At 66.4% G+C, this 55935-nt stretch carries 52 protein-coding genes (2 of these 52 running past the window's edge); 27 read left to right on the top strand and 25 right to left on the bottom strand.

What is annotated here, in order from left to right:
- Both ROZ37_RS12200 and ROZ37_RS12195 read left to right on the top strand, forming a co-directional pair.
- Positions 1-24: the final stretch of an energy-coupling factor ABC transporter permease gene (locus ROZ37_RS12200; protein ID WP_409449958.1), read on the top strand. Its footprint begins 642 nt before the window's first position; the window shows 24 of its 666 coding nt (coding positions 643-666); its start codon lies off the left edge, out of view; it ends in the stop codon at positions 22-24.
- Between the two features lie 53 nt (positions 25-77).
- Entirely contained in the window at positions 78-1871 is a 1794-nt protein-coding gene (locus ROZ37_RS12195) for an acyl-CoA dehydrogenase (protein ID WP_312659695.1), read from the top strand.
- Positions 1872-1964: 93 nt separating this feature from the next.
- Here ROZ37_RS12195 and ROZ37_RS12190 read toward each other — a convergent pair whose 3' ends face one another.
- The 6 genes from ROZ37_RS12190 to ompR form a co-directional block, all read right to left on the bottom strand.
- Positions 1965-2747 (bottom strand): peptidylprolyl isomerase, encoded by a 783-nt coding sequence (locus tag ROZ37_RS12190; RefSeq protein WP_312659694.1) that lies wholly within the window; start codon positions 2745-2747, stop codon positions 1965-1967.
- Positions 2747-3037 (bottom strand): BolA family protein, encoded by a 291-nt coding sequence (locus tag ROZ37_RS12185; protein WP_312659693.1) that lies wholly within the window; start codon positions 3035-3037, stop codon positions 2747-2749. The genes ROZ37_RS12190 and ROZ37_RS12185 overlap by 1 nt, the downstream gene beginning before the upstream one ends.
- Positions 3034-3333, bottom strand: coding sequence for a YciI family protein (locus ROZ37_RS12180; RefSeq protein WP_312659691.1), 300 nt, complete (start codon positions 3331-3333; stop codon positions 3034-3036). Before ROZ37_RS12180 ends, ROZ37_RS12185 begins: the two co-directional genes overlap by 4 nt.
- Positions 3333-3941 carry a septation protein A gene (locus ROZ37_RS12175; protein ID WP_312659690.1) on the bottom strand — a complete coding sequence of 203 codons (609 nt, stop codon included), beginning with the start codon at positions 3939-3941 and terminating at the stop codon, positions 3333-3335. The genes ROZ37_RS12180 and ROZ37_RS12175 overlap by 1 nt, the downstream gene beginning before the upstream one ends.
- Positions 3942-4084: 143 nt before the next feature.
- Entirely contained in the window at positions 4085-5449 is a 1365-nt protein-coding gene (locus ROZ37_RS12170) for an ATP-binding protein (protein WP_312659689.1), read from the bottom strand.
- 64 nt (positions 5450-5513) lie between these two features.
- Complete coding sequence (gene ompR / locus ROZ37_RS12165; RefSeq protein WP_312659688.1) at positions 5514-6218, bottom strand: two-component system response regulator OmpR; 705 nt, start codon at positions 6216-6218, stop codon at positions 5514-5516.
- A 278-nt stretch (positions 6219-6496) separates the two neighbouring features.
- Here ompR and ROZ37_RS12160 point away from each other — a divergent pair, with 278 nt between their 5' ends.
- From ROZ37_RS12160 to ROZ37_RS12145, 4 genes are all read left to right on the top strand, one after another.
- Positions 6497-6829, top strand: coding sequence for a hypothetical protein (locus ROZ37_RS12160; protein ID WP_312659687.1), 333 nt, complete (start codon positions 6497-6499; stop codon positions 6827-6829).
- Between the two features lie 143 nt (positions 6830-6972).
- Positions 6973-7665, top strand: a complete 693-nt coding sequence (tsaB, locus tag ROZ37_RS12155) for a tRNA (adenosine(37)-N6)-threonylcarbamoyltransferase complex dimerization subunit type 1 TsaB (protein ID WP_312659685.1) — start codon at positions 6973-6975, stop codon at positions 7663-7665.
- Positions 7665-8117, top strand: coding sequence for a ribosomal protein S18-alanine N-acetyltransferase (gene rimI, locus ROZ37_RS12150; protein WP_312659684.1), 453 nt, complete (start codon positions 7665-7667; stop codon positions 8115-8117). Before tsaB ends, rimI begins: the two co-directional genes overlap by 1 nt.
- A complete protein-coding gene (locus tag ROZ37_RS12145) occupies positions 8114-9052 on the top strand; it encodes a uracil-DNA glycosylase (protein ID WP_312659683.1) in 939 nt (312 codons plus the stop codon). Before rimI ends, ROZ37_RS12145 begins: the two co-directional genes overlap by 4 nt.
- Before the next feature lie 175 nt (positions 9053-9227).
- Here the strand turns inward: ROZ37_RS12145 and ROZ37_RS12140 are convergent, their stop codons facing one another.
- Together ROZ37_RS12140 and lplT are read right to left on the bottom strand one after the other, a co-directional pair.
- Positions 9228-11966, bottom strand: coding sequence for a cation-transporting P-type ATPase (locus tag ROZ37_RS12140; RefSeq protein ID WP_312659681.1), 2739 nt, complete (start codon positions 11964-11966; stop codon positions 9228-9230).
- Positions 11967-12451: 485 nt separating this feature from the next.
- Positions 12452-13702: a lysophospholipid transporter LplT gene (gene lplT / locus ROZ37_RS12135; protein WP_312659680.1), complete on the bottom strand. Its 1251-nt coding sequence runs from the start codon at positions 13700-13702 to the stop codon at positions 12452-12454.
- A gap of 178 nt (positions 13703-13880) precedes the next feature.
- Between lplT and ROZ37_RS12130 the strand changes: the two genes are divergently transcribed.
- The 7 genes from ROZ37_RS12130 to ROZ37_RS12100 all read left to right on the top strand — a co-directional run bounded on the left by ROZ37_RS12130 (position 13881) and on the right by ROZ37_RS12100 (position 22836).
- Entirely contained in the window at positions 13881-14804 is a 924-nt protein-coding gene (locus ROZ37_RS12130; RefSeq protein ID WP_312659678.1) for a LysR family transcriptional regulator, read from the top strand.
- On the top strand, positions 14804-16177 hold the full coding sequence (gene radA / locus ROZ37_RS12125) for a DNA repair protein RadA (protein WP_312659676.1): 1374 nt from the start codon (positions 14804-14806) through the stop codon (positions 16175-16177). Before ROZ37_RS12130 ends, radA begins: the two co-directional genes overlap by 1 nt.
- Positions 16178-16342: 165 nt before the next feature.
- Positions 16343-17827, top strand: coding sequence for a PAS domain S-box protein (locus ROZ37_RS12120; protein ID WP_312659674.1), 1485 nt, complete (start codon positions 16343-16345; stop codon positions 17825-17827).
- The gene (locus tag ROZ37_RS12115; RefSeq protein ID WP_312659673.1) at positions 17827-18225 is read left to right on the top strand and encodes a response regulator; all 399 of its coding nucleotides are present in this window, start codon (positions 17827-17829) and stop codon (positions 18223-18225) included. Before ROZ37_RS12120 ends, ROZ37_RS12115 begins: the two co-directional genes overlap by 1 nt.
- 15 nt (positions 18226-18240) lie before the next feature.
- A complete protein-coding gene (locus tag ROZ37_RS12110; protein ID WP_312659672.1) occupies positions 18241-21615 on the top strand; it encodes an EAL domain-containing protein in 3375 nt (1124 codons plus the stop codon).
- A 49-nt stretch (positions 21616-21664) separates the two neighbouring features.
- Complete coding sequence (locus ROZ37_RS12105) at positions 21665-22375, top strand: glutathione S-transferase N-terminal domain-containing protein (RefSeq protein ID WP_312659671.1); 711 nt, start codon at positions 21665-21667, stop codon at positions 22373-22375.
- Positions 22376-22587: 212 nt separating this feature from the next.
- Entirely contained in the window at positions 22588-22836 is a 249-nt protein-coding gene (locus ROZ37_RS12100) for a hypothetical protein (protein WP_312659670.1), read from the top strand.
- Positions 22837-22924: 88 nt separating this feature from the next.
- On the opposite strand, the gene ROZ37_RS12095 is transcribed toward ROZ37_RS12100, so the two are convergent.
- Together ROZ37_RS12095 and ROZ37_RS12090 are read right to left on the bottom strand one after the other, a co-directional pair.
- Positions 22925-23263 carry a 4a-hydroxytetrahydrobiopterin dehydratase gene (locus tag ROZ37_RS12095; protein ID WP_312659669.1) on the bottom strand — a complete coding sequence of 113 codons (339 nt, stop codon included), beginning with the start codon at positions 23261-23263 and terminating at the stop codon, positions 22925-22927.
- Positions 23264-23522: 259 nt separating this feature from the next.
- Complete coding sequence (locus tag ROZ37_RS12090) at positions 23523-24254, bottom strand: BON domain-containing protein (protein WP_312659667.1); 732 nt, start codon at positions 24252-24254, stop codon at positions 23523-23525.
- Positions 24255-24433: 179 nt separating this feature from the next.
- Between ROZ37_RS12090 and pdhA the strand changes: the two genes are divergently transcribed.
- Genes pdhA through ROZ37_RS12075 form a run of 3 tightly spaced genes read left to right on the top strand, consistent with a single transcriptional unit; the run spans position 24434 to position 27592 of the window.
- Positions 24434-25519 carry a pyruvate dehydrogenase (acetyl-transferring) E1 component subunit alpha gene (pdhA, locus tag ROZ37_RS12085; protein WP_312659665.1) on the top strand — a complete coding sequence of 362 codons (1086 nt, stop codon included), beginning with the start codon at positions 24434-24436 and terminating at the stop codon, positions 25517-25519.
- Entirely contained in the window at positions 25512-26492 is a 981-nt protein-coding gene (locus tag ROZ37_RS12080; protein WP_312659662.1) for an alpha-ketoacid dehydrogenase subunit beta, read from the top strand. Before pdhA ends, ROZ37_RS12080 begins: the two co-directional genes overlap by 8 nt.
- Entirely contained in the window at positions 26489-27592 is a 1104-nt protein-coding gene (locus ROZ37_RS12075) for a dihydrolipoamide acetyltransferase family protein (RefSeq protein ID WP_312659659.1), read from the top strand. Before ROZ37_RS12080 ends, ROZ37_RS12075 begins: the two co-directional genes overlap by 4 nt.
- A 99-nt stretch (positions 27593-27691) precedes the next feature.
- Here the strand turns inward: ROZ37_RS12075 and ROZ37_RS12070 are convergent, their stop codons facing one another.
- Both ROZ37_RS12070 and ROZ37_RS12065 read right to left on the bottom strand, forming a co-directional pair.
- The gene (locus ROZ37_RS12070; protein ID WP_312659656.1) at positions 27692-29305 is read right to left on the bottom strand and encodes a glycosyltransferase family 39 protein; all 1614 of its coding nucleotides are present in this window, start codon (positions 29303-29305) and stop codon (positions 27692-27694) included.
- A 151-nt stretch (positions 29306-29456) separates the two neighbouring features.
- The gene (locus ROZ37_RS12065; RefSeq protein WP_312659655.1) at positions 29457-30671 is read right to left on the bottom strand and encodes a glycoside hydrolase family 2 TIM barrel-domain containing protein; all 1215 of its coding nucleotides are present in this window, start codon (positions 30669-30671) and stop codon (positions 29457-29459) included.
- 336 nt (positions 30672-31007) lie between these two features.
- Between ROZ37_RS12065 and ahpC the strand changes: the two genes are divergently transcribed.
- The 3 genes from ahpC to ROZ37_RS12050 all read left to right on the top strand — a co-directional run bounded on the left by ahpC (position 31008) and on the right by ROZ37_RS12050 (position 33839).
- On the top strand, positions 31008-31571 hold the full coding sequence (ahpC, locus tag ROZ37_RS12060; protein ID WP_312659654.1) for an alkyl hydroperoxide reductase subunit C: 564 nt from the start codon (positions 31008-31010) through the stop codon (positions 31569-31571).
- A 112-nt stretch (positions 31572-31683) separates the two neighbouring features.
- Complete coding sequence (ahpF, locus tag ROZ37_RS12055) at positions 31684-33237, top strand: alkyl hydroperoxide reductase subunit F (protein ID WP_312659652.1); 1554 nt, start codon at positions 31684-31686, stop codon at positions 33235-33237.
- A 95-nt stretch (positions 33238-33332) separates the two neighbouring features.
- Entirely contained in the window at positions 33333-33839 is a 507-nt protein-coding gene (locus tag ROZ37_RS12050) for a hypothetical protein (protein ID WP_312659651.1), read from the top strand.
- An 84-nt stretch (positions 33840-33923) separates the two neighbouring features.
- On the opposite strand, the gene ROZ37_RS12045 is transcribed toward ROZ37_RS12050, so the two are convergent.
- From ROZ37_RS12045 to ROZ37_RS12035, 3 genes are all read right to left on the bottom strand, one after another.
- Positions 33924-34448: a superoxide dismutase family protein gene (locus ROZ37_RS12045; RefSeq protein ID WP_312659650.1), complete on the bottom strand. Its 525-nt coding sequence runs from the start codon at positions 34446-34448 to the stop codon at positions 33924-33926.
- Between the two features lie 381 nt (positions 34449-34829).
- Positions 34830-35411 (bottom strand): helix-turn-helix domain-containing protein, encoded by a 582-nt coding sequence (locus ROZ37_RS12040; RefSeq protein ID WP_312659698.1) that lies wholly within the window; start codon positions 35409-35411, stop codon positions 34830-34832.
- Positions 35412-35440: 29 nt separating this feature from the next.
- A complete protein-coding gene (locus ROZ37_RS12035; protein WP_312659647.1) occupies positions 35441-36253 on the bottom strand; it encodes an IclR family transcriptional regulator in 813 nt (270 codons plus the stop codon).
- A gap of 200 nt (positions 36254-36453) precedes the next feature.
- Here ROZ37_RS12035 and ROZ37_RS12030 point away from each other — a divergent pair, with 200 nt between their 5' ends.
- The 4 genes from ROZ37_RS12030 to ROZ37_RS12015 all read left to right on the top strand — a co-directional run bounded on the left by ROZ37_RS12030 (position 36454) and on the right by ROZ37_RS12015 (position 42745).
- Positions 36454-37590 carry an efflux RND transporter periplasmic adaptor subunit gene (locus tag ROZ37_RS12030; protein WP_312659644.1) on the top strand — a complete coding sequence of 379 codons (1137 nt, stop codon included), beginning with the start codon at positions 36454-36456 and terminating at the stop codon, positions 37588-37590.
- Positions 37591-37599: 9 nt separating this feature from the next.
- Entirely contained in the window at positions 37600-40746 is a 3147-nt protein-coding gene (locus ROZ37_RS12025) for an efflux RND transporter permease subunit (RefSeq protein ID WP_312659642.1), read from the top strand.
- A complete protein-coding gene (locus ROZ37_RS12020) occupies positions 40743-42161 on the top strand; it encodes an efflux transporter outer membrane subunit (protein ID WP_312659640.1) in 1419 nt (472 codons plus the stop codon). Before ROZ37_RS12025 ends, ROZ37_RS12020 begins: the two co-directional genes overlap by 4 nt.
- A 125-nt stretch (positions 42162-42286) precedes the next feature.
- Positions 42287-42745 carry a universal stress protein gene (locus tag ROZ37_RS12015; RefSeq protein WP_312659638.1) on the top strand — a complete coding sequence of 153 codons (459 nt, stop codon included), beginning with the start codon at positions 42287-42289 and terminating at the stop codon, positions 42743-42745.
- 60 nt (positions 42746-42805) lie between these two features.
- On the opposite strand, the gene ROZ37_RS12010 is transcribed toward ROZ37_RS12015, so the two are convergent.
- Complete coding sequence (locus tag ROZ37_RS12010; protein WP_312659636.1) at positions 42806-43777, bottom strand: GlxA family transcriptional regulator; 972 nt, start codon at positions 43775-43777, stop codon at positions 42806-42808.
- A 107-nt stretch (positions 43778-43884) separates the two neighbouring features.
- Here ROZ37_RS12010 and ROZ37_RS12005 point away from each other — a divergent pair, with 107 nt between their 5' ends.
- Positions 43885-44433 (top strand): cysteine hydrolase family protein, encoded by a 549-nt coding sequence (locus ROZ37_RS12005; RefSeq protein ID WP_312659634.1) that lies wholly within the window; start codon positions 43885-43887, stop codon positions 44431-44433.
- A gap of 190 nt (positions 44434-44623) precedes the next feature.
- Here ROZ37_RS12005 and ROZ37_RS12000 read toward each other — a convergent pair whose 3' ends face one another.
- Entirely contained in the window at positions 44624-45712 is a 1089-nt protein-coding gene (locus ROZ37_RS12000; RefSeq protein ID WP_312659632.1) for a tartrate dehydrogenase, read from the bottom strand.
- A gap of 97 nt (positions 45713-45809) precedes the next feature.
- Here ROZ37_RS12000 and ROZ37_RS11995 point away from each other — a divergent pair, with 97 nt between their 5' ends.
- Complete coding sequence (locus ROZ37_RS11995) at positions 45810-46727, top strand: LysR family transcriptional regulator (protein WP_312659630.1); 918 nt, start codon at positions 45810-45812, stop codon at positions 46725-46727.
- A 110-nt stretch (positions 46728-46837) separates the two neighbouring features.
- On the opposite strand, the gene ROZ37_RS11990 is transcribed toward ROZ37_RS11995, so the two are convergent.
- The 8 genes from ROZ37_RS11990 to ROZ37_RS11955 form a co-directional block, all read right to left on the bottom strand.
- A complete protein-coding gene (locus ROZ37_RS11990) occupies positions 46838-47611 on the bottom strand; it encodes an enoyl-CoA hydratase (protein ID WP_312659628.1) in 774 nt (257 codons plus the stop codon).
- Positions 47612-47684: 73 nt separating this feature from the next.
- Positions 47685-48485: an enoyl-CoA hydratase-related protein gene (locus tag ROZ37_RS11985; protein ID WP_312659626.1), complete on the bottom strand. Its 801-nt coding sequence runs from the start codon at positions 48483-48485 to the stop codon at positions 47685-47687.
- Positions 48486-48779: 294 nt separating this feature from the next.
- On the bottom strand, positions 48780-49562 hold the full coding sequence (locus tag ROZ37_RS11980) for a histidine phosphatase family protein (protein ID WP_312659624.1): 783 nt from the start codon (positions 49560-49562) through the stop codon (positions 48780-48782).
- On the bottom strand, positions 49559-49960 hold the full coding sequence (locus ROZ37_RS11975; RefSeq protein WP_312659622.1) for a DUF6285 domain-containing protein: 402 nt from the start codon (positions 49958-49960) through the stop codon (positions 49559-49561). Before ROZ37_RS11975 ends, ROZ37_RS11980 begins: the two co-directional genes overlap by 4 nt.
- A gap of 1 nt (position 49961) precedes the next feature.
- On the bottom strand, positions 49962-50972 hold the full coding sequence (locus ROZ37_RS11970; protein WP_312659621.1) for a phosphotransferase family protein: 1011 nt from the start codon (positions 50970-50972) through the stop codon (positions 49962-49964).
- Positions 50973-51000: 28 nt separating this feature from the next.
- Complete coding sequence (locus ROZ37_RS11965) at positions 51001-52182, bottom strand: acyl-CoA dehydrogenase family protein (RefSeq protein WP_312659620.1); 1182 nt, start codon at positions 52180-52182, stop codon at positions 51001-51003.
- A 10-nt stretch (positions 52183-52192) separates the two neighbouring features.
- Positions 52193-53044 (bottom strand): 3-hydroxybutyryl-CoA dehydrogenase, encoded by an 852-nt coding sequence (locus ROZ37_RS11960; RefSeq protein ID WP_312659619.1) that lies wholly within the window; start codon positions 53042-53044, stop codon positions 52193-52195.
- Positions 53045-53079: 35 nt separating this feature from the next.
- Positions 53080-54267, bottom strand: coding sequence for an acetyl-CoA C-acyltransferase family protein (locus ROZ37_RS11955; protein WP_312659618.1), 1188 nt, complete (start codon positions 54265-54267; stop codon positions 53080-53082).
- A gap of 396 nt (positions 54268-54663) precedes the next feature.
- Between ROZ37_RS11955 and ROZ37_RS11950 the strand changes: the two genes are divergently transcribed.
- Together ROZ37_RS11950 and ROZ37_RS11945 are read left to right on the top strand one after the other, a co-directional pair.
- Positions 54664-55788 carry an NAD(P) transhydrogenase subunit alpha gene (locus ROZ37_RS11950; RefSeq protein WP_312659617.1) on the top strand — a complete coding sequence of 375 codons (1125 nt, stop codon included), beginning with the start codon at positions 54664-54666 and terminating at the stop codon, positions 55786-55788.
- A gap of 15 nt (positions 55789-55803) precedes the next feature.
- A protein-coding gene (locus ROZ37_RS11945; RefSeq protein ID WP_312659616.1) for an NAD(P) transhydrogenase subunit alpha crosses the window boundary here: on the top strand, positions 55804-55935 show its start. It continues 171 nt past the right edge of the window; the window shows 132 of its 303 coding nt (coding positions 1-132); the start codon lies at positions 55804-55806; the stop codon falls past the right edge of the window.

The following is a 55935-nucleotide window of genomic DNA, read 5'->3' as shown; positions in this document are numbered from 1 at the left end:
CGCCGATACCTGATCGACAAGTAATCAGAGCGGCTGCTAGAGCCGCAAACTACAACAAGCATTGGAGCAATTCGAAGATGAGCCAATACGCTGCACCGATTCGCGACATGCAGTTCGTCATGCGTGAACTGGCCGGCCTGGAAGAAGTCGGGAGACTTCCGGGCTGTGAAGAGGTTTCCACCGATCTCGTCGATGCGATTCTCGACGAGGCGAACAAGTTCGCGAGCGGAGTGCTCGCGCCGCTCAACCGGATCGGCGACCAGGAAGGTGCGAAGTGGGATCACGGCAAGGTCACTACCGCGCCGGGCTGGAAGGATGCCTACCGGCAGTTCGCGGAGTCGGGGTGGACATCGCTCGCATGCGATCCGGACTTCGGTGGACAAGGCCTGCCGAAGCTCGTCGCGACCGCGGTCATGGAAATGTGGAAATCCGCGAACATGGCCTTTTCGCTGTGCCCGATGCTCACCAACGGCGCGATCGAGGCGGTGACGCTGCGCGGCAGCGACGAACAGAAGGCGGCATACCTGCCCAAGATGATCAGCGGCGAATGGACCGGGACGATGAATCTGACCGAGCCCCAGGCCGGCTCCGATCTCGCCGCCGTCCGCACCCGCGCCGAACCGCAGGGGGACGGGACGTACCGCATCTTCGGCCAGAAGATCTTCATCACCTACGGCGAACACGACATGACGGACAACATCGTCCATCTCGTGCTCGCGCGGCTCCCCGATGCGCCGGAAGGCGTGAAGGGCATCTCGCTGTTCGTCGTGCCGAAGTTCCTCCTCAAGGCGGATGGCACACCCGGCGCGCGCAACGACGTCCATTGCGTGTCGATCGAGCACAAGCTCGGGATCCACGCCAGCCCGACGTGCGTGCTCGCGTTCGGCGATAACGGCGGCGCGATCGGGACCTTGATCGGTGAAGAGAACCGCGGTCTCGAGTACATGTTCATCATGATGAACGAGGCCCGTTTTGCGGTCGGAATGGAAGGCCTTGCTCTGTCCGAGCGGGCCTACCAGCACGCGCTGACATATGCGAAGGACCGCGTCCAGGGCACCGAAGCGGGCGTCCGCGGTGGGCCGAAGGTTTCGATCATTCATCACCCCGACGTGCGCCGCATGCTGATGTCGATGAAGGCGACGACCGAGGCGATGCGGGCGCTGGCCTACGTTGTCGGCGCCGCGACCGACGCCGCGCACTTGCATGCCGATCCGGCGGTGCGGGCGCAGAAGCAGGCTTTTGTCGATCTGATGATTCCGGTCGTCAAGGGCTGGTTCACCGAGAACTCGATCGAGGTGGCGTCGACCGGCGTGCAGGTGCATGGCGGAATGGGCTTTATCGAGGAAACCGGGGCCGCCCAGCACTTCCGCGACGCGCGCATCACGACGATCTACGAGGGCACGACGGCGATCCAGGCGAACGACCTGATCGGACGGAAGATTGCGCGCGAGAGCGGTGTGACGGTGAAGGCGGTGATCGCGGAGATGCGCGCCGTGGAAGCTCAGCTCGCGGATCAGCAGGGCGAGACCTTCGCCGCAATTCGCGAGTCGCTGAAGTCGGGCATTTCGGCGCTCGAGTCCGCGGTCGAGTACATCCTCGCGACCTACAACCACGACATCAAGGCGGCGTCGGTCGGCTCGGTACCGTTCCTCAAGCTCTTCGGCATCGTTGCCGGCGGATGGCAGATGGCGCGTGCGGCGCTCGTGTCGCAGGCGCAGATCGCGCAAGGCTCCGACGACGGGTTCTATCGCACCAAGCTCGTCACGGCGCGCTTTTATGCCGACCACGTGCTGCCGCTCGCATCGGCCCTCGGCTACGCCGTCGTCCACGGCGCGTCGGGAGCGCTCGAACTCGACGAGGCGCAGTTCTAAGAAGCCGGATTTTCGGGCGGGCACCCGCCCGATTTTCCATAAGAAAAGGCCGACCTGCGCGAGCAGATCGGCCTTTTTCTCACCTCGGGGCGCTTACTGGACTTTCGCCTTCGCGCGCAGGTCGGCGACGTGCTTCTCGACTTTCTGCTGCTGCAGGCGTTGCTCGAGTTGCGGCTTCACTTCCTCGAATGCGGGCGCCTTCATGTCGCGAACGTCGTCGAGCTGGATCACATGGTAGCCGAAGTCGCTCTTGACCGGCGTGGTCGTGTATTGACCCTTTTCGAGCTTGACCATCGCGTCCGAGAACGGCTTGACGAACATCCCGGGGTTGCTCCAGCCGAGTTCGCCGCCCTGGTCCTTCGAGCCGGGGTCCTTCGACTGCTTGGCCAGCGTTTCGAACTTCTCGCCACCGCGCAGTTTCGCGATGATCGCCTTCGCCTCGTCCTCGGTCTCCACGAGCACATGGCGGGGCTTGTATTCCTTCGAGCCCATCTGGCTCTTGATGCCTTCATATTCCTTGCGCAGATCGGCTTCACTGATCGGGTTGGCTTTCACGTAGTCCTGGATGTACGCGCGAATCAGCACCGCCTGGCGCGCGAGATCCATTTGCGCCTGGGTTTCGGCCTTTTTGTCGAGACCCTTCTTCACGGCCTCCTGCGCGAGCACTTCGCGTCGCACGAGCTCTTCGCGCACCGCGTCGCGCAGTTGCGGGCTGTCGGGAGCACCCTGCGCTCGCTGCTCGTTCATCATCACGTCGACGCGGTTTGCGGGAATCGCGGTGCCATTGACCGTCGCAGCGGGGGCGGCAGCGCCGGCTGCGTGGGCGATCAGGCCGGCCATCAGACCGAGGGCGAGGCGGCTGGGAAAACGTTTCATCAAGAATCCTTCCTGGTTGGTTGAGTTTTTGCCTCATCGGCCGTCAGGGCGCGAATCGCGAGGGCGTGGACGCGCGTCCGCATCATCTCACCAAGCGCGCCATAAATAATTCGATGGCGAGCCACCGTATTCTTTCCTTCGAAGCAGTCGGCGACGATCGTCAGCCGGTAATGCCCGCCGCCTCCCCGTGCTCCGGCGTGTCCGGCATGGAGCGCACTTTCGTCCTCGATTTCGAGGGACTGGGGAAGAAGCGCGAGGAGGCGCTGGCGGATATCCTCGACAGTCGTCATGGCAGCACCTTCTTGTAGGGCCGGACGCTGACGCGGGCGAAGACGCCGGCCTTCACATAGGGATCCTCGGCGAGCCAGCGCTCGGCGTCACCCTGGGACGCGAATTCTCCGATGACGAGGCTGCCGAAGAAGCCGGCCGGTCCCGGATCGGGAGAGTCGATCGCCGGCATCGGCCCGGCGACGATCAGGCGTCCCTCGTCGCGCAGGGCTTCCAGGCGTGCGAGGTGCGCCGGCCGCGCGTTCATTCGCGCGTCGAGCGAGCCGGGGGCGTCCTCGCAGATCAGGGCGTAAAGCATCAAGTGGTTTCCTCTTCGATATGGCGCGACAGGTAAAACCCCTGCGCGAGAACGAACGCGAGCATCAGGCCCATGCCGCCGAACAGTTTGAAGTCGACCCAGATTTCTTCGGAGAAGTTGTATGCGACGTAAAGATTGAGGGCGCCCATTGCGATGAAGAACGCGGCCCACGCGAAGTTCAGGCGGGTCCACACGGGGTCGGGAAGCTTGACCTGGGCTTCGAGCATCCTGCGGATCAGATTGCGCCGGAAGAGTAGCGCGGAAAGTAACAGCACGCCGCCGAAAAGCCAGTAAAGCGCGGTCGGCTTCCACTTGATGAACGTGGGATTCTGGAACACCAGCGTCGCGCCTCCGAAGACGAGGATGATCACCAGGCTGATCCACAGCATCGTGTCGACCTTGCGATGACGCGTCCAAACCCAGGCGATCTGGCCGACGGTTGCAAGAATCGCGACGACGGTCGCAAGCAGAATGGGCGCTTGGGCGGGCGCGACGCCCGCGCCAAGCCACGCTGCGGCGAGTTCCCGGGCGGCATCGGGATTTCCGCCCGCGAGCTTGTATGCGGCGAAGAAGAGGATGACGGGAAGCAGGTCGAATAGGATCTTCATGCGACGGGATTATACCGAGTTGTTTCGGCGGGGCCGCCGTCAGCGGACGGGCGCGTCAGCCGAGACCTTCCCTTTGGAGTGGACGCTGGAATCGATTGCAGATGAAGCCCTGCAGCATACGCATCTCCGCGGCGAGGTGTCGCTCACGTTGCGATTCCGATCTCTTTCGCACCGGATGTGCGGGCGGCGGCGCTGCGGGATTTGTCGATCGGCAGATGCAGCACGGTGCGCAGACCGCCTCCCGCTCTCGCCAGCAGATCGAGCCGGCCTTCGTGCGAGCGGATGATGCGCTCGACGATCGCAAGTCCGAGCCCGGCGCCTTTCGTGTTCGAGCGCGCATTTTCGAGACGAGTGAAGGGGTGTCGCATCCGGTCCATCTCGCTCTCGGGAATTCCGGGGCCGCGATCGGCCACTTCGATCAGCACCTCGTCGTTATGGACGGTCAGCGTGAGATCGATCGGCTTGCTGTCGCCCGCGTAGCGGATCGCGTTGTCGATGAGATTGGCAAGCGCGCGGCGCAGCGACAGGCCGCGTACCGCGAGGATCAGTCGATCGGGGAGATCGGTGCGCAGATCGATGCCGCGGAGCCGGTAAGGTTCGACGAGATCGGTCACGAGCGACACCAGGTTGAGCGACTGCATCGGCTCCTGCGGCTCGCCGCGCCCGAAATCGAGGAACTGGCCGATGATGCGATCCATCTCCTCGACGTCCGTGACCATCGCGGTGATATCCGTTTCCGGCGCTCCCGACATTTCCACGCCGAGTCGCAGCCGGGCCAGCGGCGTGCGCAGGTCGTGGGAGACGCCGGCGAGGATCAGCGCGCGGTCCGCTTCCGTCCGCGCGAGATCGCCCGCCATCTGATTGAATGCCTTCGCCACGGTCGCGATTTCCTGCGGGCCGGTCTCGGGCAGCTGGGGTGGCGTGCGTCCGCTGCCGACGACACGCGCGGCGCGGGCCAGGTTGCGCAGCGGCACGCTGATCCGGGAGACGATCAGATAGGCGCCGAGCAATGCGGCGAGCAGCGCTCCCCCGCCCCAGGTCAGCCACTCGATCGCGCGAGTCTGCTTCAGGCGCTCGGAGGGCAGCATGACCCAGTAATCTTCGGTGTCTTCAGGATCGAGACGAAAGCTGATCCAGAAGCCGTCGAGCGTCTTCCAGCGCGCCGCAAAGCGCGTGTGCGCGCCGAGCTGGCGACGGATTTCGTCGGTCAGCAATCGCATTTCGCGCGTGTCGGCGAGCGGCAGGATTTCATCCGAAGCCTCGGCGGGATAGATGCGGATGCCCTCGAGTGCCGCCAGGTCGATCAGCAGCTCGGTACGCCGCTCGGAGTCGGCATTGATCAGCGCGGTGCGCGTGAGGTTGACGACGCTCGTCGCCATCTGCGCGAGGTCGCGCGCGCGCACCGGATCTTCGAAATGGCGGAAGATCTGCGACCAGGCCGTGAGCGCGAGGGTCAGCAGCAGCGCGATCAGCAGGAAGGTCTGCCCGATCAGCGTGCGGGGCAGCATCCGCTCTGCGAGACGGCGCGGCGCTGAACCTCGTTCCGACAAGCCCGCCGGGGAGGGCTGAAAATCAGCTCTCGGTGGTGGCTTTTGCGTCATCAGGTACGAAGACGTATCCGAACCCCCACACAGTCTGGATGTACCGCGGCTTGGCCGGATCGTCCTCGACCAGCTTGCGCAGGCGGCTCACCTGGACGTCGATCGCACGGTCGAAAACCCCGTACTCGCGTCCGCGGGCGAGTTCCATCAGCTTGTCGCGCGACAACGGCTGCCGCGGATGCTGCAACAGCACCTTGAGCAGCGAGAACTCGCCGGTGGTCAATGAGATTTCTTCTTCGTCCCGCGTAAGGGACCGCACGCCGAGATTCACTCGCACGCGTCCGAAGCTGACGATTTCGTCCTCGGCGGTCGGTGCGCCGGGAAGGGTAGGGGGTTGGCGGCGCATGACGGCGTGGATGCGCGCGACCAGTTCGCGGGGGTTGAACGGCTTTGCAAGATAGTCGTCGGCGCCCATTTCGAGGCCGATGATGCGGTCGACGTCGTCCCCTTTGGCCGTGAGCATGATGACCGGCATTGCGTTGTTGTCCGCGCGGAGGCGGCGGCAGATCGCGAGCCCGTCCTCTCCCGGGAGCATCAGGTCGAGCACCATGAGGTCGAAATGCTCGCGATGCAATGCGCGGTCCATCGACGGTGCGTCGATCACGGCCTTGACGGTAAATCCCTGCTCCTGCAGGTATCTCGACAACAGATCGCGCAAGCGAGCGTCGTCATCCACCAGTAACACTCTATATCGGATTTTTGTATTCATGAGCCGCATCCTATCTCAGTGGTGATTTGACAAGCTAGCGGTTCGGGTACCGGTTCGAGGGCACGGAGTAACGCTTCGTAAGTCGCTGTGAAATATGCAACATTTCCTTACGGCCGCACCAACAAACCTTATCCTCGACTCCCCTGTCCTCGGTATTTCCTAGTATTTTTACGGTATTTACAGTTTCTGCTGCGAAGAGGTGCAAGACCATCATGAAACATCGCCGACAAGTCCGGAGCGTTTCGGTGCCAGCCGGCCCGGTTTTTTCCTGTTCGGGCAGGACGAAAGCGTCGTCGCGCGGGCTACGGATGGGGTTGCTGCTCGCAGCGCTGTCTCCGACGCTTCCCGCATTCGCCGAGACGGCGGTTCTTGTCGCCGACGAAGCGGTGCTCGTCTACCCGTCCGCGATGGACCAGCGTCGCGCCGAACTTCGTCGGGCGCTGACGAGCGGGGCCGAAATTCCGATGGTAAAGCGAGAACGACAGAGATTGTCGCCGGAAGAACGCGACGCGTTGAACCGCGAACTGCGTCAGGCGCTACGCGGTGCCTACGACGCGACTCATCCCGCGGAAAAGTAATCCGGCGCGCTAGCACTCTTCCCGTATCCGCTGTTCCTCCTGTACCGGTCACTTCCATGAGCGCGGTCCGTCCCGGACCTGCGCTCTTTTTCATTTCGCGCTCTTTTTCATTTCGATATCCGTGCCGGTAAAATACAGCGCTTATGAAAATTCTTGCAATCGAGACCTCGTGCGAACATGCGAGCGTCGCCCTGCTGCTCGATGACAGCGTCGTGGAGCGCCGGCTCGTCGGGCATGCGAACCATTCCGAGCATCTGCTGCCGACGCTGCGGTCGCTTCTCGCCGACGCCGGGCTGAGTCTGACCAATCTGGACGCGATCGGCTTCGGCGCTGGGCCCGGCGCGTTCACGGGACTTCGGCTCGCGTGCGGGACGGTGCAGGGCATTGCGATCGGAGCCGACCTCGGTGTCGTCCCGGTGTCGAGCCTCGCCGCGCTCGCGCTCCAGGGCGAGGGCGAAGCCGTTTTCGTTGCGACCGATGCGCGGATGGGGGAAATCTATTCGGCCGCCTACAGCGTTAACGGCACCGAGGTCATGGAATGCCGCGGGCCGATGTGCACGCCGCCCGCGCAGCTCGCATTGCCGCCTGAAGGTGCGTGGTTCGGAATCGGCGCGGCGCTCCAGGTCTACGCTGCCGACCTGCCTGCGCTGCTCCTTGCCCGCCTCAGCGGGCAAAACTCCGCGGCGGTGCCTCGTGCAGCCGACGTCGCCCGCCTTGCGGCAGTTCGGTACCTCGCGGGCGACGTCGTCGCACCGGAAGCGGCGGTCCCGCTCTATGTTCGCGACAAGGTCGCACTGACCACCGCTGAGCGCCTCGCGCGCGGAGGCCGGGCCTGATGGCAGGCTCGGCAGTCCTGACTCCGATGACCGAACTCGACCTCGACTGGGTCGTCGAGAACGAGGCAGAACTGCACGCGTTTCCCTGGACGCGCGGCAACTTCGTCGATTCGCTCGTCGCCGGTTATGGCGCCTGGATACTTCGCGACACCGCCCAACCGCTCGCGTACGCGGTGATGCTGACGGTCGTCGATGAAGCGCATCTGCTCAATATCAGCGTCGCGCGGCCTGCCCAGCGTGCGGGCATCGGCGGGCGCCTGCTGCGGCAGCTCTTCGATGAAGCGCGGGAGCGCGGCGCCTCCCAATTCTTTCTGGAGGTGCGCCCGTCCAACGAGGCGGCGATCGCCCTGTACGACCGCCACGGATTCGAGTCGATCGGGCGGCGCAGGGGCTACTATCCGGCTCGTGACGGGGGGCGCGAGGATGCGATCGTGATGAGGCGGGAGTTGTGAGCGTTCGCCGCGCCGCCGTGCTGCGGGAAATGGGACTCGCCCCGCTGTGGCGCCTGCGTTCGGTGGATGACGTCGGCTGTGACGACGAATCGCCCGATCTCGCTAACGTCGAGTCCGCTGCGCCTTCCTTTTCTGCAGAGGACGCGTCGGCACGGATCGGGTCGACGCTGGACGGGCGCGGCGCGCGCGCGGTTTTCCCCGGGGGAGTTCCCGCTGCCGCCCCGCGGCCGACGCCGCGCGCTGGCACCGGAATCGCTTCCGGTGCCGAACGCATTTCACGGTTCATTTCGGATGCTCCGGTCCCATCGCCGGAGGTGACCTCGGACGCGGTTGTCGGTTCGTCCGCCAGGGCTGAACGCATTTCGAAACTGGACTGGGAAGCGCTCGAAGCGGACATCGGTGCGTGCACGGCCTGTCGCCTGTGCGAGCGGCGCAAGCAGGCGGTGCCGGGGGTGGGCGACCGGCAGGCGGACTGGATGCTCGTCGGGGAGGGGCCCGGCGCGGAGGAAGATCAGCGCGGCGAACCTTTCGTCGGCGCTGCCGGAAGACTGCTCGATGCGATGCTCGCCGCAATCGGACTTGCGCGTGGCGAAAACGTGTATATCGCGAACGCGGTCAAGTGTCGGCCGCCGCACAACCGCACGCCCGAAGGCGACGAGATTTCGACGTGTTCTCCGTACCTCGCGCGGCAGATCGAACTCGTGCGACCGCGGCTGCTCGTCGCACTCGGGCGACCCGCGGCGCTGGCGCTGCTGGACGCCGAAGTGAGCATCGGCGCGTCGCGCGGGAAGATCTTCCATCGCGGCGAAACGCCGGTCGTCGTCACTTACCATCCGGCGTATCTGCTGCGCAATCAGGCGGACAAGGCGAAAGTCTGGGAAGACCTGTGTTTCGCCCGCCGCCTCATGCGGGATCTCGGGTCGGCCGACCGGTAACGGTTCAAGTTTGATCTCGGCCGGAGCGCCATCGACGCGACGAGCTTGCGTGCGCCGGACGCAAGCGTTGCACCCGCCGTCGCGCGCCCGAACGACGCGTCCGGAGGCCTGCTGCAGGCAGGATTGGCGCACGCGCATCCGCTGACGCGCCACCAAAATCCCGCGATGACGTTCTTCAGGCGGGAGCCAGCCTGGAGGCGAGACCCGAGCGGCGGATCACCAGTTTCTCCAGCTCCGCCACGCAGAACACCAGCAGGCCGGCCCCGATGACTTTGCCCCACTCGAGGGCCGACAGTCCGGCCGATCCGAATAGCGCCTGCATGCCGGGTACGTGCGTGAAGGCGATCTGAAGCGGGATGCAGGTCGCGATCGCGAGCAGGACGTAGCGGTTGCCAGTCAGTCCGTCGCGGCTGCAGACCGATCCGAGGATGGAGCGGCTGTTGATCAGGTAGAACATTTCCGCGACGACGACAGCGTTGACCGCCATCGTCCGGGCCGTCTCGACGCTCTTGCCGGCGTTCAGTTCCCACAGGAAAAGTCCGAGCGCGCCGCTCATCATCAGTACCGACACCATCAGCACGCGCCAGACGAAAAATCCGGACAACAAGGCTTGGCCGGGTGGCCGGGGATTGCGCTCCATGATCCCGCGCTCGGCCGGCTCGAACGCGAGCGCGAGGCCGAGCGTGCTGGACGTGACCATGTTGATCCACAGCACCTGGGCCGGCGTCAGCGGCAGGGTCAGCTCGAAGAGGATCGCTGCGATCACGACCAGGGCTTCGCCGCCGTTGGTCGGTAGCATGAAAAGCACGAACTTCTTCAGGTTGTCATAGACCGCGCGTCCTTCGCGCACTGCCGACGCGATGGTGGCGAAATTGTCGTCTGCGAGCACCATGTCGGCGGCTTCCTTCGCCGCCTCGGTGCCTTTCATGCCCATCGCGACGCCGACGTCGGCGCGCTTCAGAGCCGGAGCGTCATTCACGCCGTCGCCGGTCATCGCGACGACCTGTCCGTCTTCCTGCAGCGCCTGCACCAGCCGCAGCTTGTGCTCCGGGCTCGCCCGGGCGAAGACGTCGACTTCCATGGCGACGCGGCGCAGTGCGGCGTCGTCCATGATCGCTATCTCGGCGCCGGTGACCGCCGGTTTGCCGAGGCCGATTGCGAGTTGGGCGCCGATGGCGCGCGCGGTCTCAGCGTGGTCGCCGGTGATCATCTTCACGCGGATGCCGGCATGATGACAGTCGCCGACCGCGTCGATGGCCTCCTCGCGTGGCGGGTCGATGATGCCGACCAGGGCCAGCAGCGTGTATCCCGTTTCGGCGTCGGCAAAGGCGAGGCGTTCGCGGTCGGGTGCGACGCGCTTGCACGCGAGCGCGAGCAGTCTCAGCCCTTGGGCGGCGGTGTCGGTCGACATCCGGCGCCAGTAATCGACGTCGAGGGCATGCTCGCCGTCACGGCTCAATTGCGCGACGCTCATGTCGAGAATTCGCTCGGGCGCCCCCTTGACGAAAATCCACGGTTCCCCGTCGCCGTCGCGGTGGTAGGTCGCCATGAAACGGTGCTGCGACTCGAACGGGATGGAGTCGAGTCGCGGCCACGCCGCCTCTCCCGCGTGTTGCGTGAAGCCGACCTTGTTGCCCAGCACGAGCAAGGCGCCCTCGGTCGGGTCGCCTTCCACGCGCCATAAGCCGTCGTCTTCGCGCAGCCGGGCGTCGTTGCAGAGCACGCCGGCGCGGATCGCCATCGAGAGTGCGGGGAAATGCTCGGGATCGATAATCCGTCCGTCGACGCTCAAGTCGCCCACCGGCGCGTAGCCGACACCGCCGACGTCGAAGACGTGCCCCGCGCAGACGACGCGCTGCACCGTCATCTCGTTGCGCGTCAGTGTGCCGGTCTTGTCCGAACAGATCACGGTGACCGACCCCAGCGTTTCCACGGCCGGCAGGCGTCGGATGATCGCATTTCGACGCGCCATCCGCTGCACGCCCAGTGCGAGGGTCACCGTCATGATCGCCGGCAGTCCTTCGGGAATCACGGAGGCGGTCAGCGCGACGACCATCAGGAACATTTCCGCGGGCGGATGATTGCGCCACAGCGTGCCGAGCACGAAGGTCGCGGCCGACATGGCGATCGTGGCGAGGGCGAGTACCCGGCCGAAACGGTCGATCTGCCGCAACAGAGGTGTCGTCAGGCTCTGGACGTCGGCGAGCATCTGGTTGATCTTGCCCAGTTCCGTCGCGGCTCCGGTTCCAACGACGACGCCGGTGGCCTGGCCGTGAACGACGAGGGTGCCCGAGTAGGCCATGCCGTAGCGGTCCCCGAGCGGTGCGTCGGCGGCGACGGGGTCGCTGCTTTTCTCTACCGGTTGGGATTCGCCCGTCAGTGCGGCTTCTTCCACGCGAAACGCCTTGACTGAAACGAGGCGCAGGTCCGCCGGCACACGGTTGCCGGAAGCGAGCAGCACGCGGTCGCCCGGTACGAGTTCGGCCGCGTCGATCTCGCGGCGCTCGCCGTCGCGAATCACCGTCGCGTGCGGTGAAAGCATCGCGCGTATCGCATCGAGCGCGGCTTCGGCCTTGCCTTCCTGGATGAAGCCGATGATCGCGTTGATCACTACGGCGGCGATGAGTACGCCGGTGTCGACCCAGTGACCGAGAGAGGCCGTGATCACCGCGGCAATCAGCATCACGTAAAGCAGGATGTTGTGGAACTGCATCAACAGCCGCAAAAACGGACCGCGCCGCTTCGGCGGAGCCAGCTGATTCGGTCCGTAGCGGGTGATGCGACGCTCGACTTCGCTTGCCTGCAAGCCGTCGGGCCCGCTCTGCAGCGCGCGCTCGACCTCTGCGGGGGACAGGGTATGCCAACGGGTCGATGAGGCCGTTTCCGAACCTTCGATGGTCGAGCGATCGGTCATGGTTGGCTTGATCCTTGTCCTGGAAATATGAGGGTTTCAAACGCCTTGGCGAAGGAAGTCCTTGAAAAGTTTAACAAACCCCGACTGGGTGGTTCAACCGCGGCGGTTCTCGCGGAGCGCTGCGTGATCCCCGAAGATGACACCGGGCGGCGAGACAGAGTCGGATGCAGCGCGGGAAATTGTGCCGGCTCCGTGGCGAGCCGTGCCCGGCGGCGGGGCGAATTCAAGCTGCGACAGCGGACTGGCGGCTGGTCGAGCATGGCGGACGTCGGGGAGGGGAGGGCGCGGCGGGAGGAGCCCCGGAGCCGCGATCAAGGTGCGTGGCGGAGCAAGGGTGGGGGCGATCACGGGGCGGGGATGCGCCGGACGTGAGACTGGCGCGGGGCGGAGCGGGGGGCCCCTCAGCGGGGCTACCGTGCGCGATTCCGAGCGTACGCTTTACCGCCGCAAGGGGGACGACTCGAGGCAGAAGGCGCGGCCGGCGTTCAGTGCGAGTGATCTTCGAGAAGCGTGACGGAGTCGAATTCGCGCTGATTCTGTTCGTGCCGGAGCTTCACGAGGTACATCGTACCGGCAACGAAGAAGCCGAACAGGACGATCACCGTGTGGATCGACAGGCCGGACATGATCAGGACCGCGTAGAGCCCGGTCATCACGAGAATCGAGAGGTTTTCGTTGAAGTTCTGCACCGCGATTGAATGGCCGGCGCCCATCAGGATGTGCCCGCGGTGCTGCAGCAGCGCGTTCATCGGCACGACGAAGAAACCGGCCAGCACGCCGACGAGCACCATCAGGCCCATTGCGATCGGGGCGTGGGTCACGCCGACCATGACCATCACGACGAGGCCCATCGCGATGCCGAGCGGAATGACGCTGAGGGACTTGCGCAGACTGATCATCCGTGCAGCCATCATCGCCCCGAGCGCGATCCCGATCGCGACGACGCCCTGCATCATCGACGCCTCGGAGAGGTTGAAGCCCAGATTGTGTTCGGCCCACTTGATCACGATGAATTGCAGGGTCGCGCCGGCACCCCAGAAAAGTGTCGTCACCGCAAGCGAGATCTGCCCCAGCTTGTCGCGCCACAGCAGCTTCAGGCAGTGGTTGAAGTCGTGGATGAGGTAAAGCGGGCTGTTCTTCAGGGGTTTGTGGTCGACGCCGGTGTCGGGGATGTACAGATTGATGATGCCGCCAATGAGGTAGAACAGGAGAACGATGCCGACCGCCGCCTGAATCGCGCCGTTGATCAGCGGCAGGTCGAGGCGGGTGAGCCACACCGTCACGTCAGGACGGATAAGAACGCCGCCGAGAACGGTGCCGAGAATGATCGCACCGACCGTCAATCCCTCGATCCAGCCATTGGCCACGACCAGAAGGCGGTGCGGAAGGTATTCGGTGAGGATGCCGTACTTCGCCGGCGAATACGCCGAGGCGCCGAACCCGATCACCGCATAGGCGAACAGCGGATGCGCGCCGAGGAACAACATCAGACAGCCGCCGATCTTGATCGTGTTGGCGATCAGCATCACGCGCCACTTCGGCATCGAATCGGCGAACGCGCCGACGAAGGCAGCCATTGCGACGTAGGAGACGGTGAAGAACAGCTTCAGCAGCGGTTCGAATTGTTCGGGCGCCGCCATGTCGCGGAGGAGCGCGATCGCGATGATCAGCAGGGCGTTGTCGGCGAGCGCAGAGAAGAACTGCGACGCCATGATGATGTAGAAGCCGAGCGGCATCGGAAAGAGAGGCGCCGTCACATGGACCAAAGGGCGGTTTATATCACGAAGGCCGTACTTTGTTCCGATTACGCTCGCCGCCCGTCGGATAGAGGCGAACCGCCGGCGTGCCGGGGCACTCCGGCGCCCCCACCTGTGGTCTAATCGCCCCGGAATAAACGACATTTATGGAGCGAAGATGGCGGAGCGCAGACTGCAGGTCTTTCACGCGGTGGCCAAGCACGGCTCTTTCACGCGCGCGGCGGAGCATCTCTTCATGACCCAGCCGGCCGTGACCTTCCAGATCAAGCAGCTCGAGGAGCATTTCAACACACGGCTGCTCGACCGTGGCCACGGTCATGTCGGTTTGACGCCGGCCGGCGAGGTCGTGCTCGCGTATGCCGAGCGGATTCTCGACCTGTCGGACGAGCTGGAATCGCGTATCTCCGAGCTGACTGACGACCTCGGCGGCGTGCTGTCGATCGGGACCAGCACGACGATTGCGGCGTACTGGCTTCCGCGCCTGCTCGAGCGCTTCAAGCAGAAGTATCCGCGTGTGGTTCCGCGGGTCGTGGTCGGCAATTCGCAGCTCACCGAGAGCCGGGTCGTCGCGCGGGAACTTGACATCGGCTTGATCGAGATCGTGTCCGAGCAGCCCGCGATCGAACGCTTCACCGCGGCGCGCGATGAATTGCTCGTGATCTGCCGGCCGGGGCATCCGCTGACGAAGAAGAAGAAACTTGCCGCGCAGGATCTCGTCGCGCATCCGTTCCTCAATCGCGACCCCGGCAACGCGATCCGCGAACTCACCGAAGAATTCTTCGAGGCAGCCGGCATCGGGATCGAGGAACTCAATGTCGCCGCCGAACTCGGCAGCCTCGCGACCGTCAAGCACCTTGCGGCCGAGACCGACGGTTATGCGATCGCGTCGCGCGCGGCGATCCAGCGGGATCTCCGGGAGGAGAGGCTCGCCGCGATCCCGCTGGAGCCGAGGCAATACACGCCGCTCGAAGTCATCATTCCAAAGGACAAGTTCCGCTCCCGCCTGATCACGACTTTCGCGGAGCATGCGGTGGCGGAACTGGTGGCGATGGCGACGATCCCCTTGGCGGAAGAGGCGTAATGGCGAAAGTCAGGACGGTGCATAGCTGCACCGAATGCGGCGCCGAGTCGCCGCGGTGGCAGGGGCAATGTCCGCAGTGCAAGGCGTGGAACACGCTCGTCGAGGCGGTCGTGGAGCCGGCGGGAGCGAACGCTGCACGCTTTGCCGCGCTCGCGGGCAGCACCGGCAAGCTGCGGACGCTCGCGGAACTCGAGCCGCGCGAGGAGCCGCGCACGCCGACCGGGATCGAGGAATTCGACCGCGTTCTCGGCGGCGGGCTGGTCGCCGGCGGTGTGGTCCTGATCGGCGGCGACCCCGGGATCGGAAAATCGACGCTGTTGCTGCAGGCGCTTTCGCTGCTAGCGCTTCATCACAAGGCGATCTACGTCAGCGGCGAGGAGTCGGGCGAGCAGGTCGCGTTGCGCGCGCAACGGCTTCAGCTCGATCCCGGTGGCCTGCAACTGCTGCCCGAAATCAACCTCGAACGCATCCTCGCGGCGCTGAAGAACGAACGTCCGCGCATCGCCGTCATCGATTCGATCCAGACCGTTTACTCCGAGGTGCTGCAGTCGGCGCCCGGATCCGTCGCGCAGGTGCGCGAGTGCGCCGCGCAGCTCACCCGCTTCGCCAAGCAGAGCGGGACGAGCCTCATCATGGTCGGGCACGTGACGAAGGACGGCACCCTCGCGGGACCGCGCGTGCTCGAGCACATGGTCGACACCGTGCTGTATTTCGAAGGCGACACGCACTCGAGCTTCCGGCTGGTGCGCGCGTTCAAGAACCGCTTCGGTGCAGTGAATGAACTGGGCGTGTTCGCGATGACCGAGCGCGGGTTGCGCGGCGTCAGCAATCCGTCCGCGATCTTCCTGTCGCAGCATGCCCAGCAGGTCGCCGGCAGCTGCGTGCTGGTGACGCAGGAAGGCACGCGTCCGCTGCTGGTCGAGATCCAGGCGCTGGTCGACGGCGCGCAGAACCCGAACCCGCGGCGCCTTTCGGTCGGCCTCGAACAGAACCGCCTCGCGATGCTGTTGGCGGTGCTGCATCGGCACGCGGGCGTCGGGTGCTTCGACCAGGACGTGTTCGTCAATGCCGTCGGTGGCTTGAAGATCACCGAGCCCGCCGCCGACCTCGCGGTGGTGCTCGCGATCGTGTCGTCACTGCGCAATCGGCCGCTGCCCCCGCAACTGGTCGTGTTCGGCGAAATAGGCCTCGCCGGCGAAATCCGCCCGGCTCCACGTGGGCAGGAGCGGCTGAAGGAGGCGGCGAAGCTCGGCTTCACCGCGGCGGTGATTCCGAAGGCGAATGCGCCGCGCCATGCAGTCGGCGAGATGCGCGTGATTGCCGTCGATCGAATCGAGGAAGCGTTAGAGCGGGCGCGCGAGCTCGAAGCATAGCCCGAGCACGCGCCCGCGACGGCTCGCGATCGCCCCCGTCGGAAATGACTGCCCATTTTGGGTTACGTTACGCTAAAGTATGCATTCGTTACTCGCCTGCGTCCGGCTTAGCTCCCTCTCTCAATCGAGAGTAAAAGAGCCGGAGGCTTGCGACGGAGACCACAGATGCCTGACGAGGTCGATTACCGCTGGATCGCGGACGCTCCGGATGCGATCGCAATGGTCGATGAAGCCGGAATCGTGCACGGCTGGAATGCCGGAGCCGTGGAGATGTTCGGCTACGCGGACGATGAGGCGATCGGCGCCGAGCTGGGACAACTCATCGCCGTCGATGAAGGGGCGGACGAGCAGCGCCGCTTCATCGCCGAGACGCTTGCCGAGCGCCACGCGACCTTCGAAGCCTTGCGCCGCAGGAAAGACGGCACGCTGATCTACGTCACGATTTCCGGAAAGCTCGCCTCGGGCACGCCGGCTGACGGCGTGCGCGTGCTTTTCTCCGAGAAGGACGTCACCGAACTCAAGGTCCGGCGCGACAGCAAGCTTCTCGAAGCCAGGTTTGGCGAGCTGCTCGACTCGATGCCGGACGGCATCGTCTTCGTCAATCCAACCGGCCACATTGTCGTTGCCAACACGCAGGCCGAGCAGCTCTTCGGCTATCGACCGGGGGAGCTCCGGGCGCGCCCGGTCGACGATCTGTTGCCCGAGCGCTTTCGCAGGGCGCACAAAGGCCATCGCGGCCACTATTTTTCGGCTCCTCGCGCGCGCGCGATGGGCGCCGGGCTCGAACTTTTCGGACTGCGGAAGGACGGCACGGAATTTCCGGTGGAGATCAGCCTGAGCCCGCTGAAAACCGAAGAGACCCCGATCGTCATGAGCGCGATCCGCGACGTCAGCGAGCGCAAGCGCTTCGAAAAGGCGCTGCAGGAAAAGAATCTCGAACTGGAGCTGGCGAGCCGCGCGAAGGACCGCTTCCTCGCGAGCATGAGCCACGAACTGCGCACGCCGTTGAACGCGGTCATCGGCTTCACCGGCACCTTGCTGATGAAGCTGCCCGGCGAGCTCAACGACGACCAGGTTCATCAGCTCGAAATCGTGCGCAACAACGCGAGACATCTGCTCGCGTTGATCAACGACCTGCTCAACCTCGCGAAGATCGAGGCCGGCAAGATCGATCTGAACCCCGAGCGATTCGACTGCCGCGGCGTCGTCTCGGAGATCGCCGCGTCGCTACGACCGCAGGCGGTCGCGAAAGGGCTGGAGTTCGGACTCTCGCTGCCCGACCAGCCCGTGCCGTTCGAAACCGATCGTCGCGCGCTCAGTCAGATCATCATCAATTTGGCGGGCAACGCGATCAAATTCACCCAGACCGGCGGCGTCCGCCTGACGCTGAACGTGGACGAATCCACGCAGCCGAAGCGCCTCGTGTTCGCGGTCAGAGACAGCGGGCCGGGGATTCCGGAGGAGGAATTGGCGACGCTGTTCGAGCCGTTCGTCCAGGGGCAGGCGGCGCGCACGTCCGCCGCCGAAGGCACCGGGCTCGGCCTGCACCTGAGCCGCAAGCTTGCCGGATTGCTCGGCGGCGAACTCGCATGTCAAAGCACTTTCGGCGCCGGTGCGACCTTCACCGTCGTTCTGCCGGAGATGAACTGATGCCTGCAAGAATACTCATCGCCGAGGACCATCCGCCGAGTCTCGAATTGATGCGTTACCTGCTCGGGGCCCACGGCTATGCGACGCGGAGCGCGACCAACGGCCGGGAAGCGATCGACCTCGCGCGGCAGGAACGGCCGGACCTCGTAATCTGCGATTTGCAGATGCCGGACGTCGATGGTTTCGCCGTCGTCCGCGAACTGAAGCAGGACCGCGACTTGCGCAGCGTCCCCTTGCTCGCGGTCACGGCGTTTTCGATGCTCGGAGACCGCGAAGACGTGCTCCGGGCCGGATTCGACGGCTATTTCTCGAAGCCGATCGAACCCGAAAATTTCGTCGCAGCCATAGAACAATTTCTCCCGGCGGAATTGCTCTCGAGACCGAATCGCGGGGGATGACAACAAGGATCGCGTATGGCCGTCATTGCGGTAGTCGACGATATTCCTGCGAACCGGGAGCTGCTCGCGACGATTCTGAAATCGCTTGGGCACCGAGTGATCGAAGCGGCCGACGGGGCTGCCGCTCTCGAAATCGTCCGAAGCGAAGCGCCCGACCTCGTGATCTGCGACATCCTGATGCCGACGCTAGACGGCTACGAGTTCGTGCGTCAGTTGCGGGCGGAGCCGGCGATCGCCGACACGCGGGTGATCTTCTACACCGCCTATTACCTCGAAGAGGAAGCGCTACAACTCGCGAAGGCGTGCGGTGTGATCGACATCCTCGGCAAGCCATCCGATCCGGAAGATGTGATCCGCGTCGTCGACAAGGCGCTCGCGGTGCGCAACGAGAGGCCCGGCGACGGCTTGCCGCAGCCCGAGTTCGACCGGCAGCACCTGCAGTTGATGACCGCCAAGCTCGCCGAGCAGGTTGCCGAGCTGCACGTCGCGCGCGGCAAGCTCGAAGCGCTGATCGAACTGAACCTGCAACTCGCGTCCCAGACGGACCTGGAACAGCTCCTGTCGCACGTCTGCAGCAGCGCGCGGCTGCTGCTCGCGGCGCAGACGGGAACGGTGGTGGCACGGGCGACCAATAGGGAAGACATCGCGTACACCGCACATTGCGGACTTCCGCCCGAGGTCGAATCCGCGCTCGGGCCGCTCCACCTCCATGCCGGGGTGCTCGGAGAGGTCTATCGCATGAAGCGCGTGGTGCGGGGGACCTCCGCAATGGAGGCGCGGGCGCTCGGCCTTCCGGAGGCCTACCCGCGACTGCGTTCCTTCCTCGCGGCGCCGATGACTTCGCTGACGAAGGTGTACGGCTGGATTTGCCTCGGAAACAAGGAGGGGGAAGGCGGCTTCAGCGACGAGGACGAGAAGCTGCTGCGGATACTCGCCGCGCAGGTCGGACGCATCTACGAGAACGGCTCGCTGTACCGCCAGGCGACCGGGCATGCGCGCCTGCTCGAGGCGGAAATCGCCGAGCGGGAACGCGCTCAGCGTCACTTGCGGGCGCAATACGCGGTGGCCCGCATCCTCGGCGACGCCGTGAGTTTCAACGAGGTCGCGTCGGAGGTGCTGCAGGCGATCGGTGCGGAACTCGATTTCTCGGCCGGGGCGCTGTGGACCGTGGACGAGACCGGGCAGGCGCTGCGGTGCCTGGATGCGTGGTGCCGTCCGCCGATCCAATGTGGCGCATGGACGGTGAATGTTCGACGTATGGTCCTCGAGCGCGGGCGCGGGCTGTCGGGGAGGGCGTGGGCGAGCCGGCAGCCGGTGTGGTGCGAAGACATCCGGCCCGAGCCGGAATGCCCGTGGTCCGAAGACACGGTCCGGGCAGCGCTGAGATCGGGGGGCGCGTTTCCCATCGTCGTGCGCGGTGAGGTTGCGGGCGTGATCGAGGTCTTCGGCCGCGAGAACACAGGTTTCGAACGCCCGTTGATCGACACGCTCGCGTCGCTCGGCCGCCAGATCGGCCAATTTCTCGAGCGAAATGCGCAGCAGCAGAGGATCCGCCGCCTCACGCGCGTCTATGCGGTGCTCAGCGGCATCAATTCGACGATCGTCCGCGTCCACGGCCGCGCGGCATTGCTCGAGGAGGCGTGCCGCATTGCCGTCGAAGCGGGCGAATTCGGGATCGCCTGGATTGGTGAAGTCGACGCGGAAAACGGGCAGATCCATCCGGCTGCGTGGGCGGGAATCGACGACCGGCTCGCGAGACAGGTCCGCCTGACGGAGAAAGGCGATGGGCCCGCCGGCCGGACCCTCGTCGCGGAGGCGGTTTCGACGCGCAACCCCGTGTTCATCAACGACATCGCGACGTCGGACGACGCGGTCGTTCACCTGCCGGGCGCCGTCGAGCGCGGCTATCGGTCGAAGATCGTGCTGCCGCTCTTTACCGAAAACGAGGTCGTCGCGGTGCTTGTCCTGTACGCGCGCGAGCCCGGTTTCTTCGCCGGCGAAGAGCTGCAGTTGCTGCGCGAGCTCGCCGGCGACGTGTCGTTCGCGCTCGAATACATCGCGAAGAAGGACCGTCTCGCATTTCTCGCCTATCACGATCTGCTCACGGGGCTGCCGAACCGCGCTCACCTGCACGAGCATCTGACGCAGGCGATCGCGCGTGCGCGCCAGCATCCGGGCGAACTGGTGGGCGTCGTGGTCTGGAACCTGCACCGTTTCCGCAACATTAACGAGACCTTCGGGCGTCAGACGGGCGACGCGGTACTGCGCGAGATCGGCCAGCGCTTCCAGGAGTACTGGCCGAACGCGATGGATGTCGCGCGGATCGGCGTCGACCATTTCGCGGGCATCATCCACGATCGGCGCGAGGCGATTGATCTCGCACACCTCATCGAACAGGTCATCGCAGACGTCTTCGGCAACCCGATCGCAGTCGGGCAGCAGGAACTGCGGATCGCGGCGTCCGCCGGCGTCGCGGTGTTCACCAATTCGGGTGAGGACGCCGAGACGCTGCTGCGCAACGCCGAGGCCGCGTTGCGCAAGGCGAGGCGCTCGGGGTTGAACTATCTTTTCTACGGGCCGGAGATGAACGCCCGCGTCGCCGAAACGCTGATGCTGGAGAACCGGCTGCGGCAGGCGATGGAACGGGACGAATTCGTGCTGCATTACCAGCCGAAGGTTTCGGGAGTCAACGGACATGTGACCGGCCTCGAGGCGCTGATGCGCTGGAACGATCCGGAGTTCGGGCTCGTACAGCCCGACAGGTTCATCCCGGTGCTCGAGGAAACCGGGATGATTCTGCAGGTCGGGCTGTGGGCGATCCGCCAGGCGCTCGCGGATTCCCGCCGCTGGCAAGAGGCCGGCATCGAGGCGCCGCGCGTCGCCGTGAATGTGTCGGCGATCCAGTTGCAGCAGGAGAACTTCGTCGACTCGGTGCGCGGCGCACTGCAAGCCGACGGCGGTTCGGCCCTCGTCGATCTCGAGATCACCGAGAGCATGATCATGACGGAGCTCGAGGAGAACATCGTGCGGCTCGACGAGATCCGCCGCCTCGGCGGCGACATCGCGATCGACGACTTCGGCACCGGCTATTCGTCGCTCGGCTACCTTGCCAAACTGCCGGTAAGCGCGCTGAAGATCGACAAGTCGTTTATCGAAACGATGAACGAGAGCCCGGAAAGCATGACCATCGTGTCGACGATCATCTCGCTCGCGCACTCGCTCGATCTCAAAGTGATCGCCGAAGGCGTCGAAGAGGAGGAGCAGGCGAAGTTTCTCCGGCTCTTCAAATGCAACGAACTGCAAGGCTATCTGATCAGCCGGCCGCTTCCGCCCGATCAGGTCGTCGATTTTCTGCGCGAAAGGGCGCACGGGAGCGGGGCGCTTAATTGACGCCGGCGCGAGCGCCGGATTTCGAACTTCAGAGAGGGGAAGGAAAGACATGATCGATCTCTACACGGCCGCCACCCCCAACGGACACAAGATCTCGATCGCGCTCGAAGAGTTGTCGCTCGACTACACGATGCGCGTTCTCGATCTCGCCCAGCGCGAGCAAAAGGAGTCCTGGTTCCTGCAGATCAACCCGAACGGCCGCATCCCGGCGATCATCGATCGGGCCGAAGACAATTTCGCGGTGTTCGAGTCGGGCGCGATCCTGATCTACCTCGCCGAGAAGACCGGCCGCCTGATGCCGTCGGATGCGAAAGGCCGATCGCGGGTGCTGCAATGGCTGATGTTCCAGATGGGCGGCATCGGCCCGATGATGGGGCAGGCAAACGTGTTCTACCGTTACTTTCCGGAAAAGATCCGGCCCGCGATCGACCGCTATCAGGGCGAGTCCCGGCGGCTGTTTCGCGTGCTCGACGGGCACCTCGCGCACAACGAGTTTCTCGCCGGCGAGTATTCGATCGCGGACATCGCGAACTGGGCGTGGGTGCGCACGCACAACTGGTCGGGCATCGAGACCGACGACCTGCCGCACCTGACGCGCTGGATCGAACAGATCCGCGAGCGGCCGGCGGTGCAGCGCGGGATTCTCAAGCCGCCGTCGTCGATGGACGAGAGCGCGGGCGACAGCGAAAAGGAGAAGCGGATCGCCGAGGGGGTTCGCGGCATGGTCGAAACCGGCCAGTCGCGCGACAGCGGCAGCTAGCGGTCTTCTTCAGCTGGCGCCGGGCACTCCGACCGCACTTTTTCCTCTGAAGACGGGAGTCACTTTACCGCAGACGCGGTATCGGCAGACGCCATCCACCGGGACGATAATTTCGTGTCTCGGTAGTCGTTCTACGGCTACCGGTCGATGTCGAACATCGGCCGCGCGCGTCATGGCGTGGCGACGGAATTCAATCAGCAGGAGAGGGATCAATGCAAAACGCGTCAGGGCAACTGGCTGTTCACAAGCTGGAGTGCGAGTTCATTCCGCCGCTCGACTTGCCGGAAACCTGGGGGCTCGCGTGGGACCGGCAGGTCGAGGCCGTCCTCGCATGGCAGACGGCCGGCGGCAACGTCGATACCGGCTTCGGGCAATCGTACGGGAACAACGTGCGGCAGTTCATCGATCGCAGAACCCGCAGCATGATCATCGACTTTCCGGACCGCCGGAAGGCTGCCTGATCGCCGGCAGCTGAAATCACAAGGGGCCGCAAAGCCCCTGGAAAACCGGAAGCGGCGCCATGCCCGAGGAGGGCCGGCGCCGCTTCGCTTATCCGGCGGCAAGACGATCGGTCTTCGCTGCCATCACGTAGTCGTTCTCGTGCAGACCGCCGATCTCCTTCGTCTGCCACGAGATTTTCGCCCAGCCCCAGCTGAACGCGACATCGGGATGGTGGCCCTGCGCTTCAGCGAGTTCGCCGACCGCGACGACGAAATCCAGCGCGTCGCGAAAGTTTCCGAACGTGAAACGCCGCTCGATGCGCGTGCCGTTGTCGGCTAGCGTCCAATCGGGCAGTTGCGCAAGATGACTCGCGGCTTCGGCCTGCGTCAGCGGCGGGATGCCGCCGCGGCAGGGGGTGCAGGAACGGGTCGAAAGCTCATCGGCCATGTCCGGGTCTCCGAAGAAACGCGCAGCGCGCGCTGGTTGATACCTTTATTCGCCAGGGCGAGGCGGATTCGGACGGGTGAAAACCGCTTCTCGCGTACCTTTACTCGTCCGCGGTGGACGACGGTTCTCGACGTGACGGTCCTCATCGAGTGTTCGCTTATCCGGCCTCTTTACGGTTCGGCGCGAAGGCCGCGGGTCGAGTTCGGTGCGCGGCGCGATGCGCCGTGTGCCGTCGATCCCGCAGGGTTCAGAGGGGCCGTCAGGACGGCATGCGGACTTCGAGCTCGTTGTGCACGCGTTTGATGCCGTGCAGGTACCACGCGTCGAGTTCGGCGCGCTTGCGCTCTTCCTCGGTCGCGACGACGCCGCTCAGGGTGACGACGAAATCGCGGCTGTCGATCGCGATCTGGGCCGCCGGCACGTGCGGATCGGTCTCGAGGACGAGTCTCAGCGCCTCGATCACTTCCTCGTCGTTGTCGTCTTCCGGTGGCCGCACTTCGAGCTGATTCACCACGTCGCGGCACCCGCGCGCCCACCATGCGAGCACGCCCGCGAGCCGCTTGTGCGACAGGCTGATCACGTGACCGTTGAGGGTGATCACGCCGTCGGCTACCGACAGGTCGATTTCGCCGCAGGAGTCGCCGCTCGCGATGCGAAGGACCTCCATGCGTCCCGAATTCAGCGCGCGCAGCGAGCAATTGAGGAAGTCGACGTCGCGCGTCAGGGAGTCGCAGGCTGCGTCACGGACCGCGCCGTCGCCGATGTCGAGGGTCGAAGTAAGCCGTAGCCGGTCGACCGTCTTGTCGACCCCGTCGAGGTCGCTGACGGCGCTGACCGCGACCCGCTTTGATGCGATGCTCGGGACTTCGCCGCTCAGGGTCAGCGCGTTGCCTTCCACGAGGATGTCGACCGGAAAGTTCGCGGGATCGATGCGCGCGTCGCGCTCGAGCGCCGCACGAACCTGGTTCACGATGATGTCTCTCGGCTGCATGGGCGATTCTCCTCGAACGAAGTTGGACTGCCACTCGTCTGATCATAGACAACGCAACCGCCTCGGCGCTTCCCGTTCGCGCGCCGGTGCGAGCCGGCGCGACCCGGCGCTAGCCCGTCGCGTGCGGATCGAAGTCGGACGGCATGGTCTAGACTGAGGCAAAAAAGAAGGAGATCGTCATGGCTACCGTTGCACGGTTCCAGGTCGACTACACGCGGTTTCTCGATCCGCAAGGGGAGGTCGTAACACCTTTGCCCGAGTTCGCGCACGATCCGGAGGTTTTGCTACCGCTTTATCGCGCCATGCAGTTGACGCGGACTTTCGACACGAAGGCGATCGCGCTGCAGCGCACCGGCAAGATCGGGACGTTCGCGTCCGCGCTCGGCCAGGAGGCGATCGGCGTCGGTGTCGCGAGCGCGATGCGCAAGGAAGACCTGCTCGTCCCTTCGTACCGCGATCACGCCGCTCAGTTCGTGCGCGGTGTTGCGATGACAGAGAGCCTGTTATACTGGGGCGGCGACGAGCGCGGCAGCGACTTCGCGGGTCCGCGCGAAGACCTGCCGGTATGCGTGCCGATCGCGACGCAGATCTGCCACGCCGCCGGCGCCGCCTACGCGTTCAAGCTGCGCGGCGAAGCGCGCGTCGCGGTGTGTTTTATCGGCGACGGCGGCACGTCGAAAGGCGACTTCTACGAAGCGATGAACTTCGGCGCGGTGTGGCAGGCGCCGCTCGTGATCGTCGTGAACAACAACCAGTGGGCGATCTCGGTGCCCCGCCCGATGCAGTCGGCGACCAGCACGCTGGCGCAGAAAGCCATCGCCGCAGGCATCGAGGGCGTGCAGGTCGACGGTAACGACGTCGTCGCCGTGCACGACGCCGCGCGACGCGCGATCGAGAAGGGTCGCGGCGGCGGCGGGCCGACGCTGATCGAAGCGATCAGCTATCGCCTGGGCGACCACACCACCGCCGACGACGCGACCCGCTATCGCGATCCGGCCGTCGTCCAGGAGCAGTGGACGTTCGAGCCGATTCGCCGGCTGCGCGCTCATCTGGTGCGGCTTGGCGCGTGGGATCCGGGCAAGGAAGAGTTGCTCGCGAAGGAATGCGCCGACGCGGTCGAGCAGGCGGTGGAGGGCTACCTCGCGGTGCCGCCGCCGACGCCGGCCGCGATGTTCGAGCACCTGTACCGGACGCTGCCGCCCGCGCTGGAGCAGCAACGGGACACCCTACTCGCGTTCGCGCCCGACGGAGGCGGACATGCCTGAGCTCAATCTCGTCGAAGCAGTCAATCGCGCGCTCGCCTGGGAGATGGCGCAGGACCCGTCGGTGGTGCTCCTCGGCGAGGACATCGGCGTCAATGGCGGCGTGTTCCGCGCGACGGTCGGCCTGCAACAGCGCTTCGGCGCGGGACGCGTGATCGATACGCCGCTCGCTGAAACCGCGATCGCCGGCACCGCGGTCGGCATGGCCGCCGCGGGTCTGAAACCGGTCGCAGAGATCCAGTTCTCCGGCTTCATCTATCCGACGATCGACCACATCATCAACCACGCCGCGCGCCTGAGATACCGCACGCGCGGGCGCCTGTCGTGTCCGCTGGTGCTGCGCTCGCCGTCGGGCGGCGGCATCCACGCGCCGGAGCATCACTCGGAAAGTCCGGAAGCGCTGTTCGCGCACATGCCGGGTCTGCGCGTCGTTGTGCCGTCTTCGCCGTCGCGCGCGTACGGCCTGCTGCTCGCCGCGATCCGGGATCCGGACCCGGTCATCTTCCTCGAGCCGACGCGGCTCTATCGGCTCTTCAAGCAGGAGGTCGCCGACGACGGCGAGGCGCTGCCGCTCGACGTCTGCTTCACGCTCCGCAGCGGCACCGACGTGACGCTCGTCAGCTGGGGCGCGGCGCTGCACGAAACGCAGGCGGCGGCCGACGCGCTCGCGCAGGAAGGCGTGGCCGCCGAGATCATCGATGTCGCGACGCTGAAGCCGCTCGACATGGCGACGATCCTCGAATCGGTCGCGAGGACGGGGCGCTGCGTCATCGTGCACGAAGCCGCGCGGACGAGCGGTTTCGGCGCGGAGATCGCGGCGAATCTCGCCGAGCAGGGGCTTTACTCGTTGCTGGCGCCGGTGCAGAGAGTGACGGGATACGACACGGTGATGCCGCTGTCGCGACTCGAATACCAGTACCTGCCGAGCGTGCAGTGCATCGTGGCGGCAGTCCGCAAGACGCTGGAGGGAGCATGAAAATATTCAAATTGCCCGATCTGGGCGAAGGCCTGCAGGAAGCGGAAATTGTCGAGTGGCACGTGAAAGCGGGCGACGAGGTCCAGGTGGACCAGCCCGTCGTGTCGGTCGAGACCGCGAAAGCCATCGTCGAGATCCCGTCCCCGCAGGCCGGCCGCATCGAGAAGCTCTTCGGCCAGCCGGGGCAGATCGTGCAGGTCGGTGCGCCGCTTATCGGTTTCGCCGGTGCCGCCGACGAGGGCGATTCGGGCACCGTGGTCGGGGAAATGCAGGTCGGCAACCAGTTGAAGCAGGAGCCGCCGGCGGCGGTGGGACACGGCGGTGCGGCGATCAAGGCGACGCCGGCGGTGCGTGCGCTCGCGCGCCAACTGAACGTCGAACTCGAGATGGTGACGCCGTCGGGTCCGGACGGCGTGATCCTCGGGTCCGACGTGCAGCGGGTCGCGAAGATCCTCGCCGAAGTCGGGCCTCCCGAGATCCTTCGCGGCGTCCGCCGCGCGATGGCGCAGAACATGGCGCTCGCGCAGAGCGAAGTGGCTCCCGCGACGGTGATCGACGACGCGGACGTCCACGCCTGGGCGCCGGACAGCGACGTGACGATCCGCTTGATTCGCGCGCTCGTCGCCGGATGCCGCGCGTCGCCAGGGCTCAACGCATGGTACGAAAGCCACACGATGGGACGCCGCGTGCTCGAAAAGATCCATGTCGGCATCGCGGTCGATCTGCCCGACGGGCTCTTCGTGCCGGTGCTGCGCGACGTCGCGAGCCGGGATCCGGCGGACCTGCGTGCGGGCCTCGACCGCATGCGCGCCGACGTCGTCGCACGCCGGATTCCGGCGGACGAGCTGCGCGGCAACACGATCACGCTATCGAACTTCGGCATGATCGGGGGCAAGTACGCGAGCCCAGTCGTGATGCCCCCGACCGTCGCGATTCTCGGCGCCGGGCGCGTGCATGAGCAGGTCGTCCCGGTCGGCGGCGCACCGGTCGTGCATAAGATCCTGCCGCTGAGCCTGACCTTCGATCACCGCGTCGTCACTGGCGGCGAGGCGGCACGCTTCCTCGCCGCGGTGATCACCGACCTCGAATCGTCGGAGTAGGGAGGGCTGGCCGGGACGCGCACGTCGCGGGAGGGGATGGGCGCGGATCGGGCGCCGTCCGCCAGTGGGCGGAGCAGCGGCCGTCCTGCCTGAGCTGCGTTACGGCAGAGGCGCACTGTTCCCCGGCGCGCTTGCCACTTTCTCCGCGATCCGCGGCGCGGCGAGCCACAGCATCTCGCGCCCGGCCCGGGCGATCGGCGTTGCCGTGATGCCGGGCAGCGCCCCGATGGCGGCAGCATCCTGCTGGCGCGCCGCCACGCAGCCGGCATTGGCGCCGAGCAGCGTGGGCACCTGCGCGAGGTCGCCAGCGCGCCGAACACGTCCGCCGGAGTAGAAGGCCGCCGAATGCGGCCGCGCGCCGAGGTAGATCAGCGGGCCGCCGATGGGGCATTGCGCCGCAGCGTCCCGCATCAGGTGTTTCGCGCTCTTGTACTCCGGGGCGCCCGACTCGACCAGCTGGAAATCGAAGACCATCACCCCGACGAGCGACACCATCAGTCCACCGCACACGAGACGCCGCCCCCCCGCTCCGGGCCAGCGCGCGAGCCAGCCGCCCGCGAGCAGCGCCAAGGCCGGCAGCGCGGGCAGCGCATAGGTCCAGATGATGTTGCGCGCGACGGTGAACAGCAGCAGCGGCGTCAGCGCCCACAATAGCAGGTACAGGCGCCACGCCTGGTCGGCCCGTTGCGTTGCCGGCTCTCCTTTCCAGCGGCGCCATGCCGCGGCGGCGGGTACGAGCGCCGACCACGGCAGTGCGGCGGCGAAGGCGAAGACCCAGACCGTGCCGATCGGGAAGCGATGGGCGTGTCCGTACAGATCGCCCGACCAACCCGGCGTCATGAAGCGATGCCAGTGTTCGCCGACGATGAAATACTGCAGGAATCCCGGCGTGCGCAGCTCCGCCGCGATGTACCAGGGCAAGACCAGGGCCGCGACCAGCGCAGTCCCCGTTGCCCACGGAAAGGCCCGCCAGACGGCGCGAGGCTCGCGGCGAAGCGCCGTCCACCCCGCCAGCGGCGTACCGATCAGCACCAGCGCGAGCGGGCCTTTCGCGAGCAAGCCGATCGCGATCCCGATGAACAGCAGCCAGCGGCCGGGCTGGCGCGGCGCCTGCGGACCATGGAGACCGCGCCAGAAGCCCAGCATTGCCAGTGTCGTACCCAGCACCAGCGCGCCATCGGTCATCACTGCGCCGGCGGACACGAAGAACAGCGTCGAGCCGGCGAGCAACGCGACCGTCAGCAGCGCTTCCCAACGCGAACGCTGCACCGCCAGCTGCCATGCAGACCACGCTATACCGAGCGCGCACAAGAAGTGCGGAAGGCGGGCGGTGAATTCGCCGATCCCGAAGCTGCGGAAGCTCAGTGCCGTCAGCCAGAACGAGAGCGGCGGCTTGCCCCAGAACGGTACGCCGTAGTCATGCCACGGCGTCACCCAGTCGCCGAGGGCGGCCATCTTGCGGCCGATTTCGGCGTAGCGTGCCTCGGTCGTGTCCATCAGCGGCAGTATTTCCATGCCAAGCAGGCGCAGCAGCAGCAGAACGGCGAGCAGGGCGAGGATCAGCGTCGTGCCGCGCGCGGCACCGCTTGTGCCGGCGCGGCTCGCCGCAGCTGCCGGACGCGACCGCGGCCCAGCGGCCAGCGCGGCGTAGGACGTTTCGGAGGCCGCGCTGCTGGCGTCGACGGAGCGGAGGAATTCGCGAGATTCGTGCATAGGCTCGAACCATAGCCAGCGACCGATGAAGATCGCGTTCGGCGCGGGTAAAGAAAACGTCAAGGCGCGTCGAACGGGCGTGCACCAAGGTGTTTGCGTGCCGATCGAGTATAGGCAGCCGGGTGGCAAGAGCCAGTGTGAAGACTTTGTGTTACTTAACGAGGAAGGGCAGGTTTGCGGTTGCCCCCTTGCCGTTCCGGTCGCGGATCGTCATGAAGAGGCGGTACGCGCCTGGCCGCTCGGGGGCGACGAAACGCACGGTGGCGGCGTCGGCGTGCTTCACGTGCACCGGGATTCGCGCCGGCTCGGCTTCCGCGTCGCCACCGACGCGCAGGTCGGTCGCTTCGGAGACGACTTTCCATTCGGTGGCGAGCGGCGAGCCGTCGAACGAGGCCGCGTCGACGCCGGCCGAGATCTCCTGGCTCGGCGCGAACACGTCGGCGGCGATGCCGATTCCGCGGATCAGCGGCGCCGGCGCGACGACGGAAGCGCCCCAGGCCTCCGTCACCGCATCCGTCATCGCGGTCGCAGTGCCGTCGGCGAGCAGGATGCCGTGCCAGGTCTCGGTCTGCTCCTGCTTCGAACCCCACAGGAACGGGAACACACCCGCGATCTGCGGCTGCGTGCGCAGGAAGGCGAGCGCATCGCGGTAGAACTTCGCCTTCTCGCTGCTCGTGAGTTCCACCGGCGCGCCCCACGGCTTGCGCCCGGCCTGCCATTGCCCCAGCGGTCCGAGCTCGGCGACGACGACCGGCTTCTTGATACCCATCGCCGCGAGCCGCCGCGGCAGATCGAACGCCGCGCCGGCGTAGATGTTGATGCCCAGAAGGTCGACGTTGGCACAGCAGGTCGCGAGGGGCGCGAGGCGCTCGACGCCGGCATCCGCAACGACCATCAACGTCGGGTGTGCGGGATCGATCGCCTTGACGACGGCGGCAAGCCGGTCGATCTCGCGCCAGACGGGGAGCGGGTCGGCGAGCGCGGTTTCGACCTCGTTGCCGACTCCCCACGCGAGAAGGGCGGGGTGATCCTTGTGACGCCGGACGAATGTGGCGATCGCTGCTTCCTGCGCGCGTCGCGCCGTCTCCTTTTCAAAGTCGAGCCGTCCGTGGCGCGGATGATCGATCCACAGGCCCATGACGACCTTCAAACCGAGCCGCTCGGCCTCGTCGAGCACCCACGCGTCTTCCTCGCCATAGACCCGCACCGTTTTCGCACCGGCCGCGGCGAGCTTTCCCAGAGTCGCGCGATCGCCCTTGAAGGCCGCGCCCTGCCATTGCGCGGCGGCCGTCGAGTGGCCCGGCGACAGCGCCAGCAGCAAGGTCGCAAAGAGCAACGTTGCGGAGAAAGTCGGGAGCAGCGGCATCGTTTCCGGTTCCGGGAGTGAGGTTGGAGCGGGGGTGATCAAGGCGACAAATCGACACGTTCGTCGAGCTTTCGAAGAGAGCTCGAGGCGCTTCGACAGGCTGAGCGGGAGCGGTATCCGTTGGCTGGTGGAATAGGGCCGGCCGTTTCGTCATCGCATCGCTTCGAGACGCGGATCGGGCCGACAGCACAGCAATTCGAGCCTTGTTGCTTAACATTGAACAAAACTATTAATCAAATGCCTAAGTTCAATTGGAGCTATTGTCACCACCCCGTTAAAGTAGAACCCGTCGAGAGCGATCTCACACATGTTTTCCAACACGACAAGGAGCAAGCAATGTCCCGAATCAATAGCCAGATCAAGCCTTTCAAAGCGACCGCGTTCCATCAGGGAAAGTTCGTTCCGGTGACCGACGAGACGCTGAAGGGTAAATGGTCGGTCGTGTTCTTCTACCCGGCGGACTTCACGTTCGTCTGCCCGACCGAGCTGGGCGACCTCGCCGACAACTACGCGGAGTTCCAGAAGCTGGGCGTCGAGATCTACAGCGTGTCGACCGACACCCACTTCACGCACAAGGCGTGGCACGACAGCTCGGAGACGATCGGCAAGATCCAGTACCCGATGATCGGCGACCCGACGATGGCGATCTCGCGCAACTTCGACGTGCTGATCGAGGAAGACGGCCTGGCCGACCGCGGCACCTTCGTGATCGACCCCGAAGGCCGCATCCAGATCATCGAGGTCAACGCGGGCGGTGTGGGCCGTGACGCCTCGGAGCTGCTGCGCAAGGTCAAGGCCGCGCAGTACGTGGCCTCGCACCCGGGCGAAGTATGCCCGGCGAAGTGGAAGGAAGGCGACGCGACCCTCGCGCCGTCGCTGGATCTCGTCGGCAAGATCTAAGTCCTCCGGGCCCGGGTTTCCCGGGCCGCGCCTGAGCGGCGGCCGGCAGTGTCCGGTCGCCGGGCGAGCACCCATCCACCACCCTCGACCCCTTTTTTATGGAGGAATCGCCATGCTCGACGCGAATATCAAGAACCAGTTGAAAACCTACCTCGAACGCATCACGCAACCGATCGAGATCGTCGCGTCAGTCGACGACGGCGAAAAGTCGCGTGAAATGAAGGCGCTGCTCGGCGACGTCGCGGAGCAGTCGAACATGATTACCGTCACCGACGGGTCGGATGAAGCGGTTCGGAAACCCTCGTTCGCGCTGAAGCGCAAGGGCGAGGATGCGCGCGTGCGCTTCGCCGGGCTGCCGATGGGACACGAGTTCCCGTCGCTGATCCTCGCGCTGCTCCAGGTCGGCGGCCATCCGCCGAAGGCGGATCAGGACTTGATCGAGCAGATCCGCGCGATCGAAGGCACGTTCGAGTTCGAGACCTACATCTCGCTGTCGTGCCACAACTGCCCGGACGTCGTGCAGGCGTTGAACCTGATGTCGGTGATCAACCCGAACATCCGCCACACGATGATCGACGGCGCGCTGTTCCAGGACGAGGTCAACGAGCGCCAGGTGATGGCGGTGCCAACCGTGTTCCTCAATGGCGAGCACTTCGGCCAGGGGCGGATGGAGCTCGCCGAGATCGTCGCGAAGATCGACTCGCGGGCCGGCGCCCGCGCGGCCGAAAAAATCGCCGCGAAGGACGAGTTCGACGTGCTCGTCGTCGGCGGCGGACCTGCAGGCGCGGCGGCGGCGATCTACGCCGCGCGCAAGGGCATCCGGACCGGCATCGTCGCCGAACGCTTCGGCGGTCAGGTGATGGATACGCTCGCGATCGAGAACTTCATCTCGGTGAAGGCGACCGAGGGCCCGCAGCTCGCGATGGCGCTCGAGGAGCACGTCAAGGAGTACGGCGTCGACATCATGAACCTGCAGCGTGCCGCGGCCGTGATCCCGGGCGATCGCATCGAGGTCAGACTCGAGAACGGCGCGTCGCTGAAGGCGCGGTCGGTGATCATCGCGACCGGCGCGCGCTGGCGCGAGATGAACGTTCCGGGCGAGAAGGAATACCGCGGCAAGGGCGTCGCGTACTGCCCGCACTGCGATGGCCCGCTCTTCAAGGGCAAGCGCGTTGCGGTCGTCGGCGGGGGCAACTCCGGCGTCGAAGCGGCAATCGACCTTGCCGGCGTGGTTGCGCACGTGACGCTGCTCGAATTCGCGGATTCGCTACGGGCGGACGCGGTGCTGCAGAAGAAGCTCTTCAGCCTTCCGAATGTCACGGTCGTCACGAATGCGCAGACGACCGAAGTCACGGGCGATGCGAAGGTGAACGGGCTGATCTACAAGGACCGCCAGTCGGGTGAGTCGCATCGCGTGGAGCTGGAAGGCATCTTCGTGCAGATCGGTTTGCTGCCGAACACCGATTTCGTGAAGGACACGATCGAGCGCACGAAATTCGGCGAGATCGCCGTCGATGCGCACGGCCGCACCTCGGTGCCGGGCATCTTTGCCGCCGGCGACTGCACGACGGTGCCGTACAAGCAGATCGTCATCGCGATGGGCGAGGGCGCGAAGGCTTCGTTGTCGGCCTTCGATCACCTGATCCGCGAGTCGGTCGAGGCGTAAGCCTTCCCTCGCGAGGCGGTCGAATTCGTGCCCGGTTCATGCCGAATTCGCCGCCTCGCTGTCTCATCTCCTGCAAGGCTGCTTGGAAAAGGGCGATGAGACGTTCGGGAATGTTGGGCTTGATGGTGGTCGGTCTGCTTGCGGGCTGCGCAGGCGCCGATTGGAAAAGCACGGAAGAGGCCGGCGGCGGGAGCGTCGCGGTTCGGCTGAGCGCAACGCGGGTGAACACCGGCGAGATCGGTCTCGCGATGCTCACTCCGCTGCGCGACGGGACCGGCGTAACCGTGGAGGTGAGCGGTGTCCCGAGCCCTTCGACGCGTCCGGTCCACCTCTACACCTACATTCACGAAGGTACGTGCGACGCCTTGAATCCGACGCCGGCCTACACCTTGACCGACCGCGTGCTGGCCGAATCCTTGAATACATTTCCAATGGCCGCGAGCGCCGGCCCGCCGCTCAAAGTGTCGAATACGGCTCCGGTGCCGCTCGCGACGCTCCGGTCCCGCCCGAACGCGATCGTGGTCCGATCGGCGCCGGCGGACGGAAATCGCGCGATCTTCTGTGGCGACATCGACTCGCGCGGAACGACGGCCTCGCCGTGATCCGTCAAGAGGTGCCGCTCTCGGGCAGGGACCGGCAGTCCGGAGGCCCCGGACTGCGATGGCCCCCGGAGGTATGCTCATGCGCTATTTAGCCTGAATCACTCCGCACGCGACGCGGCCGCCGGAGTTGCCGGTCGGTTGCGTCTTGTAGTCGTCGGGGGCGGCATGCACGATCACCGCGCGCCCGACGATGCCGTTCTCTCCTTCGCCGATCGAAACCCCCTTCACGACGGTCGTCAGGGTGGCTTCGCCTTTGGCGTCGGCTTCGAGCATCGGCAGGTCGCCCAAGTGGTGTTCGCCCTTGTCGGGATGCCCGTGCGCCTTCTTCGTCGGATTGAAGTGTCCACCGGCGCTGGTGGCGTCCGGCGCGGAGCAGTCCCCTTTCTCGTGCAGGTGGAAGCCATGTCCGCCCGGCGTCAGCCCGGTGACGTGTGCTTCGATGCGTACGCCGCCGTCGGCTTGCGTGAAACTGACTTTTCCGGCGGTCTTGTTCCCTTGCGTCGGCGCGAGCGACGCCTCCGCGGTGCCGGGGGTCTGAGCGATGGCGTTACCGGTGGCGGCGAACAGGGCCGACGCAAGGAGAGTCGAGATACGGAGCCGAGTATTCATCGAATGCGTTCCTTCTTCCATTGGGGAGTTCTGCGGCCGGACAGGTCCGGGGGCGACGCGTGAATCGCACCCGAATCCCGCGCGTCCGCAGCGGTACTCATCATGGTTGAACGTCGACCCGAATGAAACTCGGAGCGGTAAGCAAAATTTTGTGCCGGCGACATGCGGCGAGTGCGAAATCCCATCAACGCGCCGACACGATGGCAGACACAGCCAAGGGGTCGCGGAGCAGGGGGGCGCCGACACCTGCGTGACGATGTCGGTGATGCAGACTGTGCGCCCGAATCTTGCTGTCGGGGGCGTCGCGCCCCGTGAGGTTCGCGTACGGTGCTTCCCGTGCCACAACCTGCGGCTTCCGTCGCGCAGCCCGCGCCCGCAGCGTCAGGATGGGGTCACTGGCTCGAAGAGGCGGGCGAGTGCCGTGTGGAGGGCCGAAGCGGCTTGCCGGGAGCCTGGCTCGGCGCTGCGGATCAATAGTCCGCGCCACAACGCGAGGACGACTTCGACTGCGGCGACGCGATGCACGTCAGTGGTGGAGAGCTCCTGCTGTTCGTTTGGAAGGAGCGCGAGAAGGTGCCGGCGGCATTTTTCTTCGGTCTCCGCGACGAGGTCGGCGACGAGAGGGTTACGGCCCGCCTCCGCCATGATGTCCGCCCGGAGTGCGGCGCTGAGCGATTCGTCGCCGCACGATGCCTGCTCGCCCCGGCGGACCGCGGTCAACATCGCAGCGACGAATTGCGCCGGGCTCCCCGCGTGGCACAAGGTGGCAAGGCAGGCTTCGAGATCGTCGCGGATCACCTCCGCAACAATGCAGTCCTTGCCTTCGAAGTAATGGTAGATGTGGCCGACGCTCATCCCGGCCTTGGCCGCGACGCTTGCCATGCTGGCGCCCCGGAAGCCTTCCACTTCGAAGCACCCGCGCGCGGCCCGAAGAATCTGCTCGCGGCGTTCCCGCCGGCGCATATCGGCGGCAGTCGAATCGGCGACGCGTCTCATGCTGACATGTGCTCCGTGCCGAGCAGGCGTTCGACCACGGTGCGGGTGTTCGCGAGCGCGTGCCGGAAGTCTTCCAGGTTCGCGTGCAGGCGTGCGGTCGGCGCGATGACGGTGATCGCGTAGGCGCCGCGGTAGGTGCCGATCGAAACCGACACGGCGCTCACCCCTTCCGTATGTTCCTCGTTGTCGTAGGCGAAGCCGCTGCGACGAATTTCTTCCAGCTCGTCCAGCAGCGCGGCGAGTCCCTTGCTGCGGCCGGTGCGCGGCGGCAGGTCTTCCCCGAGCCAGTCCTTCACTTCCTCCGGCGTCATGCGCGCGAGCAAGGCCTTGCCGTCCGCGGTGAGGTGCACCGGCGCGGTCGAGCCGACCGGGGGCACGATGCGGAGCACTTGTTCGCCGACGAAGACTTCGAGCAGATGCGTCTGACGCGCGTTGATGCGCGATAGGCAGACCGTCTCATGCAGCGCCTGCGACAGCCGCTCGAGATGCGGACGGGCCACCGGAACGATGTCGGCTTCGGTCTGGTAGATCAGCTGCCCCAGCGCCGGACCGAGCCGGAAGCCGCCGGCGGCGCCAGCCGGCTCGGCGAGGTTCTCGGTGGCGAGCGCCGTGACGATGCGTTGCACCGTGGAGCGGGGCAGGTCCACTTCCGCGGCGATTCCGGCAAGGCTGAGTCCATGCGGGTGGGCGCCCAGCGCTCGCATGATGCGGCTTGCGCGGGCGATGACCTGAATTCCGCCCTGCTGGCGGTCGTCGACGTCGTCGCCTGCTTCGCCGCTACCCCGCTTGTTTTCGTCCGTTGTCTTCATCCGTCTGCTCCACCTCTTCGGAACGGAGTTCTAAAAGTACCCCCATCCGACATTCGCTTGATTTTGGCGTTAAGTGATACACTGTACCACAACATGATATATGCGGAGCGCTGCCCGACTCCCTCCAACGCCCGCCACGCTGTTCGGCGGCGGGTGGGCAGCGTCTTGCCGACAACAGTCCTCCAGGAGAACAAAATCAAATGAATCTGCCCCGCTCACTCTTTCTGCGCGTCGCGCCGCTCGCGATCGTCACCGCGCTCGCCGCCTGCGGCAAGGCGCCCGAGGCTCCGCCTCCCGGCGGCCCGGTCCAGGTCGGCACCTACAGCCTGGAAACGCAGGCGCTGCCGCTGACTACCGAATTGCCCGGCCGCACGAGCGCGTTCCGTGTAGCCGAAGTGCGTCCCCAGGTGAGCGGAATCCTGCAAAAGCGCCTTTTCGAGGAAGGGGCGACGGTCAAGGCCGGCCAGCCGCTGTACCAGATCGACGCGGCGACCTATAGCGCACGACAGAAGAAGGCCGAGGCGAACCTGCGCGCGGCCGAGAGCCTGGCCAAACGGTACGAAGGGCTGCGCGCGACCAACGCGATCAGCCAGCAGCAATACGACGACGCGATGGCCGCATGGCACCAGGCGCAGGCCGACGTGGACATGACGCGCATCGATGTCGTCTATACGAAGGTGCTCGCGCCGATCTCCGGGCGCATCGGCCGTTCGCTGGTGACCGAAGGCGGTCTGGTGTCGAACGGCCAGCCGCAGGCGCTCGCGACGATCCAGCAGATCGACCCGATCCACGTCGATCTCACTCAGTCGACCGGCGAGATCCTGCGCCTGCAGCGCGCGCTCGCCGACGGGACGCAGGCGATCGAGCAGAACGCCGCGACCAGGGTCCGGCTCAAGCTCGAGGACGGCAGCATCTATCCACTCGAAGGCAAGCTGAAGTTCGCCGAGATCGGCGTCGATCAGGGCACGGGTTCGGTGGTGCTGCGCGCGACTTTCCCGAATCCAGACGGCAAGCTGCTGCCCGGCATGTTCGTGCATGCGGAACTGCAAAGCGGCATCCGCCCCGACGCAATCCTGGTTCCGCAGCAGGCGGTGAGCCGCGACGCGAGCGGGCGGGCCTCGGTGTGGGTGGTCGGCGCCGATGGCGTCGCCAATCCGCGCGAAGTCACGACCCTGCGCACGGTCGGTAACACCTGGCTCGTCGGCGACGGGCTGCAGGCGGGTGAGCAGGTCGTCACCGAAGGGCTGCAGCGCCTGCGCCCCGGTCTGCAGGTCGAGGCCGTACCCGCCCGCAACGTCGAGATCGTGACGCGCTTCCGCGCCGGTCGCGAAGGCTGAGGAGCGCCCATGTCCCGATTTTTCATCGAACGCCCGATCTTCGCGTGGGTGCTGGCGATCGTCGTGATGCTCGCCGGCACGCTGTCGATCCTCAAGCTGCCGGTCAACCAGTATCCCGACGTCGCGCCGCCGGCCGTCTTGATCACTGTCGTGTACCCCGGCGCATCCGCGCAGACGGTGCAGGACACGGTCGTGCAGGTCATCGAGCAGCAGTTGAACGGGCTCGACGGTCTGCGCTACATCTCGTCGGCGAGCAACTCCGACGGCAGCATGGAGATCGTCGTCACTTTCGAGCAGGGCACCGATCCGGACATCGCCCAGGTCCAGGTGCAGAACAAGCTGCAGCTGGCGACGCCGATGCTGCCGCAGGAAGTCCAGCAGCAGGGCATCCGCGTCGCGAAATACCAGATGAACTTCATGCTGGTGGTCGGCCTGGTGTCGGAAGACGGTTCGATGAGCAACTTCGACCTGTCCGACTACATCGTCTCCAACATCCAGGACCCGATCTCGCGCACCCCCGGCGTCGGTGACTTCCTGGTGTTCGGCGCGCCCAACGCGATGCGCATCTGGCTCGACCCGGCCAAGCTCAACAGCTACCAGCTCACGCCGTCCGACGTCATTGCCGCGATCCGCGCGCAGAACGTGCAGGTCTCGGCGGGCCAGTTGGGCGGCCTGCCGACGCGCGACAACGTGCAGCTGAGCGCGACCGTGCTCGGCAAGACGCGCATGACCACGCCGGCCGAGTTCGAGAACATCCTGCTCAAGGTCGAACCCAACGGCGCGCAGGTGCGGGTGAAGCACGTCGCCGAGGTCCGCCTCGGGGCGCAGAACTTCTCGATCGCCGGCACCCACAACGGCAAGCCGGCTTCCGGCATCGCGCTGCGCCTTGCGACCGGCGCGAACGTGCTGGAAACCATCGAGAACGTGCGCGACACCATCGCCACGCTCGAACCTTACTTCCCCGCCGGCATGAAGGTCGTCTATCCGTACGACACCTCGCCGGTCGTGAGCGCGTCGATCGACTCGGTCGTGAAGACGCTGATCGAAGCGATCGTGCTCGTGTTCCTGGTGATGTATCTCTTCCTGCAGAACCTGCGCGCGACGCTGGTACCGACGCTCGCGGTGCCGGTCGTGCTGCTGGGCACTTTCGCGGTGCTGCTCGCGGCCGGCTTCACGATCAACATCCTGACCATGTTCGCGATGGTGCTGGCGATCGGCCTGCTCGTCGATGACGCGATCGTCGTCGTCGAGAACGTCGAACGCATCATGCACGAGGAGGGGCTGTCGGCGAAGGAGGCGACGAAGAAGTCGATGCAGCAGATCACCGGCGCGCTCGTCGGCATCGGCCTGGTGATCTCGGCGGTGTTCGTGCCGATGGCCTTCCTCGGCGGCTCGACTGGCATCATCTATCGCCAGTTTTCGATCACGATCGCGACCGCGATGACGCTGTCGGTGCTGGTCGCGATCATGTTCACTCCGGCCCTGTGCGCGACGATCTTGCGCGCGAAGGACGTGGAACATGGCGAGCAGAACCGCTTCTTCCGCTGGTTCAACCGTCGCTTCAACGCGAGTTCGGAAAGCTACGGACGCGGCGTCGCCGGCATCCTCGGTCGCAAGAAGCGCTTCCTCGCGATCTACGTCGTCCTGCTGGCGGTGCTCGGCGCCTTGTTCATGCGGTTGCCGACGGCCTTCCTGCCCGAGGAGGACCAGGGCATCCTGCTCGTGCAGGTGCAGCTGCCGTCGAACGCCAGCATGCAGCGGACGGAAACGGTGCTCGCCGAAGTGAGCGACTACCTGCTGAAAGACGAGGGCGAACACGTGGCGTCGGTGATGACCGTGAGCGGCTTCAACTTCGCCGGTCGCGGGCAGAACTCGGGCATCGCTTTCGTCGAGTTGAAGCCCTTCGCCGAGCGCACGAGCCCGGCCGCGACGGTCCAGGCATTGGCGGGCCGCGCTTTCGGCCGCTTCATGGCGATCAAGGACGCGACGGTGATCCCGATCGTGCCGCCGTCCATCCTGGAACTGGGCAACGCGACCGGCTTCGACCTCTACCTGCAGGACAACGCCGGCGTCGGTCACGAGGCCCTGATGGCGGCGCGCAACCAGCTGCTCGGGATGGCTTCGCAGGAACCCGGCCTGCGCCTGGTGCGCCCGAACGGCCTGTCCGACGAGCCGCAGTACCAGATCGTCATCGACGACGAGAAGGCGAGGGCGCACCAGGTGAGCCTCAGCGCGATCAACGAGACGCTGTCGGTCGCGTGGGGCTCGGCCTATGTGAACGACTTCATCGATCGCGGCCGCGTGAAGAAGGTGTTCGTGCAGGGCGACATTGATGCGCGCATCGCGCCGGAGGACTTCGACAAGTGGTACGTGCGCAACGCCCAAGGTGCGATGGTGCCGTTCTCCGCCTTTGCCAGTGGGCACTGGACCTTCGGCTCGCCCAAGCTCGAACGCTACAACGGCCTGCCGGCAGTACAGATCCTCGGCCAGGCGGCGCCGGGCTTCAGCAGCGGCGATGCGATGGCGACCGTCGAGCTCCTCGCGGAGCAGTTGCCGCCGGGCATCGGCCTGAGTTTCAGCGGCCTGTCGTATGAGGAACGCCTCGCGGGCTCGCAAAGCACTTTCACGCTGGTGCTGTCGCTGGTCGTCGTGTTCCTGTGCCTCGCGGCGCTGTACGAGAGCTGGTCGATTCCGTTCTCGGTGATCCTCGTCGTGCCGGTCGGCATCCTCGGTGCGGTGCTCGCAACGCTGGGCCGCGGACTGTCGAACGACGTGTTCTTCCAGATCGGCATGATCACGACGATGGGCCTCGCCGCGAAGAACGCGATCCTGATCGTCGAGTTCGCGCGCGAACTGCACGAGCGCGAAGGTCGCAACCTGTTCGACGCGGCGGTGCTCGCGGCGCGCATGAGGCTGCGGCCGATCATCATGACCTCGCTGGCCTTCGTGATGGGCGTGATCCCGCTCGCGGTCGCGACCGGCGCGAGCAGCGGCAGCCAGCACTCGATTGGCACCAGCGTGGTCGGCGGCACGCTCGCAGGGACCTTCCTCGCGATCTTTTTCGTGCCGCTGTTCTACTACGTGGTCGGCAGTGTGTTCCGAAAGAAGGCGCCGGCCGATGACGTCGCCGCGCTTCCGGCGCCGGAGGTGAAATGATGTTGAGTACGTCTCTCAAGAAACTCGGCACGGCGCTGGCCCTGAGCGGTGCGCTCGGCGCGTGCTCGATGATTCCCGCCTACGAGCGCCCGGCGGCACCGACCCCGGCCGCGTGGCCGACTGGCGACGCGTACGGCGCCGCTGCGACAGACATGGACGCCCGGCCGCTGGGCTGGGAGGCGTTTTTCCGCGCGCCCGAACTGCAGGAGCTGATCCGCGTCGCGCTCGACAACAACCGCGACTTGCGCGCCGCGGCATTGCGTGTCGAGGCGTATCGCGCGCAGTACCGCATCCAGCGGTCCGATCGCTTCCCGTCGGTGAATGTCGACGGCAGCGGCACGCGCCAGCGTCTGCCGGCCGATTTGTCGATGAATGGCGAAACGAGCACCAGCAGCCAGTATTCGGTCGGGCTCGGTGTCGCTGCGTACGAGCTGGACTTTTTCGGCCGTGTGCGCAGCCTCGAGCAGACCGCGCTGGAGGCGTATCTGGCGCAGGAGGCCAGCCAGCGCGCGCTGCGCTTGAGCCTGACGGCCGATGTGGCGACGGCGTGGCTCAACCTGCGGACCGATCAGGCGCAGCTCGGGCTCGTGCGTGACACGCTGAAAGCCTATGAAGGCTCGCTGTACTTGATCCAGCGGCGCTTCGACGCCGGTGCCGCGTCGGAGCTGGAGGTGCGCCAGGCGCGCAGCGCGGTGGACGCCGCCCGAGCGCAGGAAGCGCAGTTCCTGCGCCGCGTCGCGCAGGATGCCAACGGGCTGCAGGTCCTGCTCGGGGCGCCGGTCCCGCGAACCGAAGCGGGCGAAGGCGTGCCTGGCACCGATCTGCTGGCGGATCTCCCCGTCGGACTGCCCGCCGAAGTGCTGCAGCGCCGGCCCGACATCCTTGCCGCCGAACACCGCCTGCGCAGCGCGAATGCCAATATCGGCGCCGCGCGAGCCGCGTTCTTCCCGAGCATCTCGCTCACCGCGGCGGCGGGGACGGCGAGCAGCGAGCTGTCGGGTCTCTTCGACGGCGGCTCGGGCTTCTGGACGTTCATGCCGCAGATCCGCCTGCCGATCTTCAACGCCGGGCGGCTCGCGGCGAGCCTGGACTACGCGGAGCTGCAAAAGGACATCGCAGTCGCCGACTACGAGAAGGCGATCCAGGTGGCGTTCCGGGAGGTGTCCGACGGTCTGGCGGCGCGGCAAACCTTCACCTCGCAGCTGAAGGCCGAGCAGGATCTGGTCGACACCAACCGGCGCTACCTCGAGCTCGCCGACCAGCGCTACCGCGCCGGCGTCGAGAGCTACCTCACGGTGCTCGACGCCCAGCGGACGCTGCTCGGTGCACGGCAGCAGCAGCTCGGCAGCCGGCTAGCACAGCTATCGAGCGAGATCGCGCTGTACAAGGCGCTCGGGGGTGGAGACTGGCGCTGACCCCGGGGGACGAGGCGGGCGCGCGGATCGTTATGAGCCCGGTTTGTGCCGGGCCGTCCGCTCGCCTTGTTGTCCGCATTGTTGCGATCTCGCCGCCAGTCGCCGCCAATCCGCAGAGGCTTCCGATGTTCAAGCACATTCTCGTTCCGACCGACGGTTCGCCGTTGTCCGAGGCGGCCGTTCGACAGGCCGTCGAGTTCGCCGCGGCGCTCGGCGCCCGGCTCACCGCCTTTTACGCGAAGCCCCCGTACCCGGATGCGCGCTTCGGCGAAAGCGGCTTCATCGCGCCGGTGACGCCGGAAAAATTCCAGCAGTTCGAAGACAGGTTGGCGGAGCGCTATCTCGGCTACGCGCGCGAACTGTGCGAGCAGTCGTGCGTGCCCTACGCCGGGCTCGTCGCCGTGAGCGACATGCCTGCGGAGGCGATCCTCGACGCGGCGCGCGGCTGCGGTGCCGACCTCATCTGCATGGGATCACACGGCCGCAAGGGTTTGCGCAGCCTGCTGGTCGGCAGCGAGGCACGCAAGGTCCTCACCTATGGCCGCATCCCGGTCCTGATACTGCGGCCTTCGCTCGAGGAGTGATGCCAATATTCAGTGAGATGAGCCGCCGCGGCCGCTGCCGGCAATGGCGGCTGTCGCCCGTCAGCCGGCATTGAAGCGTCGTCGGTATTCGCCCGGAGTGAGTCCGACGATTCGCGCGAAGACCTTGCGGAACGCCCCCGCGTCGCCGTAGCCGACTTCCCACGCGACCCGCTCGACCGGCAGGCGGCTCGCCTGCAGCATTTCGCGCGCGAGGCCCACGCGCAGGCGCTGGCAGTACTCGGTGGTCGTCATGCCGGTGGCCTTCTGGAAGCGGCGCAGGAAGGTGCGCTCCTCCATGCGGGCGCGCTCGGCGAGGTCGGCGAGGGTCACGTCCCGCGCACCCGTCTCGTGTAGCCAGTGCTGTACCGCGAGGACGGCGGCGTCGCCATGCGCGAGTCGCGGCGAGAACGCGCTGTAATAGCGCTGCTGGCGCCCGGGCGGATCGACGAGCAGCATTTGCGCGGTGCCGATCATGATCGCCGCACCGAGGTAGCGGTCCACCAGCCGCAGTCCGAGGTCGGTCCACGCCATGACGCCGCCGGCGGTGATGATGTCGTCGCTGTCGATGATGAGCTGGTCGACATCCAGGCTGACGTCCGGAAATCGCGCGCCGAAGCGTTCGGCGTAGTGCCAGTGGGTCGTGATCGTGCGGCCGTCGAGCAGGCCGGTTTCGCCGAGCAGGAAGGCGCCGGCGCAGATGGACGCGAGCGTGACGCCAGCCCGGTGCTGCGCGCGCAACCAGTCGCGGTAGGGAGCTACCGTGTCCGGCGAGATCGGCTCGTCGAGGCTGGGCGGCAGCATGAGCACTTTCGGCACACTGTCCGGTCCGAGCATGGAATCCTGGATGCGCACCATCGCGCCGCCCGGTTCCTGCAGCTGCCACTGGGTGACGCGCAGTTGCGGCGCAGCGGCGGCGTGTTCGCCGGCGATGCGCTGCGCGACCGCGAACAGGTCGGTCAGGCCGAGCACCGCCGCCATCTGCGCCCCCGGGTAGAGCAGGATCCCGATCTCGATGATGTCTCTGTCCCGCATATGTCCGTTTTGCCCCCGAAGATGTCGATCGCGCCACTTCGCAGCATGCCGCCGATCGCGAAAGATATCGAGGCCGTTTTCCAGCAGCACTTCCACAGGAGTCCACCATGAGCAAGCGTGCAGTGGTCGTCATCGACCTTCAAAACGAGTATCTGCCGACCGGCAAGCTTCCGCTGACCGGAATCGAGGCCGCCGTCGCGAATGCGGCGAAGGTGATCGCCGACGCCCGCGCGAGCGGCGTGCCGGTGATCCATGTCCGTCACGAATTCGCGAAGGCGGACGCACAGTTCTTCGTGCCCGGTTCGGACGGGGTGAAGATCCAGGCCGCCGTCGCACCGCGTGAAGGCGAGGCCGTGATCGTCAAGAATTACCCGAACTCGTTCCGTGAAACGAATCTCAAGCATCTGCTCGACGAGCGGCGTGTCGAGGAAGTGGTCGTCGTCGGCGCGATGAGCCACATGTGCGTCGATGCGGGCGTTCGCGCAGCAGCCGACCTCGGTTACTCGGTCACCGTGCTGCACGACGCCTGCGCGACCCTCGACCTGGAGTTCGGCGACGTGAAAGTGCCGGCCCGGCAGGTGCACGCCGCAATGATGGCGGCGTTCGCATTCGCGTATGCGACGGTCAAGTCGACCGAGGAGTATCTCGCTGGCTGACACGCGGTCGGCGTAGTTGCCCGCGGACCGCGCATTGGGCACGGTCCGCGGGCAGTTCCGAAGTCGGAGAAGGCTATGGCGGGGCGAAGGGTTCTAGCCGGGCAATCCGATGCCGCTCGGGCCGAGCCCGCCGAAGCCTTCGCAGGCCCATCGACGGACTCAGGGAGAACGGCTGGATTGACCGGCCGGTTTAAGCAATCCCGCGTTCGACCGCCGCGGCGATGGCTGCGCCGAGATCGACGGTTTTCGCGCTGCCGCCCATGTCCGGCGTCCGCGGCCCGGCAACCAGCACGTGCTCGATCGCCTGCATGATCGCGTCGTGCGCGGCCTGGTAGCGCGCGTCACCTTTGCCGAGGAAGTCGAGCATCATCGCGCCCGACCAGATCATCGCCACGGGGTTGGCGATGCCGTGGCCGTAGATGTCCGGCGCGGAGCCGTGCACCGGCTCGAACAGCGACGGAAAGGTCCGATCGGGATTCAGGTTTGCGGACGGCGCGATGCCGATCGTTCCGGTGCAGGCCGGTCCGAGATCGGACAGGATGTCGCCGAACAGGTTGGACGCGACTACGACGTCGAAGCGCTCCGGGCTCAGCACGAAGCGCGCGGTCAGGATGTCGATGTGGTACTTGTCCCAGCGCACGTCGGGGTAGCTGCCGGCCATCGCTTGGACGCGCTCGTCCCAGTACGGCATGCTGATCGCGATGCCGTTCGACTTGGTGGCCGAAGTCAGGTGCTTCTTCGGGCGCTTCTGCGCGAGGTCGAACGCGAATTTCAGGATGCGGTCGGTGCCCTGGCGCGTGAAGATCGACTCCTGGATCACGGTTTCGCGATCGGTGCCCTCGAAGATGCGGCCACCGATCGACGAGTATTCGCCTTCGGTGTTCTCGCGCACGACCAGGAAATCGATGTCGCCGACTTCCTTGCCCGCCAGCGGACACGGGATGCCGGGCATCAGGCGCACCGGGCGGACGTTGGCGTACTGGTCGAAATGGCGGCGGAACTTGAGCAGCGAGCCCCACAGCGACACGTGGTCCGGGACCGTCTCCGGCCAGCCGACGGCGCCGAAATAGATGGCGTCGAAGGTCCGGAGCTGCTCGAACCAGTCGTCGGGCATCATCTTGCCGTGTTCGAGGTAGTAGTCGCAGTGGGCCCAGTCGAACGCGGTGAATTCGAGGTCGAGCCCGAACTTGCGCGCCGCCGCGTCGAGCACCCGGAGCCCTTCGGGCATGACTTCCTTGCCGATGCCGTCGCCGGCGATCACCGCGATCCGGTGCTTCATGTCGATCTCCTTCGCTTCGGAAATTAAGGTCCGGCTAGCTTAGGGGTCACACGGATATCTACAATCCGTTCGATTGTGAATCTCGTGAACACGAACCGTGAACATCAAACCTCAGCTCGACGACCTGCGACTCTTCTGCATCGTCGCCCGCCATCGTAGCTTCGCGGCGACCGCGCGCGAGCTCGGCATCTCGAAAGCGGTCGTGAGCAAGCGCATCGCGCTGCTGGAAGCGGCGGTACAGGAAAAGCTCTTCCACCGCACGACGCGCAACGTGTCGCTGACCGCACAGGGCGAGATCGTCCATCAGTGGGCGCAGCGCATCGTCGAAGACGTCGAGCTGATGGGCGAGGCGATTTCGCGGGAGAAGGCGGCGCCGCGCGGCCTGCTGCGCTTGTGCTGCAGCACGGGCTTCGGCCGTAACCGCCTCGCGCCGGCGCTGTCTGAACTCGCCCGGCGCTTTCCGCTGCTGGAGATCCAGGTGGAACTGCTCGACCGTCCGGTCGACCTCGTCGAGGAGGGTTTCCAGCTCGACATCCGCGTCGGCCAGGTGCGCGAGGGCAACGTCATCAAGCGCCGCGTCGCCCGCAATCGACGGGTGCTGTGTGCATCGCCCGGCTATCTGGAGCGGTTCGGCACCCCGCGTTCGCTCGATGAGCTGCAAGCGCATCGCTGCATCCCGATCCGCGAGCGCGATCAGAATTTCGGCCGCTGGGAACTGGAAGGCCCCGACGGACCCGCCGCGATCAAGGTGAGCGGGCCGCTATCCGCCAACAACGGTGAAATCGTCCGCCAGTGGGCGATCGACGGCCACGGCATCATCCTGCGCTCGACCTGGGACGTCCGCCGCGAGATCGAAGCCGGCCTGCTGCGTCCGGTGTTGCCGGACTACTTCCAGCAGGCGGACGTGTGGGCGGTCTATCCGTCCCGACTGTCGGTGTCGGCGAGGGTCAGGGTCTGCGTCGAGTTCCTCGAAGAGTGGTTCGCGCAGACGGGGCTGGACGCCGCGCCAAGCTGATTGCCGGCGCGGCGTGGTCTGAAGCAGGGTTGCGTCGGCGACGGAAGTGGCTCCGAGTCCTCGCTCCCGCTGCCGCTCGGGCGGCGCCCCGAACCGCCGCCGCCCGCCGCCTAACGGTGCCGGAATTCCGGCTTGCGCTTCTCGACGAACGCGGCCATGCCTTCCTTCTGGTCCTCGAGCGCGAAGGTCGCGTGCAGCATGCGGCGCTCGAACAGCAGGCCTTCGTTGAGCGGCGCCTCGTACGCCCGGTTCACCGATTCCTTGAGCATCAGCAGCACCGGCAGCGAGTATTCGGCGAGCGTCGCGGCGGTCGCGAGGGCCTCTTCGAGCACGCGCTCGGGCGGGAAGATGCGCGCGACGAGGCCGCTGCGCTCGGCTTCCTGCGCGTCCATCAGGCGGCCGGTCAGGACCATGTCCATCGCCTTCGTCCTGCCGACGAGGCGCGGCAGGCGCTGGGTGCCGCCAGCGCCGGGGATCGTCGCGAGCTTGACTTCTGGCTGGCCGAAGCGGGCGTTGTCGGCAGCGAAGATGATGTCGCACATCATCGCGATCTCGCAGCCGCCGCCGAGCGCGACGCCATTGACCGCCGCGATGACCGGCTTGCGGAAGGTCTTCAGCCGGTCCCAGTTGCGGGTCACGAAGTTCGTCGTGTACGCGTCGACGAATTCCAGACTCTGCATCGCGGCGATATCGGCGCCGGCCGCGAAGACTTTCTCCGACCCGGTGAGCACGACGCAGGCGATGTTCGCGTCGATTTCGAACGCGTCGAGCGCCTGGCTCAGCGCGTTCATCACGTCTTCGTTGATCGCGTTATGCACTTCGGGACGGTTGAAGCGGATCAGACCGACTTTCCCTCGGGTCTCGACGAGAAGCACGGGGTTCATGAGGTTTTGCTCTCCATTGGAGTTCGGTTCTTTCTCGGGGCGGGGTGGTAGCGCTGAACGCGGAGCCGGCGGCTCAGCTGCCGGTGAAGACCGGCCGGCGCTTTTCGAGAAACGCGGAGACGGCCTCGCCGAAGTCCTTCGTCGCCGCGCACTTCGCGAACGCGAGCTGCTCGGCGACGAGCTGGTCGGGCAGGTCGCGCGAGAAGGACTCGCGCATCAGCTGCTTCAGCATCGCCTGCCCGGAGGGGGCCAGGGATGCGAGGCGCCGGGCGAGCGCAAGCGTTTCGTCCGCGAGCGCATCGGTTGCGACGACCTTGTTGACCAGACCGAGACGCAACGCCTCGGCGGCGTCGATCGGGTCGGACAGCAGCGCGATCTCGAGCGCACGGCGCAGGCCGACGAGACGCGGCAGCGACCACGACGCGCCGAGGTCGCAGCTCGTGCCGAGATTGACGTACGCGAAGTTGAAGCGCGTGTTGTCGGCCGCGACGGCGAGATCGCACGCGAGTGCGAGGCTCATCCCGGCGCCGGCGACCGCGCCGTGGAGGCTCGCGACGACCGGCACCGGAAGCGTCGTCAGGATGCGGACGGCCTGATGCAGCGGACCGATCAGGGTTTCCGGGATGGACGCCGGGTCGTCGCGGAATTGCGCGATGTCGCCGCCCGCCATGAAGGCGCGGCCCTCTCCGGAAATCACGACGACCCGCACGCTGGGGTCGGCGGCGATGCTCTGGCACGCGTCGAGGAAGGCGGCGGCGGTCGAGCTGTCCGCGGCGTTCAACGCCTGCGGCCGGTTGAAGCGCAGGTGCGCGATCGCGCCGTCGCGCAAGTGGAGCAGGGGAGATTCGAGCTTGTTCGATTCGGGGTGGTTCATGGAAGTCTCCGTGATCGTTGTTCTTTCGGTCTCGTCTTCGCCGGGCGCGCCGGGGACTGCGCCTGGCGGAGCCGCTGGCGATTCGTCAGCGGCGTCGGAGTCGGTGCGTCATGCCGTCCGGGTCCGACTCGCGATGGTACTTCCGTTCGCAGGGTTCGCGACGCGCGCGGGCTCGGTCGGCACGTCGGAAACCGATGCGGAATGGTCGTAAGGCGATGAAAGGCAGCGAATCGTTCGCGTGTGTGCCCCGACTGCGCCTTTCGGCTGCGTCCGAACGTTGCTGCCTGTCACGCCTCATTCCGGAACCGCGTCCGGCACATCCGCTTCCTGAACCGACCGCGCCTGGACCGTCCGGCCCGCCGCGTAGTTGCGGTGAATCTTCTCCATCACCATCAGATGCTGGCCGTCGCGGACGAGGTCGTAGGCGGCGATGTTCACGGCGCGCAGATAGGCCCGCTCGACCTCACCGTTGCGGATGTCCAGTTCGATGATGTTCACGCAGGCGGGATCCTGCTCGAACGCTTTCAGCCCTGCGAGGCCGATGCCGACGACCTGCGACATCAGGACGCGATTGACGCCGTCGTGCGCGACGACGAGCAGGTTCAGCCAGTCGTCGCGGGCGACGAGGTCGTGCCACGCGTCGCCGATGCGCGCGCCGAAGTCCGTCCAGCGTTCGCCGCCGATGAAGCCGCCATCGGGGTCGGCCGCGCCGTCGTAGGCGAACGCGACCGTCCGCTCGAGCGCGTCGGTCGGAACCTCCGCGAGCCGGCCGCCGCGGACTTCGCGCAATCGCCGCTCTTCGATGAGCGGCAGGTCGCGCTCGCCAAGCACGAGGCGGGCGGTTTCGACGGTACGCGTCAACCCGGAGCAGATCGCGAGGTCGAACGGCACTTTCGCCAGCATTCCCGCGGCCGCCTGCGCCTGGCTTCGGCCTTCGGCGGTCAGCGGGACGGTGCGCGGGTCGAGCGGGCGTCCGTCGGCGTCGAAGTAGCTGACGTCTGCATGGCGCATCAGGTAGATGCGACGCCGACAGCGGGTGCCCGGCAGGGCCGGAGGGCAGGCGACTCCCTCGGTCATGCCTTCGCTCCGAGGTATTTCGGGTTGCTTTCGGCGACCTTGCGCCGGATCACGTCGTCGAGGTGCGCACGGACGCTGTCGCGCAGGGCTCCGTGATCGGCCCGGCCCGCGCGGATCCATTGGGAAAGCTTGCGGTTCGCCGCGGCGAGCGCGTCGCGCAACGACGGTCCATCGTCGGTGTGCGTGGCGAACGGCTCGGACAGCAGCCCTTCGAGCGCCGCCAGTTCCGCCCGCTCGCCGGCGTCGCCGGCCTTCAGCTGACGCGCCGCGATCGACAGTGCATTCGCGATCATCAGCGCCGCGTGCCGCTTGTCGGCAGGCAGCGCCGGGATCAGGTCGTCGCGCAGCACCGCACGCGCGGTGTCGAGGAGTTCTTCGCCTGTCGGTTGGTCGCGCATTTCAGTTCTCCGTCATCGTCAGGATTTCGTATTCCAGCTCCGGCACGATGTGGCCGGTCAGCGCGAGCAGCAGCGAGGTTTCCTCGCCCGACACGTGGCGCTCGGCCTGCTGGATCGCGATGACCGCCCAGTTCATGTGCGCCATCACTTCCCAGTAGCGGGCCTGCTCGCGGTCGAGCGGTTTGCCGGAGACGCTCTCGTAGCCGCGGTAGAAATCGTCGCGCGCGCCGATGCCGCCGGCTTCGCGCGCGACCGCGCCGAAACGCCAGCAGCGCGCGCAGAACCAGCCGATGTCCTCCATCGGGTCGCCCCAGTGCGCGAACTCCCAATCGAGCACACCGGTGAGGCCGTGCTCGTCGACCATGTAGTTGCCGGTGCGGAAGTCGCCGTGGACCAGCGCGTAATCGCCGCGCGCGGGCGCGTGGCGCTCCAGCCAGCGCAGGCCCCATTCGAGCGCCGGGTGCGGTGTGTGGTGCGCGTCGAGATAGGCGCGAAAGCGCACGACCGAATGCAGCGCTGGCGACTCGTCGTGCGTCGGCATAAAGCCGAGGTCGGCGCGCGGCGGGCGGATCGAGTGAATGCGCGCGAGCTCGGCGCCGAGGCGCTCGGCGAGCTTCGCACGGTCGCCGCCGAGCCGCTCGTCCTTGACGAGCACGTGGCCGGCCGCGGTGCCGGCGATGCGGCGCATCACGAAAAACGGGCGGCCGATGACTTCGCGGTCCTCGCACAGCCACAGCGGTTCGGGCACGGTGACGCCGGCACCGAACGCCGCCTTCAGCAGCGCGAACTCCTGTGCGCGCCCGTGGCTCACCGCGACGCCGGACGGCGAGTCGGTGCGCACGACCGCGTCGAGCACGCCCGCGTGCGGGCCGCCGGAAATTTCGGCGCGGACGAGCCAGTTCTCCTGGATCGCCCCGCCGGAGAGCAGCTTCGCCTCCGCGATCGCGACCGCATTCGCGCGGGCGGCGGTCGCGACGAAGCGTTCGAGCGCGCTGCGCATCGTGTCGTTCATGACGGATCTCCTTGTCGATGCGCGCGCGTCATTTCGCCGCCTGCGGGCCGGCGAGGCCCTTGATGACGCGCTTCGCGATGCTCCAGCGATGCACTTCCGACGGGCCGTCGTAGATGCGGAACGCGCGCATGTCGGCGAAGATCCGCGCGACGACGGTCTCGCCGGTCACGCCCTGGCCTCCGAGGATCTGCACGCAGCGGTCGACGACGCGCCACGCGGCTTCCGACGCGATGACTTTCGCCATGCTCGATTCGTGGATGCCGAGCTCGCCCTGGTCGAGCACCCACGCGGTGTGCCAGATCGCCAGCCGCGCCGCGTGCAGGTCCATCTCGTTGTCCGCGAGCATGAAGCCGACCCCCTCGTGGCTGCCGAGCGGCTTGCCGAACGCGTGGCGGCGGCGCGCGTAGTCGGTCGCGATGTCGTGCGCGCGTCGAGTGGCGCCGAGCCAGCGCATGCAGTGCGTGAGTCGGGCGGGGGAGAGACGCACCTGCGCATACTTGAAGCCCTCGCCGAGCGCGCCGAGGATGTCGGTCGCCGGCACGCGCAGATCGTCGAAGCGCACGACGCCGTGGCCGCCGGGGAAGCAGTGGTCCAGCGTGTCCATCGAACGCTCGACGGTGATGCCGGGGCGGTCCATGTCCGACAGGAACATCGTCGCGCGGCCGTCCTCGAGCTTGGCCATGATGATCGCGAAGGCCGCGCCCTCGGCGCCGGTGATGAACCACTTGCGGCCGTTGATGACGAAGTCGTCGCCGTCGCGCACGGCGGTGGTGGCGAGCATCGACGGGTCGGAGCCCGCGCCCGGGTCGGGCTCGGTCATGCAGAAGCACGAGCGCGTCTCGCCCGCCGCGAGCGGGCGCAGCCAGCGCTCCTTCTGCGCGTGCGTCGCGACGACTTCCATCAGGTGCATGTTCCCTTCGTCGGGCGCGAAGATGTTCAGCGCGACGGGCCCGAGCAGCGAGTAGCCGGCTTCCTCGAAGAATACCGCCTTGCTGCGGTGGTCGAGGCCGAGCCCGCCGTATTCCGGCGACACGTGCGCGGACAGCAGCTCGGCCTTCTTCGCCTTCGCGATCAGCTCGCGGCGCAGCGCCTCGGTCGGACCGTGCGCGGTCTGGCGCGCGTCCTTTTCCATCGGGATGATTTCGTCGGCGACGAACGCGCGCACGCGGTCGCGCAGCGCGGCGAGCTGGGGGGAGAGGGAGAAATCCATGACGGCTTCCTCAGCGGTAGTCGAAGAAGCCGCGGCCGCTCTTGCGACCGAGGAAGCCGGCGTCGACCATCTCGCGCAGGAGCGGCGCGGGGCGGTACTTCGGATCGTTGAATCCGGCGTAGAACATCTCCATGACCGCGAGCATCGTGTCGAGCCCGATCAGGTCGGCGAGCGCGAGTGGGCCGATCGGGTGGTTGCAGCCGAGCTTCATGCCTTCGTCGATGTCGGCCGCGGACGCGAGCCCTTCCTGCAGCGCGAAGACGGCCTCGTTGATCATCGGGCACAGGATGCGGTTCACCGCGAAGCCCGGGCTGTTCTTCGCGACGATCGTCGTCTTGCCGATCCGCTTCGCGAACGCCTCGACCGCGGCGAGCGTGTCGTCGGTCGTCTGCAGGCCGCGGATCAGTTCGAGCAGCGCCATCATCGGCACCGGGTTGAAGAAGTGCGTGCCGATGAAGCGCTCGGGACGCTTGGTCGCGGCGGCGAGCTTCGTGATCGACAGCGACGACGTGTTCGTCGCGATGATCGCTTCGGGTTTGAGCAGTGCGTCGATGTCGGCGAGGATCTTCAGCTTCAGCCCTTCGTTCTCGGTCGCGGCCTCGATGACGAGGTCGACGCCGGCGAGGTCGGCCTGCTTTGTCGTGCCGCGGACGCGCGCGAGGGCAGCGTCGCGGTCGCCCGCAGCGAGCTTCTCCTTCTTCACGAGCCGATCGAGGCTCGCCGCGATCGTCGTGACGCCGCGGTCGACCGCTTCGGCCGAAATATCCACCATCACCACGTCGTAACCGGCGACCGCGCAGACCTGCGCGATGCCGTTGCCCATCGTTCCGGCGCCGATGACGCCGATCGTCCTGATCTCCATCTCTTGTTCCTCCTCTCTGTTGTTTTGACCGATGTTCAGACGCGTTCGAAAATCGCCGCGATGCCCTGGCCGCCGCCGATGCACATCGTCACCAGCGCGTAGCGCCCGCCGATGCGGTGCAGTTCGTGGATCGCCTTCGTCGTGATGATCGCGCCGGTCGCGCCGACCGGATGACCGAGCGAGATGCCCGAACCGTTCGGGTTCACGCGCGCCGGGTCGAGCCCGAGCTCGCGCGTCACCGCGCAGGCCTGCGCCGCGAACGCCTCGTTCGCTTCGATGACATCGATCTGCTCGGCCTTCAGCCCCGTGCGTTCGAGCACCGCGCGAACCGCGGGGATCGGGCCGATGCCCATGTATTCCGGTTCGACGCCCGCGTGCGCGTAGCCGACGAGGCGGGCGAGGGGCTTCAGACCGAGCGCCGCGGCGCGCTTCGCTTCGGCCAGCACGACGGCGGCGGCGCCGTCGTTGAGACCGGACGCGTTGCCCGCGGTTACGGTGCCGCCGTCCTTGCGGAAGACTGGTTTCATCTGCGCGAGCGCGTCGAACGTGACGTCGCCGCGGACGTGCTCGTCGGTGTCGAACAGCACCGTGCCCTTGCGCGTCTTGATCTCGACCGGGACGATCTGCGCCTTGAAGCGGCCCTCGGCGATTGCGCGGGCCGCGCGCTGCTGGCTTTCCAGTGCGAGCTCGTCCTGCATCGCGCGCGTGATGCCGTAGCGCTCGGCGACGTTCTCGGCGGTGATGCCCATGTGAATCTTCTTCCACGGGTCGTGCAGGATGCCGTTCATGTAGTCGACCGCGCCGGCGTCGCCCATCCGCGCGCCCCAGCGCAGCGCGGGCATGACGTACGGCCCGCGGCTCATCGCTTCGCCGCCGCCGCCGATCGCGACTTCGGCGTCGCCGAGGAGGATCGTCTGCGCCGCGCAGACGATCGCTTGCAGGCCTGATCCGCACAGGCGGTTCACGTTGAAGGTCGGCGTCTCTTTCGGGATGCCCGCGTCCATCGATGCGACGCGGCTGAGATAGGCGTCGCGCGGTTCGGTCGGAATCACGTTGCCGATGATGACTTGCCCGACTTCGGCGGGCGCGACGCCGGAGCGCTCGAGCGCGGCGCGCACAGCGACCGTCGTGATGTCGGAAAGGGGCACATCCTTCAGCGTGCCGCCATACGTGCCGATTGCCGTGCGTGCGCATCCCACTACCAGTACTTCGCGTTGAGTCATCGTGGTCCCCTTTCAAGTTTTGGTTTTCGAGTTCGTGCCGCGCGGGGCGGGCGAGGAAGTGCCGCTTCGTCGGGTCGGTCGGGCAACCCGGCGAGGGATCGTCGACCGACGATCACGCCAGCGAGTGAATTCACTATATCAAAAAAACAAAAGTGTTGGTTTTTTCTAAAAAGCTGCGTTAGGATGAATTCACGGTCTCCGGAGTCCCCTCCCCTCCGGGCGGCCACGGCGCTGCGGGGCGCCTTCTCCTCCACCCCGCCCCGAAGGTCGCACCCTCCTCAACTGCGACTTCCGGGCTTGTGCAGTTCGTCGGCCCGACGCCGACGAACTGTTTTTTTTGACCGGACGCCGTCGCCTCCCACGGGTCGCGTTCCATAAGAATGAAAGGAGTTGCGGATGTCTCTCTTGATAGGAGTGCCCGCCGAGACGACACCGGGCGAGCGGCGTCTCGCGCTGGTGCCGGACGTCGCTAAGCGATTTGCCGCGCTCGGCGCGAAAGTTCAGTTGCAGACCGGGGCGGGCGTGCCGGCCCATTTTGCGGACCAATCGTTTGCCGACGTCCGATTCGCGGCAAGCGCCTCGGAAATCTTCAGTTCCTCGGATGTCGTGCTGTGCGTGCAGCCGCCGTCGGCCGAACGCATTGCGGCGATGCGGGAAGGCGCGGTGCTGATCGGCCTGCTGCAGCCGTGGTCCGATGTGGAACGCGTGAAGCTGCTTCAGGAAAAGCGCATCACCTCGTTCGCGATGGAACTGCTGCCGCGGATCTCGCGTGCGCAGAGCATGGACGTGCTGTCGTCGCAAGGCGCGGTGTCGGGCTACGAATGCGCGCTGATTGCCGCCGATCACAGCCCGAAGTTCTTCCCGATGCTGACTTACGCCGCCGGCACGATCCGCCCGGCGAAAGTGCTCGTCATCGGCGCGGGCGTCGCGGGCCTGCAGGCGATCGCGACCGCGCGACGGATCGGCGCGATGGTCGAAGCCTACGATGTGCGCCCCGAGACGCGCGAACAGATCGAGTCGCTCGGCGCGAAGTTCGTCGACACCGGCGTCTCGGCGGCGGGCACGGGCGGCTACGCGCGCGAACTCACCGATGAGGAAAAGGCGAAGCAGGCCGAGCGCCTCGCGAAGGCGGTCGCGCAGTGCGACGCGCTGATCACGACCGCGGCGATTCCGGGCAAGCGCGCGCCGAAGATCATCACCGCCGACATGGTCGCGCGGATGAAGCCGGGTGCGGTCGTCGTCGACATGGCGGCCGAGACCGGGGGCAACGTCGAGGGCACGGTCGCCGGCGAGAAGACCTGGATCAACGACGTGCTCGTGATCGGTCCCACGCACATCCCGAGCCGCATGCCCGTCCATGCCTCCGAAATGATCGCGAAGAACCTGTTCAACTTTCTGTCGCCCTTCATCAAGGACGGCGCGCTCGCGCTCGACTGGGAAGACGAAGTGCTCGCGGGAGCCTGCCTCACCCACCAGGGCGAAGTCAGGCACGCGGGCGTCAAGCAGGTACTCGGACTTTAATCGGAGCTCGCAATCATGGATGGCATAACGGCGCTTTACGTTTTCATGCTGGCCGCGTTCACCGGTTACGAGGTGATCTCGCGCGTGCCGGTGATTCTTCACACCCCGCTGATGTCGGGGTCCAACTTTGTACATGGCGTCGTGCTC

Source organism: Aromatoleum sp. (assembly GCF_032027225.1).
Classification (GTDB): domain Bacteria; phylum Pseudomonadota; class Gammaproteobacteria; order Burkholderiales; family Rhodocyclaceae; genus Aromatoleum.
Note: the sequence above shows the minus strand (reverse complement) of the source record. Positions and strands in the feature narration are given on the sequence as shown.

Coding starts and splice junctions, on each gene's coding strand:
- ROZ37_RS12195 (WP_312659695.1), top strand. CDS start 78: ATGAGCCAATACGCTGCACCGATTCGCGACATGCAGTTCGTCATGCGT.
- ROZ37_RS12190 (WP_312659694.1), bottom strand. CDS start 2,747: ATGAAACGTTTTCCCAGCCGCCTCGCCCTCGGTCTGATGGCCGGCCTG.
- ROZ37_RS12185 (WP_312659693.1), bottom strand. CDS start 3,037: ATGACGACTGTCGAGGATATCCGCCAGCGCCTCCTCGCGCTTCTTCCC.
- ROZ37_RS12180 (WP_312659691.1), bottom strand. CDS start 3,333: ATGCTTTACGCCCTGATCTGCGAGGACGCCCCCGGCTCGCTCGACGCG.
- ROZ37_RS12175 (WP_312659690.1), bottom strand. CDS start 3,941: ATGAAGATCCTATTCGACCTGCTTCCCGTCATCCTCTTCTTCGCCGCA.
- ROZ37_RS12170 (WP_312659689.1), bottom strand. CDS start 5,449: ATGCTGCCCCGCACGCTGATCGGGCAGACCTTCCTGCTGATCGCGCTG.
- tsaB (WP_312659685.1), top strand. CDS start 6,973: ATGAAAATTCTTGCAATCGAGACCTCGTGCGAACATGCGAGCGTCGCC.
- rimI (WP_312659684.1), top strand. CDS start 7,665: ATGGCAGGCTCGGCAGTCCTGACTCCGATGACCGAACTCGACCTCGAC.
- ROZ37_RS12140 (WP_312659681.1), bottom strand. CDS start 11,966: ATGACCGATCGCTCGACCATCGAAGGTTCGGAAACGGCCTCATCGACC.
- lplT (WP_312659680.1), bottom strand. CDS start 13,702: ATGCCGCTCGGCTTCTACATCATCATGGCGTCGCAGTTCTTCTCTGCG.
- ROZ37_RS12130 (WP_312659678.1), top strand. CDS start 13,881: ATGGCGGAGCGCAGACTGCAGGTCTTTCACGCGGTGGCCAAGCACGGC.
- radA (WP_312659676.1), top strand. CDS start 14,804: ATGGCGAAAGTCAGGACGGTGCATAGCTGCACCGAATGCGGCGCCGAG.
- ROZ37_RS12120 (WP_312659674.1), top strand. CDS start 16,343: ATGCCTGACGAGGTCGATTACCGCTGGATCGCGGACGCTCCGGATGCG.
- ROZ37_RS12115 (WP_312659673.1), top strand. CDS start 17,827: ATGCCTGCAAGAATACTCATCGCCGAGGACCATCCGCCGAGTCTCGAA.
- ROZ37_RS12110 (WP_312659672.1), top strand. CDS start 18,241: ATGGCCGTCATTGCGGTAGTCGACGATATTCCTGCGAACCGGGAGCTG.
- ROZ37_RS12105 (WP_312659671.1), top strand. CDS start 21,665: ATGATCGATCTCTACACGGCCGCCACCCCCAACGGACACAAGATCTCG.
- ROZ37_RS12100 (WP_312659670.1), top strand. CDS start 22,588: ATGCAAAACGCGTCAGGGCAACTGGCTGTTCACAAGCTGGAGTGCGAG.
- ROZ37_RS12095 (WP_312659669.1), bottom strand. CDS start 23,263: ATGGCCGATGAGCTTTCGACCCGTTCCTGCACCCCCTGCCGCGGCGGC.
- ROZ37_RS12090 (WP_312659667.1), bottom strand. CDS start 24,254: ATGCAGCCGAGAGACATCATCGTGAACCAGGTTCGTGCGGCGCTCGAG.
- pdhA (WP_312659665.1), top strand. CDS start 24,434: ATGGCTACCGTTGCACGGTTCCAGGTCGACTACACGCGGTTTCTCGAT.
- ROZ37_RS12080 (WP_312659662.1), top strand. CDS start 25,512: ATGCCTGAGCTCAATCTCGTCGAAGCAGTCAATCGCGCGCTCGCCTGG.
- ROZ37_RS12075 (WP_312659659.1), top strand. CDS start 26,489: ATGAAAATATTCAAATTGCCCGATCTGGGCGAAGGCCTGCAGGAAGCG.
- ROZ37_RS12070 (WP_312659656.1), bottom strand. CDS start 29,305: ATGCACGAATCTCGCGAATTCCTCCGCTCCGTCGACGCCAGCAGCGCG.
- ROZ37_RS12065 (WP_312659655.1), bottom strand. CDS start 30,671: ATGCCGCTGCTCCCGACTTTCTCCGCAACGTTGCTCTTTGCGACCTTG.
- ahpC (WP_312659654.1), top strand. CDS start 31,008: ATGTCCCGAATCAATAGCCAGATCAAGCCTTTCAAAGCGACCGCGTTC.
- ahpF (WP_312659652.1), top strand. CDS start 31,684: ATGCTCGACGCGAATATCAAGAACCAGTTGAAAACCTACCTCGAACGC.
- ROZ37_RS12050 (WP_312659651.1), top strand. CDS start 33,333: ATGAGACGTTCGGGAATGTTGGGCTTGATGGTGGTCGGTCTGCTTGCG.
- ROZ37_RS12045 (WP_312659650.1), bottom strand. CDS start 34,448: ATGAATACTCGGCTCCGTATCTCGACTCTCCTTGCGTCGGCCCTGTTC.
- ROZ37_RS12040 (WP_312659698.1), bottom strand. CDS start 35,411: ATGCGCCGGCGGGAACGCCGCGAGCAGATTCTTCGGGCCGCGCGCGGG.
- ROZ37_RS12035 (WP_312659647.1), bottom strand. CDS start 36,253: ATGAAGACAACGGACGAAAACAAGCGGGGTAGCGGCGAAGCAGGCGAC.
- ROZ37_RS12030 (WP_312659644.1), top strand. CDS start 36,454: ATGAATCTGCCCCGCTCACTCTTTCTGCGCGTCGCGCCGCTCGCGATC.
- ROZ37_RS12025 (WP_312659642.1), top strand. CDS start 37,600: ATGTCCCGATTTTTCATCGAACGCCCGATCTTCGCGTGGGTGCTGGCG.
- ROZ37_RS12020 (WP_312659640.1), top strand. CDS start 40,743: ATGATGTTGAGTACGTCTCTCAAGAAACTCGGCACGGCGCTGGCCCTG.
- ROZ37_RS12015 (WP_312659638.1), top strand. CDS start 42,287: ATGTTCAAGCACATTCTCGTTCCGACCGACGGTTCGCCGTTGTCCGAG.
- ROZ37_RS12010 (WP_312659636.1), bottom strand. CDS start 43,777: ATGCGGGACAGAGACATCATCGAGATCGGGATCCTGCTCTACCCGGGG.
- ROZ37_RS12005 (WP_312659634.1), top strand. CDS start 43,885: ATGAGCAAGCGTGCAGTGGTCGTCATCGACCTTCAAAACGAGTATCTG.
- ROZ37_RS12000 (WP_312659632.1), bottom strand. CDS start 45,712: ATGAAGCACCGGATCGCGGTGATCGCCGGCGACGGCATCGGCAAGGAA.
- ROZ37_RS11990 (WP_312659628.1), bottom strand. CDS start 47,611: ATGAACCCCGTGCTTCTCGTCGAGACCCGAGGGAAAGTCGGTCTGATC.
- ROZ37_RS11985 (WP_312659626.1), bottom strand. CDS start 48,485: ATGAACCACCCCGAATCGAACAAGCTCGAATCTCCCCTGCTCCACTTG.
- ROZ37_RS11980 (WP_312659624.1), bottom strand. CDS start 49,562: ATGACCGAGGGAGTCGCCTGCCCTCCGGCCCTGCCGGGCACCCGCTGT.
- ROZ37_RS11975 (WP_312659622.1), bottom strand. CDS start 49,960: ATGCGCGACCAACCGACAGGCGAAGAACTCCTCGACACCGCGCGTGCG.
- ROZ37_RS11970 (WP_312659621.1), bottom strand. CDS start 50,972: ATGAACGACACGATGCGCAGCGCGCTCGAACGCTTCGTCGCGACCGCC.
- ROZ37_RS11965 (WP_312659620.1), bottom strand. CDS start 52,182: ATGGATTTCTCCCTCTCCCCCCAGCTCGCCGCGCTGCGCGACCGCGTG.
- ROZ37_RS11960 (WP_312659619.1), bottom strand. CDS start 53,044: ATGGAGATCAGGACGATCGGCGTCATCGGCGCCGGAACGATGGGCAAC.
- ROZ37_RS11955 (WP_312659618.1), bottom strand. CDS start 54,267: ATGACTCAACGCGAAGTACTGGTAGTGGGATGCGCACGCACGGCAATC.
- ROZ37_RS11950 (WP_312659617.1), top strand. CDS start 54,664: ATGTCTCTCTTGATAGGAGTGCCCGCCGAGACGACACCGGGCGAGCGG.